This window comes from Streptomyces flavidovirens DSM 40150 (assembly GCF_000429085.1).
Lineage (GTDB): Bacteria > Actinomycetota > Actinomycetes > Streptomycetales > Streptomycetaceae > Streptomyces > Streptomyces flavidovirens.
Genome location: NZ_KE386846.1, coordinates 191393 through 249063, shown reverse-complemented (window position 1 = coordinate 249063; position 57671 = coordinate 191393). Strand labels below are relative to the sequence as shown.

Here is a 57671-nt window from a genome sequence, read left to right as displayed (position 1 = left end):
GGCATTGCGGCCCGGCACGGGCGCGAAGGCATGTCGGCAGAGGCTATCGGATGAACGGAAGCAGGAGTTCATGGCCCGTTAACGCCCGGATAAGACCGGGCCAGGACGCGGGCGCCCCACCGAGATCATCTTGCTCGATCAGCGCCCCGCCCCACAAACCGCGACCGCCTGAGGTCCGGACACGCCCTAGGGTGGCCGTTATGACATGGCTGATCACGGGTGGGGCGGGTTACATCGGCGCGCATGTGGCGCGGACCATGGCGGCGGCGGGTGAGCGGGTGGTCGTCCTGGACGACGTCTCGTCCGGCATCCCGCAGCGGCTGCCCGAGGACATCGCGCTGGTACGCGGCTCCGTACTGGACCGGGAGCTGCTCGACCGTACGCTCGCGGAGCACGGCGTCACAGGTGTGGTGCATCTCGCGGCGAGGAAGCAGGTCGGGGAGTCGGTCGAGAAGCCGCTGCTCTACTACCGGGAAAATGTGTACGGACTCACCGTGCTCCTGGAGGCCGTCGCGGCGGCCGGGGTGCGGCGGTTCCTCTTCTCCTCCTCCGCCGCCGTGTACGGCATTCCCGAGGCGGAGCTCATCTCGGAGGACGCCCCCTGCGTCCCGATCAATCCGTACGGCGAGACGAAGCTGGCCGGCGAGTGGCTCGTGCGGGCCGCGGGCCGGGCGCACGGCTTCTCGACCGCGTGTCTGCGCTACTTCAATGTGGCGGGCGCGGCGAGGCCGGAGCTCGCCGACACCGGAGTGTTCAACATCATTCCGATGTTCTTCGACCGGATCACGCGCGGCGAGGCCCCGCGGATCTTCGGGGACGACTATCCGACGCCCGACGGCACCTGCGTCCGTGACTACATTCACGTCGCCGATCTCGCCGATGCCCACCTGTCGGTCGCACAGGGGCTGACCGCGCGGGACGAGCCGGCGGACATGACCTTCAACATCGGCCGCGGTGAGGGCGTCTCGGTGCGCGAGCTCGCCGATCTGGTGAGTGAGATCACCGGTTCCACGCTCGCCCCGGTGGTCGAGCCGCGCCGCCCCGGCGACGCGGCGAAGGCGGTCGCCTCGTCCGATCTGATCGCCAAGGAGCTGGGCTGGACGGCCGGGCGCGGGGTGCGCGAGATGGTCGCCTCGGCGTGGGAGGGCTGGCTGCTCCGGCACCCCGAGGCCGCCCGGAACTGATCAGGTCGCCGCTCTGACCTGCGGTCATTTCCGCAGGTCAGAGCATATGACAACGGTGTTCAGTCCCGTGTTGCGCATACCCCCCGCCCGTAGTTCACTGGCTCCTCGGCAGACCATTCACACCACTGGGGAGGCATCCTTCATGGGGGCTGGGCACGATCACGGGCATACGCACGGGGGGCCGCCGCCCACCGGCACAGCGGCCGCCGCGTACAAGGGGCGGCTTCGTATCGCGCTCGGCATCACCCTGACCGTCATGACGGTCGAGATCGTCGGCGGTCTGCTCGCCAATTCGCTGGCGCTGATCGCGGACGCGGCCCATATGGCGACGGACGCCCTCGGCCTCGCGATGGCGCTCCTGGCCATCCACTTCGCCAACCGCCCGGCCACCACGAAGGCCACCTTCGGGTACGCCAGGGCCGAGATCCTCGCCGCACTCGCCAACTGTCTGCTGCTGCTCGGTGTCGGCGGTTTCCTGCTCTTCGAGGCCGTCGACCGCTTCATCACCCCGGCCGAGACCAAGAGCGGTACGGCGATCGTCTTCGCCCTGGTCGGTCTCGTCGCCAACATGATCTCGCTGTCCCTGCTGATGAAGGGCCAGAAGGACAGTCTCAATGTGCGCGGCGCCTTCCTGGAGGTGCTCGCGGACACCCTGGGCTCGGTCACCGTGCTGGTCTCGGCCGGCATCATCATGGCGACCGGCTGGCAGGCCGCCGACCCCATCGCGTCGCTGGTGATCGGCCTCATGATCGTGCCGCGCACCTGGAAGCTGCTGCGGGAGACGCTGAGCGTGCTCCTGGAGATCGCGCCCAAGGGCGTGGACATGGCGCAGGTGCGGGAGCACATACTCGATCTGCCGGGCGTCGACGACGTACACGATCTGCATGCCTGGACGATCACCTCGGGCATGCCGGTCCTGTCGGCGCATGTCGTCGTCAGCCAGGACTTCCTCGACTCGATCGGGCACGAGAAGATGCTGCATGCCCTCCAGGGCTGCCTCGGGGAGCACTTCGACGTCGAGCACTGCACGTTCCAGCTGGAGCCCGGCGGTCACGCCGAGCACGAGGCGAAGCTCTGCCACTGATCCGCCGGTACTGTCAGGCACACCAAAGGGTTCTTACGTTGAGCGACAACGCCATGTTCGAAGCTTTCATGACCCTGCACCGCGGGCTGCCCCGCCAGGGCCCCGGCTCCGACGCCACCGCCCGCCATCTGCTCTCCCTCGCCGGACCGCTGCCGCACCGGCCGCGCGTGCTCGACCTGGGCTGCGGTCCGGGCAGGGTCTCGCTGCTGCTGGCCGGGGAGTGCGGCGCCGAGGTGACGGCCGTCGATCTGTACGAGCCGTTCCTCGCCGAGCTGCGGAGCGCCGCCGAAGCGCGCGGGCTCAGCGGCCGGATCCGTACCGTCGAGGGCGACATGGGGGAACTCCCCTACCCAGACGGGTCGTTCGACCTGGTCTGGGCGGAGAGTTCCGCCTACAGCATCGGGTTCGACACCGCGCTGCACACGTGGCGGCGCCTCGTCGCACCCGGCGGCGCCCTCGTCGTCACCGAGTGCGAGTGGACGTCCCCCGAGCCGTCGGCCGGGGTGCGCGCGTTCTGGGACCAGCACTACGCACTGCGCACCCGGTCCGAGAACACCTCGGCGGCCGTCGCGGCCGGCTACGACGTGCTCGGGGTGTACGGACAGCCCGAGAGCGACTGGGACGAGTACTACGCCCCGCTCGGCGCCCGTGCCGACGCGGCCGACCCCGCCGTGCCCGGAATGGAGCAGGCGCTCGCCGCCACCCGTGAGGAGATCGCGGTGCGCGCGGAGTACGGCACGGAGTACGGCTACACGGGTTACGTACTGCGGCCCGCCGCCGTCCTGAGCTGACGCATGGTCCGCCCTCGCCGCTCCGTGCGGCGGGGGCGGACATGCGGTGCGTGCCGCGAAGTACGGACAAGACGCTTTTTTACGGCAGACTTGGACGCCGGGTACCGAAGCGAAGGATGGTCATGCCGAGCACACCAGTCACCGCGGCGAACAGCTCGTCGAACGGCACAGCGCAAGAGATCCTGCTCGAGCTGGTCGACGAGGACGGCAACACCATCGGTACCGCGGAGAAGCTCTCCGCGCATCAGGCTCCCGGCCGCCTGCACCGCGCGTTCTCGGTCTTCCTCTTCGACGAGTCGGGGCGGCTGCTGCTCCAGCGCCGCGCGCCCGGCAAGTACCACTCCCCCGGCGTCTGGTCCAACACCTGCTGCGGGCACCCCTACCCCGGCGAGTCGCCGTTCGCCGCGGCCGCCCGGCGCACGTACGAGGAGCTGGGGATCTCCCCCTCGCTGCTCGCCGAGGCGGGCACCGTCCGCTACAACCACCCGGACCCGGACTCGGGCCTGGTCGAGCAGGAGTACAACCACCTCTTCGTCGGGATGGCCCAGAGCGCGCTGCGGCCCGATCCCGAGGAGGTCGGTGAGACGTCGTTCGTGACGCCGGACGAGCTGGCCGAGCGGCACGCGAAGGCGCCGTTCTCGGCGTGGTTCATGACGGTGCTGGACGCGGCGCGTCCGGCGATCAGAGAGCTGACGGGCCCGGCCGCGGGCTGGTGACGGCCGGCCCCGCCAGCGGCAGGGCGACCCGGATGACCTTCCCGCCGCTCGCGGTGTGCTCGATGTCGCACACCCCTCCGGCCTCGGCGGTGATCTCCCGCACGAGGAGCAGGCCACGGCCGCCGGTCTGCGCGTAGTCCCGCTCCAGGGCCTTGGGCCGGTAGGGGTGGTTGTCCTCGACGGAGACCCTGATCCACTCCGTGCCGATCGCCACCTCGACGGCCAGCTGCGGAGAGAGCAGCGCCGCGTGACGTACGACGTTGGTGACCAGCTCGGAGACGATGAGCAGCAGCCCCTGCAGCAGGTCGTCCTTCGCCGGTACGCCCTGCCGGTTCAGCAGATCGCGGACGGCGTGCCTGGCCTCCGGTACGGAGGCGTCCGTCGCGGGGGCGGTGAAGCGCCAGACTCCTTCGTACCCCGCCGGTGCGTCTTCTCTCGTCACCACGCGTCGAGTGTTGAGAACCTGGCGGTCCGGACCCGCCCACTGAACACAAGTCGGTCGTAATCGACAGTTTTTGACCGCGTTGCCTATGACAGCGTCAGTTGTGCGTCCCTTCCTGATCCCCCGGTGTCGCTGCCGAGACCATGTTGACCATCTGACGGCCGCCCATGCCGATCGCGATCAGGCCGAGCCCGTCGAAGAGCAGCGCGAGAGAGAAGAAGCAGCCGAGTACGTACAGGCTGCTGTGCGGCCAGTCGAAGAGCACGAAAAGGCCGAGCAGTACGCCGAAGGCGCCCTGCACCAGCGTCCAGCCGAACTGCGGGCCGCGCACCACCACACTGCCGGCCAGCCGGAAGACGCCACCGGTCAGGAAGAGCAGCGCGGCGAACATCGTCAGCGCCTCCGCGGTGCTTTCGGGGTGGCGGATGACGACGACTCCGGCCGCCAGGTTCAGCGCGGCGACCACCACACCGAGCCAGAAGAAGTTCGAGCCGCGCGACTGGACCGCCTGGAGCAGCCCGACGAGACCGCCGACGAGCAGCAGCCAGCCGAAGAGGAGCATCGAGGTGAGAGTGGCCACGCCGGTGTAGACGAGGCCGACGATTCCGCCGAGCACGAGAACCGCGCCCAGGACGGTCAGCCAGCCGAAGCCGCGCCTGAGCCTCCTGCCCTCACTCTTGCCCGCACTCGCACCCGCACCTGTACGCCCGCGACCGGCCATGAGCGACTCCTTAACGCAGCGGCGTCCGCTTCTCGCCCCTTCTTGATCATAGGTTCGTACGGCCCGGATAGCATCCGGCGCATGGAGCCGCAGCAGGAGCAGATCTTCGCAGAGGTGGAGGACGGGGTCGCCACCGTCGTCATCAGCAACCCGGCCAAGCGCAACGCCATGACCGCCGGCATGTGGGCCGCGCTGCCGGGACTGCTGGAGCGGCTGGCCCGGGACCGGGGCGTACGGGCGCTCGTGCTGACCGGGGCGGGCGACACCTTCTGCGCGGGGGCGGACATCTCGTCGCTGCGCGAGGGCGACGCGCCGCAGGGGCTCGCCGTGCGGGCCGAGGAGGCGCTGGCCGCGTTCCCGAAGCCGACGCTGGCCGCTGTCCGGGGCTACTGCGTCGGCGGCGGCAGCCAGCTGGCCGCCGCCTGTGACCTGCGGTTCGCGGAGGAGGGCGCGTCCTTCGGGGTGACGCCCGCGAAACTCGGGATCGTCTATCCGGCGTCGTCGACCCGGCGGCTCGTCGCACTGGTGGGGCCTTCGGCCGCCAAGTACCTGTTGTTCTCGGGCGAGTTGATCGGTGCGGAGCGGGCGCTGCGGACCGGTCTGGTGGACGAGGTGCTGCGCCGGGGTGAACTCGCCGAGCGGGTGGCCGGGTTCACGCGGGTACTGGTGTCGCGCTCGCAGCTGACTCAGGCCGCCGCGAAGGAATTCGCCGACGGCCGGACCGACCGGGACGCGCACTGGGCCGGGCAGGCGCGCGGCAGCGGCGACACCGCCGAGGGGGTCGCCGCCTTCCTGGAGCGCCGGGCCCCGGACTTCACGTACGAGGTGTGATCCGGGCTCCGTTCAGTCCTGGACGGTCAGGACCTTGTCCGCCTGACCACGCCAGTACGCGACGATCCCGGCCGGGGCCTTCTCCGGTGAGCCGGCGTCGTACGGCGGCTGGGGGTCGTACTCCGTGAGCAGTTGCACGGTCTGTGCGACCGCGTCCCCGCCGATCCGTCCGAGCAGGTGGAGCGCCATGTCGATGCCGGACGAGACGCCGGCGGCCGTGACGTACTTCCCGTCGAAGACGACGCGCTCGCCGGCCGGTTCGGCGCCCAGGGGCTTCAGGTCGTCCAGTGAGAGCCAGTGCGTCGTGGCGCGGCGGCCCCTGAGGAGTCCGGCGCCCGCGAGGACCAGTGAGCCGGTGCATACGGATGTGGTCCAGGTGCTGGTGGCGTCGGCCGTACGCAGCCAGTCCAGGATCGTCTCGTCGTGCATGGCCTGCCGGGAGCCGGGGCCGCCGGGCACCAGAACGATGTCGGGGCGGGTCACCTCGGCGAGCGACCGGTCGGCGACGAGGGCGAGGCTGCCCTGGTCGTTACGGACCTGACCGGCCTCCTTCGCGACGAACACCGTCTCGGCCCCGGGCAGCCGGGCGAGCAGCTCGTAGGGCCCGACGGCGTCGAGCGTGGTGAAGCGGTCGTAGAGCAGAACGGCGATCTGCATGGGTGGTCCTTTCAGTGGGTGGGTTGCTGCCGCGCGGGCCGCGCGGGGGCGTGGAAGCGGCGGCGGTACTCCGCCGGTGATGTGCCGAGGCTCTTCACGAAGGCGCGGCGCATCGCCTCGGGTGTGCCGTAGCCGCAGGTCCGGGAGATCTCCTCGATGCCGTCCCTGGAGTCCTCCAGGAGCCGTCGCGCGTGTTCGAGGCGTACGCGTTCGACGTACTTGCCGGGAGTCGTACCCGTCTCGGACTGGAAGGCGCGGGCGAAGTGGCGTGGCGAGAGGCGGGCGCGGCCTGCCAGCGACTCGACCGACAGGTCGTCGCCGGGGTGCTCGGTGATCCACTGCTGGACCTCGCGCAGAGGCTCGCGCTGCGCGGTCTGGGCGGTGAGCTGGGCGCTGAACTGGGCCTGGTTTCCGGGGCGGCGGAGGAAGACCACGAGGTGGCGGGCGACCGTGAGGGCGATGTCCCTGCCCAGGTCCTCCTCGACGAGCGCCAGCGCCAGATCGATGCCCGCCGTGACGCCGGCCGAGGTCGCCACGTTCCCGTCGCGGACGAAGATGGGGTCCGGGTCGACCTCGACGGCCGGGTAGGTGCGGGCCAGGTGGTCGCTGACCCCCCAGTGCGTGGTGGCGCGGCGGCCGTCGAGGAGTCCGGCAGCGGCGAGCAGCAGCGCTCCCGTACAGACGCTGACGAGGCGCTCGGCGCGCGGGGCGTTTTCGCGCAGCCAGTCGGTCAGGCGCGGGTCGGGGTCGCGGGTGCCCTGGCCGCCGGGGACGAGGAGGGTGTGGGGAGGGGGTTCGCCGGTCAGGGCCGCGTCGGGGACGAGGGTGAGCCCGCTGGAGGTGCGGACGGGAGAGCCGTCGAGCGAGGCCGTGCGGATGCGGTACGCGTCCTGCGGGCCCCCGCCGGCCCGGCCCTCCGCCGCCTGCATGGCCGCGCCTGCGAAGACCTCCACCGGGCCGGTCACATCCAGGCTCTGCACGTCGTCGAACAGGACGACGAGCACGGATCGTACGGATCGCTGCGTCATGCGCCCATCCTTCAGGGCACCCGCACGCGTCCGCAATGACGAGTACCCCACCTTTACTGCCACGAGGCCCCGGCACTTCCGCGACGTACTGACCAGTCGGTAGCGTACGGACATGACCTCTCTGCCCGCGCGCGCCGGCCGCCGCTGCCACAACGTCCTCAATCCGCTGCACTCGACCGTGTACTTCTCCCCGGACTTCACGAAGGAGCTGGCGGAGGTGGGCATCGAAGACGGCAGGGCCGCCTACTTCGCGGGCCGCGGCGCCGCCATGGGGGCGGTCGGTGCCGGCGTGATCACCGCCGCCTTCTTCAACTTCAACCACGACCTCGTCGCGCGCCACGTCCCCGAGGTGTGGAGCATCGCGTCGCCCGGCGTCGTACTCGAAGCGCGGCTGCGCGCCGTCGACACCACCCTGCGCCGGCTGCTCGGCGAGGAGGCCGTCGCCTCCGACGAGATGGCCGAAGCAGCCGGGCTCGCCCTGCGCGCCGCCGAGGCGTGCACCCGCCACGCGCGCCCGCTGTACGCCGCCCACGCCGATCTGCCCGTGCCCGAGCGGCCCCACCTCGCCTACTGGCATGCCGCGACGCTGTTGCGCGAGCACCGGGGCGACGGTCACCTGGCGGCGCTGCTCGCCGCCGGGCTCGACCCGCTGGAGGCGCTGGTCAGCCACACGGCGACCGGCAAGGGCATGTCACCGCGCTGGACGCTGGCGACGCGCGGCTGGGGCCGTACGGACTGGGACTTGGCCTCGGAACGGCTGCGGGAGCGCGGGCTGCTTGACGGGGAAGGCGAGTTGACCGAGGCGGGCACGGCGCTGCGCGCCGAGCTGGAGGAAGCGACGGACCGGCTCGACGCGGCGCCGTACGAGCACCTGGGCGCCGAGGGCACCGAGCGGCTCACGGAGCTAGGCCGCGGCTTCCTCTCCGTCGCGCTGGGGGCCGGCGCGTTCCCCGGCGATCTCACCGGCAAGTGACCCGGCACGTGACATTGCCCGCTGAGCGGGGCGTTTGCGCGGCGCGATGCCGGACACCCGTGCTGTGTCGGACAACGCAATGGGTGTCCGGCACCGAGACAGCAGGAGGTACAACGTGTTGCGTGCGATTGCAGATGGACTCCGGATGATCGGCTCGGCCATCGCGACGGTAGTGACCTTGCCCTTCCGGCTGGTCGCCAAGCTCTTCGGAGGGGCGTCGAGCACCGCGTCCCGCGGCGGCGGGCGAGCGCGCCGCGCCTGACGGCCCGGCCGGGGCGCGCGCGACACGGGACCCGACGACCCTGCACAATGCAGGCTCAAGCACAGCCCGCAGGAGAAGGCGAGTCGGGAACATCGTGACGACGTCCATCGAAGGCAGGATCGCCGAGGAACTCGGCGTAAAGGAGCGGCAGGTCCGAGCCGCCGTCGAATTGCTCGACGGCGGCTCGACCGTGCCGTTCATCGCTCGCTACCGCAAGGAAGCGACCGAGATGCTCGACGACGCGCAGCTGCGCACGCTCGAGGAGCGGCTGCGGTATCTGCGGGAGCTGGAGGAGCGGCGGACCGCGATCCTGGAGTCCGTACGCGAACAGGGCAAACTGGACGAGGCCCTGGAGGCGCGCATCCGGGCCGCCGACACCAAGGCCCGGCTGGAAGACATCTACCTGCCGTTCAAGCCCAAGCGCCGGACGAAGGCGCAGATCGCGCGCGAGGCGGGACTCGAACCGCTCGCCCAGGGCCTGCTGGCCGACCCCTCGGTGGAGCCGCTGGCGGCCGCCGCCGCGTTCGTGGACGCCGAGAAGGGCGTGGCCGACGCGCAGGCCGCCCTGGACGGTGCGCGGTCGATTTTGACGGAGAGCTTCTCGGAGGACGCCGATCTGATCGGTGAGCTGCGTGAGCGCATGTGGTCGCGCGGGCGGCTGGTCGCGAAGGTACGGGAGGGGAAGGAGGAGGCCGGCGCCAAGTTCGCCGACTACTTCGACTTCGCCGAGGCCTTCACCGCGCTGCCGTCGCACCGGGTGCTCGCCATGCTGCGGGGCGAGAAGGAAGACGTACTGGATCTGGTCCTGGAGCCCGAGGAAGCCTCGGAGGCGGCTGGGCCCTCGACGTACGAGAACATGGTCGCCCGGCGGTTCGGGATCTCCAACCAGGGGCGCCCCGGCGACAAATGGCTCGGCGACACCGTGCGCTGGGCGTGGCGGACCCGGATTCTGGTACACCTCGGCATCGACCTTCGGCTGCGGCTGCGTACCGCCGCGGAGGACGAGGCGGTACGCGTCTTCGCGGCGAACCTGCGCGATCTGCTGCTGGCGGCGCCGGCCGGGACGCGGGCGACGCTCGGGCTCGACCCCGGTTTCCGTACGGGCGTGAAGGTCGCTGTGGTGGATGCGACGGGCAAGGTCGTCGCGACGGATGTGATCTACCCGCACGTGCCCCGCAACAAGTGGGACGAGTCGCTGGCGACGCTGGCGCGGCTCGCCAGGGAGCACGCTGTCGAGCTTGTGGCCATCGGCAACGGCACGGCTTCCCGTGAGACCGACAAGCTCGCCGGTGAGCTGTGCGACAAGCACCCCGAGCTGAAGCTGACGAAGGTGATGGTCTCGGAGGCGGGTGCGTCCGTGTACTCGGCCTCCGCCTTCGCCTCGCAGGAGCTTCCGGACCTGGATGTGTCGCTGCGCGGCGCCGTGTCCATCGCGCGGCGGCTCCAGGATCCGCTGGCCGAGCTGGTGAAGATCGACCCGAAGTCGATCGGGGTCGGGCAGTACCAGCACGATCTGGCGGAAGTGAAGCTGTCGCGCTCGCTGGACGCGGTGGTCGAGGACTGTGTGAACGGGGTGGGCGTCGACGTCAACACCGCCTCCGCGCCGCTGCTTTCGCGGGTCTCGGGCATCAGCTCCGGGCTCGCGGAGAACATCGTGGCGCACCGTGACGCGAATGGTCCCTTCCGGTCGCGGAAGGGACTGAAGGACGTGGCGCGGCTCGGCCCCAAGGCGTACGAGCAGTGTGCGGGCTTCCTGCGCATCCGGGGCGGCGACGACCCGCTGGACGCGTCGAGCGTGCACCCCGAGGCGTATCCGGTGGTGCGGGCGATGGTGAAGACGGCGGGGAGCGGGGTCGGGACGCTCATCGGAAACACGGCTGTGCTGCGGTCCCTGCGGGCCGCTGACTTCGTGAACGACACGTTCGGGCTGCCGACGGTGTCGGACATTCTGAAGGAGCTGGAGAAGCCGGGGCGCGACCCGCGGCCCGCGTTCAAGACCGCGACCTTCAAGGAAGGCGTCGAGAAGATCGGCGACCTGGCGGCCGGGATGATCCTGGAGGGCGTGGTGACGAATGTCGCCGCGTTCGGGGCGTTCGTGGATGTGGGGGTCCATCAGGACGGGCTGGTGCATGTGTCCGCGCTGTCGAAGACCTTTGTCAAGGATCCGCGGGATGTGGTGAAGCCGGGTGACGTGGTCAAGGTCAAGGTCATGGACGTCGATATTCCGCGTAAGCGGATCTCGTTGACGCTGCGGCTGGAGGACGACGTGGTGACGGCGTCTTCCGGCGAGGCGAAGCGGGAGCGGGAGCGGGGCGGCGGCTCGGGTTCCCGCCCTCCGGCGCAGCGGCGCGGGGGCGGTGGCGCTGGTGGTTCCGGGGGGCGGCGGGGCGGCGGCGGTGGCCGTGGTGGCGGTGGTGGCGGTGCGTCACGGCAGGCGCCCGCGCCGGCCAACAGCGCGATGGCGGATGCCTTGCGGCGGGCGGGGCTTACGGATCCGAAGCGGGGCTGACGGGGTCGGTGGGCGCGGGTGCGGGTGCGAGTGCGGGTGCGGGTTCCGCTGCGCGGGGCTCTCCCCTACCCGCCCCTTCCCGAACCGGGGCTCCGCCCCGGACCCCGGTCCTCAAACGCCGGACGGGCTGAAGTCGCCCAGGGGAGCGCCGGAGAGCCGAACGGCCGTTGCTCCGGCCCACAGGGCGGGAGGGAGCTCGGTGGCTCGCGCCCCGGGCGCGGGGCCGGGCTCGGCGCGTCGGCGTGGGAGTCGTGGCTTGCCCCACGTCGGCGTGGGAGTCGTGGCCTGGCGCACGTCGGCGTGGGAGTCGTGGCCTTGCCACGCAGGCGTCGGAGCCGTGGCTTGCCCCGCGACGGCGCGAGAGCCGTGGCCTTGCCCCACGCCTGGGCGCGCCCCGCGGGCTTGCCCCGCGTCGGCGTGAGAGCCCTGGCTTGCCCCACGTCGGCGCGGAAGCCGTGGCCCGCCCCACGTCGGCGAGGGAGCCGTGGCTTGCCTCGCGTCCGCGCGGGGCCGGGCTCGGACCCCGTCGGTCTCGAAGTCGTGGGTCGGCTGCGTGCTGCGGTTGGCGCCGCTCGTGTCAGAGTTCGGTGACCTTGCCGTCCGCTACCTCGACGCGGCGGGTCGTACGGACCGCGTCCAGCATCCGGCGGTCGTGCGTGACCAGCAGCAGCGTGCCCTCGTACGAGTCCAGTGCGGACTCCAACTGCTCGATCGCCGTCAGGTCCAGGTGGTTCGTCGGCTCGTCGAGGACGAGCAGGTTCACGCCCCTGCCCTGGAGCAGCGCGAGCGCGGCCCGGGTCCGCTCCCCCGGGGAGAGCGTGGTGGCGGGGCGCAGTACGTGGTCGGCGCGCAGGCCGAACTTGGCCAGGAGGGTGCGTACTTCCGCCGGTTCCGTGTCGGGAACAGCCGCGCAGAAGGCGTCGAGGAGCGACTCCGAGCCGTAGAACAGGCCGCGCGCCTGGTCGACCTCGCCGACGACCACGCCGGGGCCGAGCGCCGCGTGGCCCTCGTCCAGCGGGAGGCGGCCGAGGAGGGCGGCCAGCAGCGTGGACTTGCCCGCGCCGTTGGCTCCGGTGATCGCGACGCGGTCGGCCCAGTCGATCTGGAGCGTCGCCGGGCCGAAGCCGAAGTCGCCGCGCTGAACCGTCGCGTCGCGCAGGGTGGCCACCACCGCGCCGGAGCGCGGGGCCGCCGCGATCTCCATGCGCAGCTCCCACTCCTTGCGGGGCTCTTCGACGATGTCGAGGCGTTCGATCATGCGCTGCGTCTGCCGTGCCTTGGCGGCCTGCTTCTCGCTCGCCTCACTGCGGAGGTTGCGGCCGAGCTTGTCGCTGTCGGTGGCCTTGCGGCGGGCGTTCCTGACGCCCTTGTCCATCCAGCCGCGCTGCATCTGGGCCCGGCCTTCGAGCGCGGCCTTCTTGTCGGCGTACTCGTCGAAGTCCTCGCGAGCATGGCGGCGCGCGGTCTCGCGCTCCTCCAGGTACGCGGCGTAACCGCCGCCGTAGAGCTTGATCTGCTGCTGTGCGAGGTCCAGCTCCAGGACCTTGGTGACGGTGCGGGTGAGGAACTCCCGGTCGTGGCTGATGACGACCGTGCCGGCCCGCAGGCCCGAGACGAAGCGCTCCAGGCGCTCCAGGCCGTCCAGGTCCAGGTCGTTCGTGGGCTCGTCGAGGAGGAATACGTCGTACCGGGACAGCAGGAGTGAGGCGAGGCCCGCTCGGGCGGCCTGGCCGCCGGAGAGGGCGGTCATCGGCTGGTCGAGGCCGACGGTCAGGCCGAGGGAGGCGGCGACCTCCTCGGCGCGCTCGTCCAGGTCCGCGCCGCCCAGGTCGAGCCAGCGGTCGAGGCTGTCCGAGTACGCGTCGTCCGCGCCGGGGGTCTCGTCGACGAGCGCCTGGGTGGCCTCGTCGAGGGCGCTCTGAGCGGCCGCCACTCCGGTACGCCGGGCCAGGAAGGCCCGTACCGTCTCGCCTTCGCGGCGCTCGGGCTCCTGCGGGAGATGTCCCACGGTGGCGGTGGGCGGCGAGAGCCGCAGCTCGCCCTCCTCGGGGGTTTCGAGCCCGGCGAGGAGGCGCAGCAGTGTGGACTTGCCCGCGCCGTTCACGCCGACGAGGCCGATCACGTCGCCGGGGGCGACTACGAGGTCGAGCCCGCAGAAGAGGGTGCGGTCGCCGTGGCCTGCGGCGAGATCTTTGGCGACGAGAGTGGCAGTCATCAGGCCACGATCCTACCGAGCGCGCGGCACGGGCCGAGCGGCAGCTGTGCGGGTGGGGGGTTGCGGACCCGACCGCGTGGGTGCGCGGCGGACCCGGCCGCCTGGGTGCGTGGCTGTCAGTGGATCATTCGGGTCACCAGTACCGCTCCCGTGGTGCGGGCCACGATGAACGACTGGCCCTTCGTCGCCCGGGGGTCCAGCGGGATCCGGTGATTGCCCGGTTCCAGTACGTCGCAGAAGACCTCGTGGGTGTGCGTCCGGTACAGCCGGTCCAGGCGGTACGCGATCAGCTGTACCCGGCAGGTCGACGTCACCTCGACCCCCGCCTCACCCTCCACCGCCACCAGCCGCGCGAGGCGGCGCCGCTCCGGTGGGCTGCGGTCCAGGGCAGCCTCCAGTTGGGCCACGAGGAGAGGGACGATCGGGGCCAGGCCGTCGACGTAGGCGACATCGGCGCCCGCTCGTTCGAACGCGGCCCGCGTGGTGGCGCGCGTGTGCTCGTCGACCGCGCGGCCGAAGGCCACCGCTCCGTACGCCCGCAGCTCGTCGGGCGGGACGTCGGCCGCGTCGCTGGTGATGTCCGCGCCGATGTTGATCGTGCGCAGGGCGGCGGCCAGTTTCGCCAGTACGTCGACGCGCGCGCCGATCAGCAGGACGCGGCGGCGGGGCGGCGGCTCCTCGTCGCCGGCCGCGAGCAGCTCCTCCAGTGCCGTGCGGTACTCCTGGCCGCGGAAGCGGAAGGGGCCTATCCCGTGGTAGCCGTTCAGGTCCAGGTCCGCCGTCTCGTCCGTCTGCCAGGCGAAGTCCCGCCAGACGAAGTCGTCCCCCGCCCGCTCGATCACGGCGGTCACCGCGCCGCACTCCAGGCCTTCGCACTCGGGGCAGCCGTAGATGACGTACCGGCCTGCCGGGAGGGGCGCGTCCGCTTCCAGCAGCAGGCTGCGTACCTGGGCCGTGAAAATGGCGGGCGGTACGTCGGCGGCCAGCGGGGACACCGCGTCGAGGTCGGAGAGCTGGTGGAGCAGCGGGTGGCCGTCGATGAGGAAGTCCATGAAGTCGCGGTGCACTTGGTAGTCCCCGTTGATGAGAACACCACCGGCCCGCATGGCCGGAGCCAGCCCGAAAGTCGCGTAGTCGGCAGACATGTCCTGAGTATCCCCAGCTATGACGTGATGTGAGCACGGCAGCGCGGATTCCGTTAGCGTCCGGTCATGAGCGGTGAAGTGGTAGTGGTGGGCGGCGGGGTGGCGGGGCTGGCCACCGCTGTCGTCCTCGCGGAGAGTGGCTGGTCGGTGCGGGTGTGGAGCAGGGAGTCGGCGGAACGGACCTGCTCCGCGGTGGCGGGCGCGCTGTGGTGGCCGTACCGCGTCGAACCGGAGGAACTGGTGGGCGACTGGTCACTGGACTCGCTGCGGGTTTACGAGGAGCTGGCCCGTACGCCCGAGGACACGGGTGTGCGGCTCGTGGCCGGGGTCATGGCGGGCACCACGCTGGCCGGGCTCGGGGCGTGGGGTTCGGGAGTGGCGGGGTTGACCGACGGTTCGGACGGGTTGCGCGCTGTCCTGCCGCTGATCGACATGCCGGCGCATCTTCGGTACCTGCGGCGCAGGCTGGAGGCGGCGGGAGGTGTGGTGGAGCTGCGCGGCGTGACGCGGCTGGCGGAGGCGGCGCCGTCGTCCGGGCACACCGTCGTCAACTGCACCGGGATGGGGGCGCGGGAGCTGGTGCCCGATGGTGGAGTGCGGCCGATGCGGGGGCAGTTGGTCGTCGTTGAGAACCCTGGGGTGGAGGAGTGGTTCGTGGGTGCGACGGGTGGCGCGGATTCGGTTTATCTGTTTCCTCAGCCGTACGGGCTGGTCCTCGGCGGGACCGCCCAGGAGGACCAGTGGGGGCAGGAGCCCGATCCGGCGGTCGCACGGGCGATCGTGGAGCGGTGCGCGCGCGTTCGGCCGGAGGTGGCGGTGGCGAAGGTGCTTGAGCACCGGGTCGGGCTGCGGCCCGCGCGCGACGGAGGCGTACGGCTGGAGGCCGAGCGGCTGCCGTCCGGCGGGCTGTGCGTGCACAACTACGGGCACGGCGGGGCGGGGGTCACGGTCGCGTGGGGCTGCGCGCGGGACGCGGCGCGGCTGGTGGGGGGTTGAGGGGCGGGGGGTGGGGGTGAGGGGCCAGGGGCGGCGGGCGTAAACGAGCGCCGGGGGCGGTGTCGGCGGGCCGGGGGCGGCGCGGGTGAGCCCAGCGCGCGGGGGGCGCTGCCGCGCCGGGGCGTCTCCTCGGGTGCCGAACGTTCGGGTAGGTGTGGTTCGTTCGCGGGGGTTGCGTTCGGCACCCTGCGGGGAGCGCCCCGGCACGTCCCCGCCCGGCACCTCGGAGGGTGAGACGGTGCCGGGCTCGTCCTGTCAGGGGTTCTTCTTGTCCTCCGAGGTGCCCGGGCCGATGCGGATCTCGAATTCGCCGGCGTACTTCTCGTGGCCCGCGATCACCGCGCTTTCGACCGCCTCTTCGGCGATCTCTCCGCGGACGATCAGCGGGTCCTGGCGCAGGTCGCGCATGAGGGCCAGGCACATGCCCACCATGACGAGTACGAAAGGTGCCGCTACGAGGATGGTGAGGTTCTGGAGGCCGGCCAGCGCGTCCCCCTTGCCGTCGCCCACGAGCAGCATGACCGCCGCCACCGCGCCGGTCACCACGCCCCAGAAGATGACGACGAACCGGGCCGGTTCGAAGGTGCCCCGCTGGGAGAGCGTGCCCATCACGATCGACGCGGCGTCCGCCCCTGAGATGAAGAAGATGCCGACCAGGATCATGACCAGGAGGCTCATGACGCCCGCGATGGGGAACTGCTGGAGTACGCCGAAGAGCTGGCCCTCGGGTGTCGTCGCGTCTCCGAGCTGGTCGCGCTCCTGGAGTTTCATCGCCGTACCGCCGAAGACGGCGAACCAGACCAGGCTGACGCTGCTGGGGACGAGGATGACGCCGCCCACGAACTGACGGATTGTACGGCCGCGGCTGATGCGGGCGATGAACATGCCGACGAAGGGCGTCCAGGAAATCCACCAGGCCCAGTAGAAGACCGTCCAGCTGCTCAGCCAGTCGGCCACGTCGCCGCCACCGGTCGCCGCCTCGGTACGGCCTGCAAGCTGCGGGAGTTCGTCGATGTAGGCGGCGAGGGAGGTGGGGAGGAGGTCGAGGACGATGATGGTCGGGCCCGCGATGAAGACGAAGACCGCGAGGATCACGGCCAGGACCATGTTGGTGTTGGACAGCCACTGAATGCCCTTCTCGACGCCGGAGACGGCGGAGAAGACGAAGGCGGCCGTGAGGACTCCGATAATGGAGATCAGCAGTCCGGTGCCTGCTTTCTCCATCCAGCCCAGTTCCCGGAATCCGCTGCCGATCTGCAGGGCGCCCAGGCCGAGGGAGGTGGCGGAGCCGAAGAGGGTGGCGAAGATCGCGAGGATGTCGATCACCCGGCCGGGGGTGCCGTCGGCGCGCTTCTGGCCGATCAGCGGCACGAAGACGGCGCTGATGGTCTGCCGCCTGCGGCGCCGGAACGTGCTGTACGCGATGGCCAGGCCCACCACCGCGTAGATCGCCCAGGGGTGGAGGGTCCAGTGGAAGAGCGTGGTGGCCAGGGCCGTCTGCATGGCGTCCGCCGAGTCGGCGGGATCGGTGCCGGGCGGCGGGGTGACGTAGTGCGCGAGCGGCTCGCTCACGCCGTAGAACATCAGGCCGATGCCCATACCGGCGCTGAACATCATCGCGACCCAGGAGACGGTGCGGAATTCGGGTTCTTCGTGTTCCTGGCCGAGCTGGATCCTGCCGTAACGGCTGACGGCGAGCCAGAGAGCGAAGACGACGAATCCGGAGGCGGCCAGGACAAAGGCCCAGCCGCCGTTGTGGATCAGGCCGCTCAGCATCTTGTCGGAGACGGTCTCCAGCGTCTTGGTGAAGACGATGCCCCAGATCACGAACGCGAGAGTGAGAACGGCCGTCACGCCGAACACCACCCGGTCGGTCCGGGGCGTCTCGTCCTCGTGCGGGTGGCGGCCCGGAAGAGCCGCCCTCACCGGCAGCCGAAGCCGTTGAGCCGGTTTCTGTTCGTGCGACACAAGCGGCACCTTTCGGGAATCACGAGCCTGATTTCGCTCTCCCGTACCCCCTACCACATGTGTTGCACGTCACAACTGTCTAACAGGTGGTGTCGGGCCTCCCGGTCGTGAGGTGGTACGCCGCACGGTCGTCGAGCAGGAGGACGGCGAGGTTTCGCTGGGACTGGCGCAGCGGTACGTACGCGCCCTTGGAGTTCCGGTGCGAGACGACGCCGTGCAGTGCCAGTTCGTCTCCCACTTCCGCGTACTGCGCCGGGGAGAGGTGGTAGCCGCAGGGGGGATTCTGGATGGTCTCCGCAGGGGTGGCCGGGTCGTTGTCGGCGCCGCCCAGGTAGACCGGGCCACGGTCCGCGAAGCCCTCCAGGCGTGCGCGGGCGGTGGCGGCCCTGATACGTTCGCGGCGCTCGTCCGCGAAGGCCAACGCCCCGGTCAACGATGCCAGTTGGGTGTCCACGCGGCGCTTCTTGTTGAGGGCGGGGCTTTTCTTTTCCTGCTCGGTGAGAGCGTCTACGCGGGTCTCCACCAGGAGGCCTGCCGAGTGCTTGATTCCGGCCGTGTTGCGCAGGATGCGCTCCTGGCCGTCGCCCGCCACCTGTTTGACCGGGTCGCCCGTCACGGGGTCCGTCCAGATGCCGTAGATGCCGCTGCTGAAGCCGGCGTCCTCGGCGTGGGGGCGTACATAGCTCTCGGACAGGGTGTGGGCCTCCGCGTGCACCTGGTGGTGCGTGTTCGGGTTGCGGGGCCAGAGGGCCAGCAGGTCCTTGTCGTAGTACGGCGGGGTGGCGCCGTACTCGTGCAGGTCGTAGACGATGTCGGGCCTGTGGTCACGGATGACGGCGGCCATCGCCCGGGCCTCGGCTGTTTTGAGGGCGATGTGGTCGCGGTTGATGTCGACGTTGTCGGAGTTGGTGCGGGTGTTCGCCGCGCGGCCGTCGGGGTTGGCGGTGGGGATGACGAGGACCGTGGTGCGGGCGAGGAAGTCGAGCGTCTGCTTGTCCTTGGCGTAGGCGAGGTCCCGGACGGTCGTCAGGCAGGCTTCTCGTCCTGACGGTTCGTCGCCGTGCTGGGAGCAGATCAGCAGCATCGTGTTGGTGGTGTGCCGTTGGGCCGCTATGCGTACGAGTTGGAGCGGGCGGCCCTGGTCGGTGGTGCCGATCGTGGACATCGTGACGCGGCGGGTGGCGCGGTCGACCGTGGTCAGGAAGCTCTGTTCCTCGGGCTGGGTCGTCCAGCGGGCGCCGTCGGTCGCCTCGAAGCCGGTACGGGGCGGGGCCGGGGACGCCTGGGCAGTCGTGGTGGCCAGTGGTGCGATGAGGGCCGCTGCGGCGGCGCCGATGATGAGCGGCCGGATACGGGTGTGCATCATCGGGTGGCTCCCGGAATCGGGCGGACGGCGCGCGGCTCGGCCACCCCGTCGAGGCGGGCGCCCGACGGGGTGGAGACGCGCGAGCCGGCGGTGGCGCGGGCGTATGCCTTCGCGCCGCCGACGACCGGCAGCTCCGCGACCGTACGGGAGAGGTCGATGCCGAGGGTCGGGGTGGTCGAGGGCGGGTCGATGAGGCCCGCGTCGGTGCCGCCGACGATCAGCGCGAGGCGGTGCCCGGCGGGGACGACGTGGTCGGAGGCGTGGAGGTCCAGGGTGATCGTGTACCGCTTGCCCGGTGTGAGCGGGCGGCCCTTGCGGGCGTCGGCGTAGGTGCCGAGGTCGGCCCAGCCACGGCTGAAGACGGTGTAGTCGACGTTCGCGGTACGGGCCTTCGTCTCCTTGAAGCAGGAGCTGTCACCGGTGGTGCTCGGGCCCCAGCAGGTGCGGTGGGTGAGTGTGGTGATGCCTTCGCCGGAGGCGGTGTAGTCGCGGATCGTGTCGGGGCCGAGGTCGACAAGGACCGCGGAGAGGTGCGCGGTGGAGGTGGAGGGTGTGGCGGTGATCGTCACCTTGGAGGAGCCGGACAGGCGCAGGTCGCGGGTGAGCGGCTTGGTGGTGAACCCGGCCTTGGAGGGGGTGGATTCGTCGATCCGGGCGGCCCAGTCGCTCTCGCTGAGCCTGGGGTCGTCGGTGAAGGTCTCCGTGGCGCCGGGCGCGGCGCGCTTCAGGGAGAGAGTGCCGACGCCGGGTGCGGAGCCCTTGCCGGGCCGCAGGCTGGTGGCGTCGGTGGAGCGGGGCGGCCAGACCTGGTCCGTGGACCACTGGTCGGGAGCGCGCTCGATGTCGGCCATCGGCTCCCGGTCGATACCGTTGTCGTAGCCGAGGAGTTCATGGTCGAACCAGCGGTGCAGCGTCTTCACCCAGTGGCCGCGGCGGAAGTCGAACGGGTCGACGTGGCCGGTCTGCGACAGCCAGATCTTGCGGTCGACGCCGGCGTCGGCGAGGGCGTCCCACCACTGGCCGAAGTGCTTGGCGCGGACGTTGAGGTCCTGCATGCCGTGTACGGCGAAGATGCTGGCCTTCACGTTGTCCGCGTCCGGTACGTAGTCGCGCTCGGCCCACAGGCGGGTGAAGTCGCCGTTGCGCGGGGCCTCGTCGACCAGACGCTTCTGCACGTCCTGGCAGCGGGTGCGGGCTTCGGGGCTCTCGACGTAGTCGGACAGCCACTCGGGGCCGCTGTCGTAGAGGGGGGCGCCCTGGGCGAAGTAGTAGTCGTACCAGGAGGAGATCGCGCCGATGGGGACGATCGTCCTCAGGCCCTCCACGCCGGTCGCCGCGACGCCGTTGGCGATGGTGCCGTCGTAACTCTTGCCGATCATCGCGGTGTTGCCGGTGGACCAGCCGGCCTTGGCGCGCTCGCTGCCGGTGCGGCTGGTGTACGCCTTGCCGCGGCCGTTCAGCCAGTCGACGACCGCCTTGGCGGACTGGATGTCGGAGCGGCCGCCCACGTCCACACAGCCGTCGGAGCGGTTGGTCCCGGCGAGGTCGACGGCGACGAAGGCGTAGCCGCGGGGCACGAAGTAGTTGTCGTAATAAAGCGGGAACTGGACGGGGTCGCCGTCCGCGTCGTACGTCTTCTTCTGGCTCTCGTTGCCGCGCCCGCAGCAGGAGTAGTACGGGCTGGCGTCCATGATGACGGGGATCTTGCGGCCCCGTTGGGCGGGCTCCATGGGGCGGACGATATCGACGGCCACCCGGTCGGTTCTGCCGTCCGCGTCACCGTCGATTCTGGTGTCGACCCAGACGGCTTCGCGAATCGCCTTGTCGTACGAGTAGACCGGTCTGCTCTCCTTGGGGCCGGTCGCGGCGCCCTGGGCGCCCGCCGGGGTCAGCGCCACCGCCATCAGGGCAGCCGTGGCCACCGGTACGAGCCTTCGCCACTTCAAGCGGGATCCCCGCGCAGTTATAGGCATGAGCATGGAAAGTACTCCTGTCAACTCCCGCGCAAAAGGGGGCAGGACCGGGACTCGTTTCGGCCGGATGGCAGTGGTGTGACAGGAGCGACCATGGACATGACTGGTGGCACGGGGGCTGAATAGGGTGCGAACAGATCCTTCGGACTGACCACTTGGAGCATTCGTGCACCGCAGACTTCTCGCCCCTGGCGTGCTGGCGGCCTCACTCCTGCTGGCGATCCCGGCATCGGCCGCACAATTTGGACCAGGTGCACCGGGCATCGGCGACCCCTACTACCCGGCCAGCGGCAATGGCGGATACGACGTTTCGCATTACGACCTCCGCCTGAAGTACCAGCCAAGGACCGACCTGCTGGAGGGTACGGCGACGATCCTCGCCACCGCCGGGCAGAACCTCTCGCGTTTCAACCTCGACTTCGGCCTGAGGGTGAGCGAGGTGCGGGTCAACGGGAAGAAGGCGAAGTTCGTCAAGGAGGGGGACCAGGAACTGGTCGTCACCCCGGCGGCCCCGCTGGAGAAGGGCCGTACCCTCTCGGTCGTCGTCCGTTACGCCGGGAAGCCGTCCGAGCTGAAGGTCGGCGGCTACACCGCCTGGCACCGCACCCCGGACGGCGGAGTCGCCGCCCAGGAACCCGACTCGGCCGTCTGGTGGTTCCCCAGCAACGACCACCCGCTGGACAAGGCGACATACGACGTCTCCGTGCTGGTGCCCGACGGCACGCAGGCCATCAGCAACGGCGTACTCCAGTCGCAGAGCTCCAGGCTCGGGTGGACCCGCTACAACTGGCGCTCGAACAAGCCGCAGGCCAGCTATCTCACCACGCTCGCGGTCGGCAAGTTCGACATCACGACGGACAGGACCGCCGACGGACTGCCGGTGTTCAACGCCTACAGCAAGGACCTCGGTGACAACGCGGGGGCCGCGCGCGCCAGCGTCGAGCGGACCGCCGAGGTCGCCGAGTACCTGACCGAGGTCTTCGGCCCGTACCCCTTCAACGCGCTCGGCGGTTACGTCCCGAACGTGACCAGCGGCTACGCCCTGGAGACGCAGACCCGGCCGTTCTACAGCCCGCGGCAGTTCGCGAACGGCGCGAACATCTCGGTCGTCGTCCATGAGATGGCCCACCAGTGGTACGGCGACAGCGTCGCCGTCAAGGGCTGGAAGGACATCTGGATCAACGAGGGCTTCGCCCGCTACAGCCAGTGGCTGTGGTCCGAGAAGGAGGGCGAGGGCACGGCGCAGGAGCTCGCCGACTACGTGTACGCGACACGCGCGGCCGACGATCCGTTCTGGACGGTCGCGCCCGGCGACCCGGGGCCGGACAACCAGTTCCACGTCGCCGTCTACGACCGGGGCGCGCTGGCCGTGCAGGCGCTGCGCAACGAGGTCGGTGACGAGGACTTCTTCAAGATCCTCAAGGGGTGGCCGGCCACGTTCGCCCACGGCAACGCGAGTGTCGGGGACTTCGTGAAGTACGCCGAGAAGGTCTCGGGCAAGCCGCTCGCCGGGCTGTTCGACACCTGGCTGTACGAGCCGTCGAAGCCGGACGCACCGACCGCGGCCGGGTCCCGGATCGCGCGCTCGGACGCGGGTGAGGGCACCGGTGAAGGCGCGAAGCCCGTGCGGCCCAAGTCGTGGAAGAAGATCGCCGCGACGAACACGGTCCACGAGCACGACCACCACTGACGGTGGTACGCCGCTCCCCTCGTGAGGGGGGCGGCGTCTGCGGGTGAGTGGATGAAAGCGCTCTCACGGCGGCGGGCCGGCGGATATGGTCCGTCCCAGCAGCCCTCTCCCCCGAGCCGCCGAGGAGCGCCCCCCTTGCCCGAGCAGTCCCCCGGTTCCCGCCCCACCCTCGAAGCCGTCGCCGCCCGTGCCGGAGTCTCCCGCGCCACGGCCTCCCGTGTCGTCAACGGTGGCGCAGGCGTGCGGCAGCCACTGGCCGACAAAGTGCGGGAAGCGGTCGAGGAGTTGGGGTACGTCCCCAACCAGGCAGCCAGGTCCCTCGTCACCCGGCAGAGCGGTGCGGTCGCCGTGATCATCGCCGAGCCCGAGTTCCGGATCTTCTCGGACCCCTTCTTCGAGCAGCAGGTGCGCGGCATCAGCAGAGAACTGACCGCCAACGACGCACAGTTGGTGCTGCTGTGGGTGGAGGGCCCCGGTGACTACGACCGGATCGCCCGCTACCTCGGGGGCGGTCACGTCGACGGCGCGCTCGCCTTCTCGCTGCACGACGACGACGGACTGCCCGCCCTCATCCGCCGCGCCAAGGTTCCGGCCGTCTTCGGCGGCCGTCCCGGCGCCGGGGCGGCGGCGGTCCCGTACGTCGACTGCGACAACAGGGGCGGAGCCCGTACGGCCGTACGCCATCTCGTCGGCCTGGGCCGTGAACGTATCGCGCACATCGCGGGCCCCCGCGACCAGACGTCCGCCATCGACCGCGCCGACGGCTACCGCGACGTACTGTTCGACGCCGATCCCGCGCTGACCGCACAGGGCGACTTCACCGAGGACAGCGGTGCGCGCGCGATGACGGAGCTGCTGGAGCGCAGGCCGGATCTGGATGCCGTCTTCGCCGCGAACGACCTGATGGCGGCGGGTGCTCTGCGCGTCCTGCGGGCGCGGGGGCGGCGGGTGCCGGATCAGGTCGCGGTCGTCGGCTTCGACGACATGGTGACGGTCGCCGAGTCGGCGCGGCCTTCGCTGACCACGGTCCGCCAGGACATCGAGGGGATGGGGCGGCTGATGGTCAGGCTGCTGACGCGGGTCCTGAGCGAGGGCGGCGACGGCCGGCACGTGGGCGCGCCGGCATCGGTGATCATGCCGACCGAGTTGGTGCGGCGGGCCTCGGCCTGAGCGGCCGGGGCCCGCCGCGTGGGGGGTGCGTTCCGGTCACTGGTAGGGAATCACCAGGACCGAATCGCCCGTTCCGGTGCGGAGTTTCGCCGTGCCGTTGCCGATGGCGCTCCACACTTCGAGGCGTACGGTGCCGCCCTTGAGGTCGCCGGGCGAACCGGTCGCCGACTTGAGGCCGCGCGCCTGCGTGTACTCCTCCCAGCCCGCCACCGGGTCGGTCGCGAAGTACTGGTAGGTCTCCGTCCGGTCGTACGTGCCGTCGCCCGTCAAGTCGTAGCTGACGCGGGCCTGCTGGCCGAGGCCGACCGTCGTGCTCGCGTCGACCTGGAGGCGGAAGGCCGTCGGCGTACCGGACTTGAGCGTGCCGTTGACGCCCTTGGCCGTGTACGTCAGCGGCTGGTGCGGGGTGCCGTCGTGGTTGGCGCCGCCCGCCGAGGCGATGGTGTCGGTGGTGGCGGTGGTCCCTGTGGTGGTCGTGAGGACGCCGCCAGAGCGCAGTTGGAAGGTGTTGCCGGTGGGGGGTTCGGGGTCCGGGTCGGTGCCTCCGGTGCCGGTGCCCGTCGCGGTCGAGCGGGCGGGGACGGTGAGCTTCCCGCCGTCGGAGAAGGTCACGCTGCGGGCGGTGGAGGTGTGGTTGTGGGCGGCGTACGTCCGTACCGTGCCCTTGGAGAAGACGGCGGATGTCGGGATGTCGCCGCTCACCGTCGCGTCGGGGGCGCCGAGCGTGTCGAGGGTGCTGATCCAGTGGTAGGTGTGCGCCTTGGACTCGCCCTGCTCGGGGGTGTAGGCGGCGTGGCCCGCGTCCCATTTCGCCTTGGCGGCGGCGGGGTCGGCCAGTGACTGGAACTCCCAGAGGATGTCGCGCCATTCGACGGCGGGTCCGCCGTTCTCGCGTTCCATCTCGGCCAGGTTGCGCCGGATGGCGGCCTTCTCGCCGCCCAGGTGCAGTGAACCGCCGGTCACCGGAAGGACGTTGATGCCGTGGATCTCCTCGGGGTTGGCCGTCCACCAGGTGGCGTACGCCCCGCCGCTCCCCCACACCATGCCGACCGTGTCGTGGCCGAAGGAGGACGGGAAGACCTGCTCGTCCGCGTCGAACCAGTACTGCGCGATCGCCTCCGACTCGGTGGTCAGCAGGTACGTGCCGAGGTCGCGCAGGGCCGTGTCACCGGTCGCCGCGCCCCACAGGACCAGGCCGGCGCTGAGGTTGGTGGACTCCGAGGAGGACTCCTGGTTGTTGCCCGCGGCGAAACCCTGGTGACCCGACGCCCAGCTGTGGCCCGCGTACACGTCGAAGCCGCGCAGGAAGGGGAAGGCGGTGTCGGTGCGGCTGGGGTTGGCCGCGTCGCGCACGAGCGTCCTGACCATGCCGCCCCAGGCGGAGTCGGCGGCCCAGGCCTGGTCGTACTGGGCGACGATCGCGGCCGCGTAGACGTAGTAGCTGTAGTGGAAGTGGTGGTCGTTGAGCTCGGTGTCGCTGCCGTACGACGCCGGGTAGCCGGTGAGCGTCTTCCACGTCCTGTCGTACGAGAATTCGTTGGCTCCGCCCGCCGTGAACCAGTCCTGGAGGCGGCCCTTCATCAGGCCGAGCAGCTTGTCGCGGACAGCGGTCTCAGCGATCTGGTCCGCGACGGGTACGAGCTGGGCGAGGCGGCCCAGCGCCTTGCCGGTCCAGTACGTGTCGGTGGCGCCCGAGAACGGGTCGGCGGCGTTCGCGGCCTCGTTCAGATAGCCCCTGAGCCTGGCCTTGTCGACGCCGCTCGACTGCGGCAGGGCGGGCAGCACGCCGGAGGCCCGCTGGCTCGTGGTGAAGGAGGCGCCCTCGCGGACCTTCATCGTGCCGCGCGGTGAGACGTATGTGTACGGGGTGAGCGGGTCGGAGGTGTGCAGCCACTGGTGGCGGTAGAGGGCCTGCAGGGTGCCCCTCTCGCTGCCCTCTTTCGCCTCGGTGGTGAGGGTGTACGTCGCCTTCACCGTGCCGCCGGTGGTGTTCCAGCTCGCCCTGGAGCCGGTGACGAAGCTGTACGCGTACTTCCTGTACGTCGCGAGGGCGCCGGGGGAAGGCAGTACGGCGAGCGAGAAGTAGTCCTTGGTGCCCAGGCCCGCGGTGAGGGTGGATCCGGCGATGTTCCAGTCGCTGCCGGCCGGCGCGAAGAGCGCGTAGTGGTGGCCCGCGACGGTGATGCCGAGGACGTTGCCCTGGTCGGCGAAGACGGTGGGTACGGCGGCGGTGGTGATCTGCGCGCCGGCGCCGGAGCCCTTGGCGTACACGAAGGGCAGGCCGTGGCCGATGGTGGTGCGCAGGGTGCGGGCGCCGTCGGACCAGTACGGGGTGACGGTCCAGTCGGACCAGTCGTCGGCCTTGGTGTCGGGCGAGTTGAGGCCGGTCAGGCCGAGCGTGAGGTCGCGCTTGTGGGCGTACTCGTACTGGCGGCCGTCGCCGACGACGGCGGGGGTGGTCGGGTAGCCGACTTCGAGGCCCGCGGCGGTGGCCTGGTAGGTGAGCGGGTGGCCGTACATGGGCGTGGAGTGCGGGTTGTCGCCGTACCGCTGGAAGGCCAGGGAGGACCACCAGTCGTTGGTGGGCAGCGGCTTGTCCTTCGCGGCCGGGGTGAGCTTGGGCGTGACGGGTGTGCCGGTGTTGGTGGTGGGGCCCGATGTCCCGGCGGGGCGGACGTCGGAGTAACTGCCCGACCCGACGGGGACGGTGGCGGCGGCTGCGGGGGCGGCGGCCGAGCCGAGGCCGACGGCGGTCAGGGCGGAGACAAGGATCAGCGCGGACGCGGTTCTGACGGACGCGGTTCTGACGGACGCGGTTCTGACGGGAGGAGCTGGCATGGACGGCACCTCGGAATCGTGGGGGAAGGGCGTCCGAGAGCGCTCTCAGATGACAGGGAACGTAAAACTTCTGAAACACACGTGTCAATACATCTGACGTGTACTGGAGTTGGAGGCGCGGCAGACCGCCGCGCGTTCAACTGTTGACGGGCACGGGCAGTGGGGAGCATGCTCCGGGTGGATTACTGAGAGCGCTCTCGGTTGCCGCCGGCGACCTCGTTCCGGTGCCGCGCCCTGGCCTCGCGCGCCAGGGGCAGATAGCGCAGCCGCTCGGGCAGCAGTGGCACCAGGGTGCGTACGACGCGGCTGAACCGGCGCAGCCTGCGCTCCTGTGCTTCGCTCCACTCCAGCCCCAGCGCCTCGCGCGCGTCCGGCGGCAGGTAGCCGACGGTGAGGAACGCCCTGAAGCGGGCCAGTGGCGGCAGCAGAAGCGGCCACAGGGCACGCAGGACCAGACGTACCGGAAGCGGCCCTCGGTCGGGGGCGGGCACCGGGCTGTCGGTGGCGATCAGTTCCCGCACCACCACGGTCGCTTCCACCTCGTCGGCCAGCATCTTGCGGAAGTACGGCCAGAACTCCTCGACGGTCTGCGGCATGTCCCGGTCGTTGATCCCGAGAATCCGGCCCACCTGGAGCCACTCCGCGTACAGCCGCCGTTCCTGTGCCTCGGTGAGCGGCCGGAAGAGATAGCGCAGCGCGTGCTGGTAGCAGGGGAAACCGGTGGCGTGGACCCAGGAGTAGTGGGCGGGGTCGAGCGCGTGGTAGGGACGGCCGAGCGCGTCGGTGCCCTGGATGGTCCTGTGGAGCTGCCGGAGCCTGCGGCCCTCCTCGGCGCCCGCCTCTCCCCCGTACACCCACAGCTGCACGGAGCGCAGCGACCGTTCACCGCGTCCCCACGGGTCCGTACGGAAGACCGAGTGCTGGTCGACGCCCGCGCCGACGGCCGGGCGCGCGACCTGCAGGGTGAGCGCGGCGGGCAGCATGAGCAGCGCCCGCACATCACCGGCGACCGTCCACAGGACGCCGCCGGGCGGAGGCGGTGCGGGCTCCTGCCCACTGATCTTCATGCCTCCAGTATGCGCAAGGTCCGGTTACGGCCGGTGGTCGGCGGCCGGGGCGGGGACGGGCTCGCCCAGGATCCGGCCGGCCAGTTCCCGCGCCAGATCGTCGGCGTACGGGCGGAGTGCGGCCTCGGCGGTGGCCCGTTCGGCGGCGATGACCGCGGCACCGTCGGTGAGAATCCGCTCCCGTACGCGCATGCCGTCCGCGCGGGCGGCGGTGATCAGGGCGACGCCCTCCTCGTGCGCCTGCTGGCGGGTCCTCGCAGCCGCGTGCCGGGCGTCGGCCAGGGCGGACTCGTACAGCGCGCGGACCCGGGCCGCCTCGGCGCGCAGTTCCTCGGCCTCCGCCTCCCGTCCAGTGGTGCTCGCCTCGCGCTGGGCCAGGACTTTCTCGACGCGGGGCAGGAGGACCCGCGAGCACACCCAGAACACGGCGGCGAAGGTCACGAGACCGAAGCCGAGCTCCGCTACGCCCGGATTGAGGGGGCCTATGTTCATCGGCAACAACTGCATATTCATGACCGGGACCTACCCTTTCGCACAGGTGCACCAACCTGGCCCACAACGGGAGTTGGGGTGATGGTGAGCACCCGGCAAGCCATTCGCCGCCCAATGGCTACCGGAAGGTAACTCCGGCTGGTTGGATGTGCCGCGCCGACCCTTACCCCCCACCCGAAACGGGAGTCCCCGTGCCGCACTCCGCGCTCCGCCGTACCCCTGGCGCAGCCCTGGCCACCGTACTGGCGGTCGCCACACTCGCCGCGACCACCGCGTCCGCCTCCGCGGCTCCGGTGATCCCGGTGTCCCCGGCCGCCGCCTCCGCCTCCGCCTCCGCCGAGGTGCCGTCGCTGAGGGTGCTGTCGTACAACGCCTTCCTCTTCAGCAAAAACCTCTACCCCAACTGGGGCCAGGACCACCGCGCCAAGGCCATACCCGCGGCCTCCTTCTTCCAGGGCAACGACGTCGTCGTGCTCCAGGAGGCCTTCGACAACGGCGCCTCCGACGCGCTGATGAGCAACGCCGCGGCGCAGTACCCGTACCAGACACCGGTCATGGGCCGCGGCAAGACCGGCTGGGACGCGACCGGCGGGTCGTACTCCTCCACGACTCCCGAGGACGGCGGGGTCACGGTGCTCAGCAAGTGGCCGGTCGTCCGCAAGGAGCAGTACGTCTACAAGGACGCGTGCGGCGCCGACTGGTACTCCAACAAGGGCTTCGTGTACGCCGTACTGGACGTCAGCGGCGCCAGGGTCCACGTCGTCGGCACGCACGCGCAGTCCACAGACCCGGGCTGCGGCGCGGGCGAGGCCGCCCAGATGCGCAGCCGGCAGTTCAAGGCGATCGACGCCTTCCTCGACGGCAAGAACATCCCCGCCTCCGAGCAGGTGATCGTGGCGGGCGACTTCAATGTCGACTCGCACAGCCCCGAGTACGCCTCGATGCTCGCCGACGGCGGCCTGACCGGTGCCGACGCGCGCACCGGTCACCCGTACTCCTTCGACACCGCGGACAACTCGATCGCCTCCGAGCGCTACCCGGACGACCCGCGCGAGGACCTCGACTACGTCCTGCACCGCGCCGGGCACGCCAAGCCCGAGGGCTGGACGAACGAGGTGATCAAGGAGCGGAGCGCGCCCTGGACGGTCTCCAGCTGGGGCAAGCAGTACACGTACACGAATCTGTCCGACCACTACCCGGTGGTGGCCGGCGCGCGCTGACCCATGTGAAGGGTGCGGGGCGTACGGCGTAATCGCAAGCGGTTCGCACCTGGTCGTGGGTGGTTTTTCGGCAGTGGCCGCAAGGGAGTTGGTGTGCCACGGTGGTGGTCATGACGGGTCACGGACACGGGCACGGGCATGGAGGCGGGCACGGACACGGGCGTCATCATCACCACTCCCACGACCGGATCGACTCCGCGCTGGAAGGGTCTGCGGCGGGGCTGCGGACCCTCTGGTTCTCCTTCGCCGTCCTGGCGGCGACCACTGTCGCCCAGGCCGTGGTGGCCGCGCTGTCCGGTTCGGTGGCGCTGCTCGGCGACACCGTCCACAACGCCACCGACGCCCTGACCGCACTGCCGACCCCCTGATCGGGCTGCTGATCACGGCCGCGATCGTGGTGGTGCTGCGCGGCGCGGCGCGGGAGGTCTGGCACCGGCTGATGGACGCGGTGGACCCGGCGCTGGTGGACGAGGCCGAGCACGCTCTCTCCCATGTCGAGGGCGTACAGGCGGTGGGCGCCGTCCGCATGCGGTGGGTCGGCCACACCCTGCGCGCGGAGACGTCCGTGGTGGTCGACCCCTGCCTGACGGTGGTCCAGGCGCACGCGGTGGCGGTGGCGGCGGAGCACGCGCTGTTGCACGCGGTGGACCGGCTGGCGGGGGCGACGGTCCGCGTGGACCACGCCCCGCGGCCGGCTGCCCCGGATCCACACGCGCCGTTGGCCCACCACGCCGCCTGAAGCCGCCGCGCCTCATTCACCCGAACGAGATCGTAACTCTGAGCAATGTCGACGGTAACTTGGAGTGACCATCTGGGAGTCAGATCTGAGATCTGCGTTTTGGGGGATGCCGTGGCCGCGAATCCGATCGAAGTGAGCCCGAGCGACGCGCGCTATGACGCTCTGCGCCGGGGGTTCAATCAGCGCTGGATCGCCACACCCGACTACGTCGTGGTGGTTACGACGGCGGACGACGTGGTGGAGGCAGTCGCCAAGTTCGTCGGGAACCCCGCCAATTCCAAACGCCGGATCACCGTGCGCTCGGGCGGTCACTGCTACGAGAACTTCGTCTCGTCCGGGGATGTCGGGGTCATCATCGACGTGAGCCAGATGAACCAGGTCTATTACGACCCGGAGATGAAGGCGTTCTGCGTCGAGGCGGGCGCGACGAACTGGCACAGCACCACCCAGCTCTACCGGTCGACCGGCCTGGCCCTGCCCGGCGGCTCCTGCTATTCGGTCGGGCTCGGCGGCCACGTCTCGGGCGGCGGATACGGCATGCTGTCGCGGCAGTTCGGCCTGACGGTGGACTACCTGTACGCCGTCGAGGTGGTCACCGTCGCAGACGGCAAGCAGCCCAAGAAGACGGTGGCGCGCAAGGACTCTGCCGATGCGGCGCTGCACGACCTGTGGTGGGCGCACACCGGTGGGGGCGGCGGCAACTTCGGTGTCATCACGCGCTACTGGTTCCGCGACCTGCCGAACCCGCCCGCCCAGGTGCTTGCCAGGTCCGTCGCCTGGGAGTGGAAGGACTTTCGCGAACACCCCGAGCTGTTCAAGTCGCTCGTCCGCCGCTACGGGCAGTTCTTCGAGTACGAGAACAGCGGGAAGCTGCCGACCTCCTTCGGCACGTACACGTACCAGGACATGTTCACTCTGCTGAAGCTCACCCACATGAGCAGCGGCAAGGTCGGTCTGACCATCCAGCTCGACGGCACGAGGGACGACTCGGCCGCCCGCCTGGCGGCCTTCCTGGACTGGATCACCAAGGATTTCAAGACGGGAGACACGTATCACGTCGCGGAGACGCCACTGGACCAGGCGATCGGTGAACATCCCGCCCAGGGCGCGCTGTTCATCCCGACCCGGCTCCCGTGGCTCACGGCAACGCAGAGCCTCAACGAATCGGGCCCCAACCGCTGCGGCAAGTACAAGTCGGCGTACATGACCAAGGGGTTCACCGACCACCAGATCGACGCGATCCACCGCCACCTCACCGACACCCACTACAGCAACCCCGACGCCCTGGTGCAGGTCGACTCCTACGGCGGGGCGATCAACAAGGTGGGAGAGAAGGACACGGCCGTGCCGCAGCGGTCCTCGGTCCTGAAACTCCAGTACCAGGTGTACTGGACCTGGGGCACGGACGCCGACAAGAACGGCGTCTACGACTACCGGGACGCCGAGAAGGATCCAGGGATCGCCGCGCCGCATCTGCGCTGGATCAGGAACTTCTACCAGGACGTGTACCGGCCCACCGGCGGTGTGCCGGCGGTGGTCGACCCGGCTCTCCCCGCGACCAGGACGGCGAACACGGACGGCTGCTACATCAACTACCCGGACGTCGACCTCCTCGACGTCCAGCACCACAACACGTCGGGCCAGCCCTGGCACAAGCTGTACTACAAGAACAGCTACGAGCGTCTCCAACGGGCCAAGAAGCTGTGGGACCCGCACAACATCTTCCGCCACGACCAGTCCGTCACCGTGCCCGCCGGCCCATAGGCCTCACGGGACCGACGCACGATCGGCTGATCGGCTGATCGTGCGTCGGTCCGCCTTACGACGTCTTCGGCGCGGCTCGCATGCCGACGTACACGCAGCCGTTGCCGTCGGGGAGGGTGGAGAACACGACGGGCATCCAGTCCTCGCTGAAGGACGGGCCCGCGCCCGACGCGGCGAACACCGTTTCCGACACCGGGGCCAGGTCCATCTCCAGCGGCGGGGAGAAGTCCTTCATCCCGTCGACGAATTCGTACACCAGGTGCGGTGTTCCGTCGCGCTCGCTCACGGTGATGACGACGCCTTCGCGCGTGTACGTGCCGGTGAGTGGTGCGATGTCGACCGCGGGCGGCTGAGCGGCCGGTGCGAAGGCGTCCGGCATCCTCACTCCGGCCAGCTCGTCGAGCAGTTCCCTGAGCAGCGCGGCGTAGAGCTGACGCGCGCCGCCGCCGTTGGTGAGCAGGGCGACGGCCACCCCTGCTTCCGGCACCACACGCAGGTAGCCGTACTGTCCGATCGACGCGCCGTCGTGGCCGAACCCCGGCGTACCGAACCAGTCGTACAGCGTCCAGCCGAGGCCCCAGCCGTCAGCGCTGACGGTCCACTTGTCGGGGACGTCGACCTCACGCCGCTGCATCGCCCCGACGGTCTCGGCCGCAAGGACGCGGGTCCCGTCCGGCGCCGTACCGCCGTCAAGGTGCATCCGGGCCAGCCGGACCACGTCGGTGGCGGTGGCGCAGACCCTGCCGTACGGACCTGCCGAGCGCGGCATGAGGTCCCACGCCGGCGCCAAGTCCGGGTCCTGCCCCGGCTCCCCGAGGTGTCCCATCGCCGCCCGGAACCGCAAGACCTCTTCGGGCAGCGTCATCGTTTCCGTGAGCCCGAGCGGGGTGATGAGGCGGTCCTTCAGTGCCTCGTCCCAGGTCTGGCCGGTCAGTACCTCGATGATGCGGCCGAGGACGTTGTACCCGACGCTGCTGTAGGAGACCGCTGTTCCGGGCGGGCAGTCCAGCGCCACCCCCTTGGCGGCTTCGACATAACGGGCCAGGCAGTCGTCACCGCGACCGGTGTCGAGAGTGAAGTCGCAGGTCAGACCGCTGGTGTGGCTGAGCAGTTGCCGGGTCGTGATGGTCCGGGTGGCTTCGGCGTCGGCGGTGGCGAACTCCGGCAGTACGTCGACCACCGGCGCGTCCAGGTCGAGGTCGCCGGACTCGGCCAGCTGCATCACGAGCGTGGCGGTGTAGATCTTGGCGATCGAGCCGAGCTGGAACACCGAGTCGGTCGTCGCCTCGACACCGGTCCCCCGGTGCAGCACACCACTGGCCAGTGCGTGGATGTTCCCGTCGGCGAGCACGGCCAGGGACGCGGCCGGAACGTGATGGGCGGCGCACAGCTCGTCGAGCCGCGCCTGCCAGCGGTCAAGGGCCAGTCGACGGCCACCCGAGTCCCTGACCCCCCAGCCGCCCTTGGCCTTCCAGTCGCCCTTCACGTCCCAGCTCACGTTGTTCTCCATGGTCTTCCCCCTCGATGCGTACGACGTGCTCTTCTTGCGAACACTGTACGCACCGCGTTCGTTGTACGCAAGCTGCGCACGGTGTGCGCTAGCGTGTTGGGTGAGAAGCACTTGGAGCAATGAGGAGGCCGCATGTCGCCGACCGACGAGAACCCGATCCCCTCGGTGTGGACCCGTCCACGCCGGCAGCGGGAGCAGCTGAGCCGCGAGCAGATCGTGTCCGAGGCCGTGAAACTGCTCGACGCCGAGGGAATCGAAGCCCTGAGCATGCGGCGCCTGGGCACCCGCCTCGGCGCCGGGGCCACCTCGCTCTACCGGCATGTCGCCAACAAGGACGAACTCATCGAGCTGGTGGTGGACGAGGTCTACGGCGAGTTGGAGGTGCCGGACGCCGAGGGTCCGCAGGGCTGGCGGGCCGCCGTCAGCGGGAGTGCGTACAGCCTGCGGTCGATGGCGCTGCGGCACCCCTGGGTCGCCTCAGTGCTCGGACAGGTCGGCCTCGTGCATCTCGGGCCGAATGTGATGCAGATGTCCGACCGCATGCTCGCCGTCTTCGAAGCGGCGGGCTTCCCGCCCGAAGAGACCGATCAGGCCATGAGCACGCTCATCGCGTACGTCATCGGGATGGCGACCAGCGAGGCCGCGTACCTGTCGCTGATCGCCCGCAGCGGCAAGGACGAACGGGAGTTGATGGAGAGCCTGCGGCCGTCAGCCGAGCAGGCCGCGCGGGACCACCCGCGACTGCGGGAGGGGCACGTCGCCCAGCGCGGCAAGGACCCGCGGCAGATCCGCGAGGCCAACTTCGACTACGGACTCCAGCGAGTCCTCGACGGCCTGGAGGCCCGGCTCGGCCGGAAGGACGGCTAGCCAGCGGTTAGCCAGCGGTTAGCCGCCTGTCGCCGTGGAGCGGCCGGACGCTTTCACAACACTGGTGAGACAGCAATACTGTTGCACCATATGGCAGTACGGCGGTTGGTTCACAGCAGTGGCACGGGAAGCGAGGCGCAGTCATGACGACGGACACCGAGGAGCCGACGCTCACGGTAGACGAGCTGGCCGCACGGGCCGGGGTCACGGTGCGTACGGTCCGCTTCTACAGCACGCGCGGTCTGCTGCCGCCGCCCGTGATCGGCCCGCGCCGGGTGGGCCGGTACGGTCCCGCCCACCTGTCCCGGCTCGCGCTCATCGAGGAGCTCCAGCACCACGGCATGACGCTCGCCGCGATCGAGCGCTACCTGGAGCAGTTGCCGCCCGACCTGAGCGCACACGATCTGGCGATCCACCGCGCGCTGGTGGCGAGTTGGGCGCCCGACTCGGCGGAGGACGCGACCCGGGCGGAGCTCGAACGCCGCGCGGGCCGTCCCCTGTCGGAGGGGGACCTCGACCGGCTGGCCGCGATGAACGTCCTGGAGCGCGCGGACTCCCCCGACGCCTTCCGCGTCGATCCGGGGCTGCTGGCCCTCGGCGTACAGCTCCTCGGTGTCCCCATAGCCCACGAGACGATCCTCGCGGCCCGCACGATCCTGCTGGAGCACACCCGGTCGGCCGCGCACGCGCTGACGAACCTCTTCAAGGACGAGGTGTGGGGGCCGTACCGGGAGCGCGAGTCGGACCCTGAGCATGTGAAGGCGATGAAGTCGCTGTCGGCGCATATGCAGCCGATGGTGGTGCAGGCACTGGTGACGGCTTTTCAGCGGTCGCTGAAGGAGGAGTTGCGGGCGGCGTTCGTGGCGGAGTGAGTGGGGGGCGGCGTGGCGGGTGCGGGGGGCGGGTACCGCTGCGCGGGGCTTTCCCCGACCCGCCCCTTCCCGAACTGGGGCTCCGCCCCAGACCCCGCTCCTCAAACGCCGGAGGGGCTGGATTTGGTTGCGGCAACCATCCAGCCCGTCCGGCGTTTCAGGACACGCCCGTAGGGCGTCCGGGGGTCTGGGGGCTTGCCCCGCTCCGCGCAGCGGCATCCACCCACCCACCCCCGCCCGCCCGGCGGCAGGGTTACGCGTCGCTGAACCTCTCGCCCCGCTCCGCCTTCTCCACCAGCAGCGCCGGTGGGGTGAAGCGTTCGCCGTACGTCGCTGCCAGCTCTCGCGCGCGGGTTACGAAGCCGGGCAGGCCGCCCTCGTAACCGTTGATGTACTGGATCGCGCCGCCCGTCCAGGCCGGGAAGCCGATGCCCATGATGGAGCCGATGTTGGCGTCGGCGACCGACGTGAGGACGCCCTCCTCGAAGCAGCGGGCCGTGTCCAGCGCCTCCGAGAAGAGCATCCGCTCCTTCATGTCGGCGAAGGGGATCTCGGCGCCCGGCTTCGTGAAGTGTTCACGCAGGCCCGGCCACAGACGCGTGCGCCTGCCGTCCTCGCCGTACTCGTAGAAGCCCGCCCCGCCGCTGCGACCCGTACGCCCGAACTCGTCGACCATGCGGTCGATGACCGCGTCCGACGGGTGCCCCGGCCAGGTGCCGCCGGCCGCCTCGACCGCCCGCTTCGTCTCGTGGCGAATTTTGCGCGGGAGGGTGAGGGTCAGTTCGTCCATCAGGGACAGGACCTTCGCCGGGTAGCCGGCCTGGGCCGCCGCCTGCTCGATCGACGCGGGCTCGATGCCCTCGCCGACCATGGCCACGCCCTCGTTGATGAACTGGCCGATGACCCGCGAGGTGAAGAAGCCGCGCGAGTCGTTCACGACGATCGGCGTCTTCTTGATCCGGCGTACGAGGTCGAACGCGCGCGCCAGCGCCTCGTCGCCCGTCCGCTCCCCCTTGATGATCTCGACGAGCGGCATCTTGTCGACCGGCGAGAAGAAGTGCAGCCCGATGAAGTCTGCGGGGCGGGAAACCCCTTGTGCCAGGCCGGTGATGGGAAGGGTGGAGGTGTTGGAGCAGAGCAGCGCGTCCGGCTCGACGATGTCCTGGATCTCCTGGAACACCTTGTGCTTGAGCGCGGTGTCCTCGAACACCGCCTCGATCACGGCGTCGCAGCCCGCCAGGTCGGCGGGGTTCGCGGTCGGGGTGATGCGGGCGAGGAGTTCGTCCCGCTCGGCCTCGGTCGTACGGCCGCGCGAGAGCGCCTTCGCCAGGAGCTTCTCGGAGTACGCCTTGCCCTTGGCGGCGGCTTCGGCCGTCACGTCCTTGAGGACGACGTCGAGGCCGGCGCGGGCGCAGGAGTACGCGATGCCCGCGCCCATCATCCCGGCGCCGAGGACGGCGACCTTGCGGACGGGGCGGGACTCGATGCCCTTGGGGCGGTTGGCGCCGGAGTTGACGGCCTGGAGGTCGAAGAAGAACGCCTGGATCATGTTCTTGGCGATCTGACCCGTGACGAGCTCCGTGAAGTAGCGGGCCTCGATGGTCAGCGCCGTTTCGAAGTCGACCTGTGCGCCCTCGACGGCCGCCGCGAGGATGTTGCGGGGGGCGGGGTAGGGGGCGCCGGCCGTCTGCTTCTTGAGGTTGGCCGGGAAGGCGGGGAGGTTCGCGGCGAAGCGCGGGTCGGACGGGGTGCCGCCGGGGATCTTGTAGCCCTTGATGTCCCACGGCTGGTGGGACTCCGGGTTCGCGTCGATGAAGGCGCGGGCCCTGGCCAGCATGTCGTCGGGCGTGGTGGCGACTTCGTGGATCAGGCCGTTCTCCAGGGCCCGCCGCGGGTTGTACTGGGTGCCCTGGAGCAGGACCTTGAGGAGCGCGTCCGCGATGCCCATGAGGCGTACGGTGCGGGTGACTCCGCCGCCCGCCGGGAGGAGACCGAGCGTGACCTCGGGCAGGCCGATCTTGGAGCCGGGCGCGTCGAGGGCGACGCGGTGGTGACAGGCGAGGGCGATCTCGTAACCGCCGCCGAGGGCCGCGCCGTTGATCGCCGCGACGACCGGCTTGCCGAGGGTCTCGATGCGGCGCAGGGATGCCTTGATCGCCGTACCGGTGTCGAAGGCCTGCTGGGCGTTCTCCGGACCGACCTTGATCATGTCCTTGAGGTCGCCGCCCGCGAAGAAGGTCTTCTTGGCGGAGGTGAAGATGATGCCGCGGATGGAGTCCTTCTCGGCCTCCGCGCGGTCGGCGATCGCCGCGATGGAGGATTTGAAAGCCGCGTTCATGGTGTTCGCGGACTGGTTGGGGTCGTCGAGGACGAGGGTGACGACACCGGTCTCGTCCTGTTCCCAGCGGATGGTGGTGCTCTCGCTCATGGGTTTCTTTCTCTCCGTAAGGGGGTGGGACGGGACGGTCAGAGACGCTCGATGACGGTGGCGATGCCCATACCGCCGCCGACACACAGCGTGGCCAGGCCGTACCGCTGGTCGCGGCGCTCCAGCTCGTCGATGAGCGTGCCGAGGATCATCGCGCCGGTGGCGCCCAGCGGGTGGCCCATGGCGATGGCACCGCCGTTGACGTTGACCTTGTCGAGCGAGAGCCCCATGTCCTTGACGAAGCGCAGTACGACGCCGGCGAACGCCTCGTTGATCTCGACCAGGTCGATGTCGTCGATGGTCAGTCCCGCCTTGGCGAGTGCCTTACGGGTAGCGGGCGCGGGACCCGTCAGCATGATCGTCGGCTCCGAGCCGGAGACGGCGGCCGAGACGATACGGGCACGCGGGGTGAGCCCGTAACGCTCTCCGACGGCCTGCGAGCCGATGGCGACGAGGGCCGCGCCGTCGACGATGCCGGAGGAGTTGCCCGCGTGGTGGACGTGGTCGATCTTCTCGACCCAGTGGTATTTCTGGAGCGCCACGGCGTCGAAGCCGCCGTGCTCCCCGATCATCTCGAACGACGGCTTGAGCGCGGCGAGGGAGTCCGCGGTCGTTCCCGGACGCATGTGCTCGTCGCGGTCGAGGACGGTCAGGCCGTTGCGGTCCAGGACGGGTACGACGGAGCGCGCGAAGCGGCCGTCCTTCCACGCCTCGGCTGCCCGCTCCTGCGACAGGGCGGCGTACGAGTCGACGTCGTGGCGCGTGAAGCCCTCGATGGTGGCGATGAGGTCGGCGCCGATGCCCTGGGGCGCGAAGCCGGTGTCCCAGTTGGTCATCGGGTCCATGGCCCAGGCACCGCCGTCGGAGCCCATGGGGACGCGCGACATCGACTCGACGCCGCCCGCGAGCACCAGGTCCTCCCAGCCGGAACGGACCTTCGCCGCCCCCATGTTGACGGCTTCGAGACCCGATGCGCAGAAGCGGTTCTCCTGTACGCCCGCCACGGTGTCCGGCAGCCCGGCGGCTACGGCGGCGGTGCGCGCAATGTCCGAGCCCTGGTCGCCGAGCGGGCTGACGACGCCGAGGACGATGTCGTCGACGGCCGCCGGGTCGAGGTCGGGGAAGCGGCGGCGGATCTCGTGGATGAGACCGACGACGAGGTCGATCGGCTTGGTGCCGTGCAGGGCGCCATTGGCCTTGCCGCGCCCGCGCGGGGTGCGGATCGCGTCGTACACAAACGCTTCGGTGCTCAAGACAGCAGCCTTTCGGGGGTTACGGGACTCGGGGGTTACGGGAAAGAAGTCGGGCGAGGGGTCGGGCGGGAAGTGCTCAGGCGAGGAGCGAGCGGCCGATGATCTCCTTCATGATCTCGGTCGTGCCGCCGTAGATCGTCTGGATACGGCCGTCGGTGAAGGCCTTGGCGACGCGGTACTCGGTCATGTAGCCGTAGCCGCCGTGCAGTTGCAGGCAGCGGTCGGCTACGCGCTTCTGGAGTTCGGTGGCCCACCACTTGGCCATCGACGCGTGGACCGCGTCGAGCTCCCCGTTCGAGTGATCGACGATGCAGCGGTCGAGGAACGTACGCGTGACGGCGCATTCGGTGGCCATCTCCGCGATCTCGAAGCGGATGTGCTGGAGCTTGGACAGCGGCCGTCCGAACGCCTCGCGTTCCTTGACGTACTGCGTGGTGATCTCCAGCAGGTACTCGGCGGCGGCGATCCCGGCGACCGCGATGCCCATGCGCTCCTGAGCGAGGTTGGTCATCAGGTGGATGAAGGCGCCGTCCCGCTCGCCGAGCAGGTTCTCCTTGGGGACGCGTACGTCGTTGAAGAACAGCTCGGCGGTGTCCTGGGACTTCTGGCCGATCTTGTCGAGATTGCGTCCGCGCTCGAAGCCTTCCGCGCCGCGCTCCACGACGATCAGGGACAGCCCCTTGGCGCCGCCCTCGGGCGATGTCCTGGCGACGACGATCACCAGGTCGGCGAGGATGCCGTTGGAGATGAACGTCTTCGAGCCGTTGAGCAGCCAGTGGTCGCCCCGGTCCTCGGCCGTCGTACGGATGCCCTGGAGGTCGGAGCCGGCGCCCGGCTCCGTCATCGCGATGGCGGTGATCGTCTCCCCCGTGCAGAAGCCGGGCAGCCAGCGCCGCTTCTGCTCGTCGGTGGCGAGCCCGGTGAGGTAGGGGCCGATGATGTCGTTGTGCAGTCCGAGCGCGAGCCCGGCGGCGCCCGCCCTGGTGAACTCCTCGGCCAGTACGGCGCTGTAGCGGAAGTCGTCGTTCCCGCCGCCCCCGTACTCCTGCGGTACGGCGAGGCCGAGCAGCCCCTGCCTGCCTGCCGCCAGCCACGCCTCCCGGCTGACGATGCCGTCCTTCTCCCACTGCTCGTAGTACGGCGTCACTTCCTTCGCCAGGAAGGTGCGCACGGTCTCCCGGAACGCTTCGTGCTCCGCGGTGAAAATCTGACGCTTCAACTCTGCCTCCTGCGGCCGGCCTTCTCGATGCTTGGTACGTCCCAGTCGCGGGCCACTTCGGCGGTGTCCGCGCCCGGCCGGGCGGGTGGGCTGTGCACGGCCCCCGGCGTGGCCGAGAAGCGCGGCGCGGGCGCGGGCTGGGTCAGTCCGTCGTGGGTGATGAAGGTGGAGCGGGCGGCGAGGTGCGGGTGGGAGGGGGCCTCGCGCAGGGAGAGGACGGGGGCGACACAGGCGTCCGAGCCCTCGAAGACGGCGGTCCATTCGGCGCGGGTCCTCGCCTTGAAGCGGGCGGCGATCAGCTCGCGCAGCTCGCCCCAGCGGGCCATGTCGGCGCGGGCTCGCGCTTCGGCTTCCCCGATTCCGAGGAGGCCGGTGAACTCGGCGTAGAACTGCGGCTCCAGCGCGCCCACCGCCATGTACTGACCGTCGGACGTCTCATAGGTGCCGTAGAAGGGGCAGCCGCCGTCGAGCAGGTTCGACCCGCGCCTGTCCTGCCAGCCGCCGGCCGCCAGCATGCCGTGGATCATCGTGGCGAGGTGGGCCGCGCCGTCCACGATCGCGGCGTCGACGACCTGGCCCGTGCCGCCTTCGGTGCGGGCGTGCTGGAGCGCGGCGAGGATGCCGATGACGAGATAGAGCGAGCCGCCCGCGTAGTCGCCGACGAGGTTCGCGGGGACGGTGGGCGGCTCGTCCGGCTTGCCGAACATGCCAAGGGTGCCGGTGAGGGCGATGTACGCGATGTCGTGCCCGGCGCGCTGCGCGAGCGGCCCGTCCTGGCCCCAGCCGGTCATCCGCCCGTACACGAGCCGCGGGTTGCGGGCCAGGCACGCGTCGGGGCCGACGCCGAGGCGCTCGGCGACACCGGGCCGGTACCCCTCGATGAACACGTCCGCGTGCTCGACGAGGTCCAGGACCCGGGCCGGGCCGTCCGCCGACTTGAGGTCGACGATCACCGAGCGTTTGTTGCGGTTGGTGAGGTCGTACGCCGGATCGATGCCCAGGCCCCCGCCACCGGGGCGGTCGACGCGGACCACGTCGGCGCCGAGGTCGGCGAGGAGCATGGCGGCGAAGGGGCCGGGGCCGATTCCCGCCAGTTCCACCACGCGCACTCCGGAGAGCGGGCCGTTCCCTGCCGCTGCCATCAAGCCCCCAGCACTGTGACACAACTGATGTAACATCAATGATGCTAAGAACGTGTTCCACTCCGCACAAGCCCTTGGGGCGAGCAAGCGCTTAGTTCTTTTTACCGGGGATCACCGCTACCCTCTGCCCCCATGACTGAGACGGTTCCACGCAGAGGCGGCACGGAGCGCCCGTACGACATCGTGCTCTTCGGGGCGACGGGCTTCGCCGGGGAGCTCACCGCGCGGTACCTCGCCGCGCACGCACCGGCCGACTGCCGCTGGGCGATTGCCGGACGTACCCCCGCGAAGCTGGAGAAACTGCGCGAGCGGCTCGTCGCGGTCAACCCGGCCTGCGCGACCCTTCCCGCCCTGCACGCCGACGCTGCCGACCCGGCCTCGCTGCGCGAACTCGCCGCCCGTACACGCGTGGTGGCGACCACCGTCGGCCCCTACATCCAGTACGGCGAGGGGCTCGTCGCCGCCTGCGCCGACGCGGGCACGGACTACGCGGACCTGTCGGGCGAGCCGGAGTTCGCCGACCGGATGTACCTGGCGTACGACGCGCGGGCGCGGGAGACCGGGGCACGGATCGTGCACGCGTGCGGCTTCGACTCCGTACCGCACGACCTCGGCGTCTACTTCACGGTCAAGCAGCTGCCCGAGGGCATACCTCTGCGCGTCGACGGATTCGTCCGCTCCAACGCCATGTTCTCGGGCGGCACCTTCGCCTCCGCGCTTACCGCTTTCGGGCGCGGGCGGCAGACGCTGCGGGCCGCCCGCGAGCGGCGGCTGTCCGAGCCCAGGCTGGTGGGACGGCGGGCGCGGGCCCCGATCGGCGCGCCGCGGCGCAGCCGCGAGACGGGGGCGTGGGCGCTGCCGCTTCCGACCATCGATCCGCAGGTGGTGGCCCGTTCGGCGGCCGCGCTGGAGCGCTACGGCCCGGACTTCCGCTACCGGCATTACGCGGCGGTGAAGTGGCTGCCGGTGGCGGCGGGCGGGGTGGCGGCGGTGGGAGCCGTGTTCGCGCTGGCCCAGATCCCGGCGGCGCGGGCGTGGCTCATGGGCCGGTACGCGGCCGGTTCGGGGCCGGACGAGGAGCGCAGGGGCCGGAGCTGGTTCACGGTGCGCTTCGTCGGTGAGGGCGGCAGGCGCCGGGTGTTCACCGAGGTGTCGGGCGGCGACCCCGGCTACGACGAGACGGCGAAGATGCTGGCCGAGTCGGTGCTGTGCCTGGCCTTCGACGAGCTGCCCGCGACGTCGGGGCAGGTGACGACGGCGGTGGCGATGGGCGACGCGCTGCTGGAGCGGCTGATGGCGGCCGGGCTGAGGTTCCGGGTCGCGGCCGTGCGGGACTGACGCGTACGCGGCGGTGCGCGCGGCCGGCGGGTCAGCCGCCGGTGAACCAGCCCGCGATGGTGTAGATCATCCCGCCGGTCCAGCCCAGCGCGGCCAGGCCGCCGACCAGAATGACCGTGTTCGTACGGCGGCCCGCCCGGTGGAGCGTCACGGACTCGACCGACCTCGGCGGGCTGGGGTGCGTGGGGTGCTCGGGGTGCGAATACATCGTCATGCGATCACTCTGTCCGATTACGGCGATTCAAACATCCGTACAAGTACTCAGTTACGTGGTTGTTCCGAAACCGGCACCCACCGCATCGCGCAGCGCCCGGCGGCACAGGGTGTCCGCCGCGCGCGTGGACTGGGGGAGCCGGAAGTCGGGTGCCAGGCGCAGGGTGTGCGCGCAGGCGTTGTCCAGGCTCACGCGGTGGCCGACGGAGACGAACACCGGCTTCACGCCGTCCTGGGTGCGCAGCGCCCGGCCCACTTCCTCGCCGGCCTCGGCGACCAGAGGGGACTGGGCGCCGCGGCGCGGGCCCGGCTGCTCGTACGTGAAGGTGAAGGGGTTCTTGGCCACGCCGATGGTCGCGAGACCCGTCACCACGCCGAGGTGACTGGCCAGGCCGAAGCGGCGCGGGTGGGCCCGCCCGTATCCGTCGCAGACGACGAGGCCCGGGTCCACCGACAGGGATTCGAGGGCCGCGAGCACAGTCGGGAGCTCCCGGAACGCGAGCAGTCCGGGGATGTACGGGAAGGCGACGCGGCCGACCGCCGTGGCTTCCTCCACGACGGTGAGCGTCGCGGCGTCGAGGACGACGGCCGCCGCGGCGACGACGTCACGCTCGTCGTCGTACGCCACATCCACGCCCGTGACCAGCCCGGTGCCGGGGGGCGGGCCCGGCTCGTCGAGCACTACGCGGGTGCGCAGTTCGTCCTGGATCGCTCGGGCTTCGGCTTCGTCGGCGGGGGAACGCAGGCTGTTCATAGTGGTCAGAAGGGTACGGGGTAGCCTGGCGGTCATGTTCGTAATGGAGTTGACCTACACCGCGCCTGTCGAGCGCATCGACGAGCTGATGGAAGCCCATGTGGCGTGGCTGGACGCGCAGTACGAGGCGGGGGTTTTCATCGCCTCGGGGCGCAAGCAGCCGCGTGACGGCGGGGTGATTCTGGCCGTCGCGGACGACCGGGCACGGATCGAGGAGATCGCGGCGGCGGATCCGTTCACGGTGGCGGGGGTCTGCGCGTACCGGATCACGGAGTTCGTGGCGACGAAGACCGCGCCGGAACTCGCCCCGTACCAGCAGCAGTTGCCGACGGCGTAGCGGCGCGGGGGTGGGCGGCGGGGGGCCCTGCGGGGCTGTTCCCCTGCCCGCCCCTTCCCGAACCGGGGCTCCGCCCCGGACCCCGGTCCCCCAAACGTCGTGGACGGGTTTGATTCCGGGCGGCCCTCGCTCAGGGTTCCAGGCGGGCCACCCGGCCCTTTTCGCCCGACGCCCAGCAGCCGAAGTCCCGTGCGCAGTCGACCGTGTCGTACGAGCCGGTGTCGATCGTCCGCCAGTGGCGGCCGCCGTCGAGCGTGAGGTCCGTCCCCGTGGGGCCGACCGCCAGCGCGCCGGACTTGGTGTGCGGCAGCCACGTCACGCCCGAGCGGTACGCCGGCGGCGGTGTCTTCGCCTGCTGCCAGGTGCTCCCGCCGTCGCCGGTCAGCGCCGCCGCCTTCGGTGATGCCTGGCCCGTGCGGTAGTCGCCGCCGACCGCGATGCCGTGGTCGCGGTCGCGGAACGCGAGGCCGAAGACGCCGCGTGCCGGATCGCCCGCCGGGATGGTGGTGTCAGTGGCGGTCCAGGTCAGGCCCCGGTCGGCGGAGTGCAGCACCCGGCCCGTGGCGCCGCCGCCCGTGGCGAGCCAGACGTCCCACGGGCCGGCGCTGACCAGGCACTGGCCGCTCGCCGCGAACCCCGCCTCGCCGGTGTGGGCGGCGGGCATGCCTGCGTCCGGCAGAACCTTCCAGGACCTGCCGCCGTCGCCGGTGGACAGGATGCGGTACTTGCCGTCGACCGGGTCGCTCATTGCCAGACCGTTGCGGCTGTCGAAGAAGGTGACGCAGTCGTAGAAGGCCTTCGGGTCGGCGTTGCGGAAGCTCTCGGTCCAGGTCGCGCCGCCGTCCTCCGTACGGAAGATCCGCGACGCCTCGCCCTCACCGATCGCCAGCACCACCGCGCGCCGCCCGTCGAAGGCCTCGATGTCGCGGAACTCCAACTCGCCCGCGCCGGGCGGCGACACATCGAGCCAGCCACGCCCTCCGTCGGCCGTACGCAGCACCGTGCCCTTGGAGCCTGCCACCCACGCGGTCGTCCTGCTGACCGCCGCCAGGCCCCGCAGCCGTACGTCCTTGCCGGTGTCCTTCAGCTGCCAGCCCGGCCCGTTCCGTACGTGCGCCTGCGCCGGTGCGGCCAAGGCGGCGGCCAGCGCCGCCCCGCACAGCCCCAGCGACACCATTCGACTCGTCTTCCCCATGCCCCTCATGGCGCTGGAAGCTAGCCCACGGCCACGACGCCGTCCAGGCCGCCCGGCGCGGTGACACAGGTCACATCGCCCTCGCATGCACGGATTCCCGTGTTCTTACGTCTGTCCCTGTGACAGGACGCATCAACCGAACCGTGAGAGGGAGCAGGAATTGTCTCCCGTGATTGAGCAAGCCGTGCAGGCCCGTCTGGTCTCGTCCGCACCCCGGACCGAAACGGTCTCCGCGACCCTGCGGTACAACCGCGCCGACCCGTTCGCCGTACGCATGGCCTTCCCGCCCGCCGCCACCCTGGAAGGCGTCGAGGTGTCCTGGGCGTTCGCCCGCGAACTGCTGGAGACGGGCATGGAATCGCGGGCCGGCCTGGGCGACGTACAGGTGCGGCCGTACGGGTACGGGCGGACCGTACTGGAATTCCATGCCGCGGAGGGCACCGCGATGGTCCACCTCCGCACCGCCGACCTGCGCCGCTTCCTCAAGCGCACGCACGCGCTCGTCCCGGCCGGCGGCGAGCATCTGCACCTCGACGTCGACCACGACCTGGCCGAACTGCTGCGCGACGCGCTGTGAGGGTCCGGGCGTCGCCCGGAAAATAATCGGTTGGCATCCCATGGGGCCGCGACGTACTTTTGTCGTGGCCCTGTTGTCGTCGATCGGAGTGGACGTTGCTCGTCTGAGGTCATGAGACACCGTGTCGCACAGCTTCTGTCTGTGCGCTCCGCGTGCGACCTCGGCACTTGAGCCGTCCTTTCCCGGACCGGGGCCTTTTCGCCGTCCCGTTGCTGTCCCGGCGAAGGACTGTCACACCTCTTTCGGCCGTACGTCGCCCACTCCCCCGGTGTCTCCACCCGTTGCCCTTGCTCGTTCCCAGCAACCGGGAGGCCACCTTGCCACCTTCCCCACCCATCTCACCTGCTCCGCGCTCTCCTTCGGCTGGCCCGACGGAACGCCCGTCTTCGACGGGTTCGCGCTGGCCGTCGGTCCCGGCAGAACCGGACTCATCGGCCTCAACGGATCCGGGAAGTCCACCCTGTTGCGGCTGGCCGCCGGGGAACTCACCCCCACCGGCGGAAAGATCCAGGCAACCGGCGAGGTCGGCTACCTCCCGCAGGACCTGGTCCTCGACACCGCGCTGCGCGTGGACGAGGCCCTGGGCATCGCCGGGACGCGCGCCGCCCTGCACGCCATCGAGGCGGGCGAGGCGACGGAGGAGAACTTCACCGCCGTCGGCGACGACTGGGACGTCGAGGAGCGCGCCCGCGCCACCCTCGACCAGCTCGGGCTCCACCGGATCGGCCTCGACCGGACGATCGGCGAGGTCTCCGGCGGCGAGTCGGTGCTGCTGCGGCTCGCCGCGCTGCTGTTGCGCCGCCCCGGCGTGCTCCTCCTCGACGAGCCGACGAACAACCTGGACCGCCACGCGCGCGAGCGTCTCTACGCCGCGGTCGAGGCCTGGTCCGGCGTGATGATCGTGGTCAGCCACGACCGGGAACTCCTGGAGCGCGTCGACCAGATCGCCGAGCTGCGGGAGGGTGAAGTCCGCTGGTACGGCGGGACGTTCTCGGCGTACGAAGAAGCGCTGGCCGTCGAGCAGGAGGCGGCCGAACGCATGGTGCGGGTCGCGGAGGCCGACGTACACCGGCAGAAGAGGGAACTGGCCGAGGCGCAGGTGAAGCTGGCCCGCCGGAAGCGGTACGGGCAGAAGATGTTCGACAGCAAGCGCGAGCCGAAGATCGTCATGAACGCCCGCAAGCGCGCCGCGCAGGAGTCGGCGGGCAAGCACCGCATCATGCACGCCGAGAAGCTGGCGGAGGCGAAGGAGCGGCTGAGCGGGGCCGTGGACGCGGTGCGCGACGACGACGAGATCAACGTCGTACTGCCGCACACGACCGTGCATCCGGGGCGCAGAGTACTGACGCTGCGTGACCTCGGACTGCGGTACGGGGCCGGGATCACCGGGGAGTTCGAGGTGCGCGGGCCCGAGCGGATCGCGCTGACCGGGCGCAACGGAGCGGGCAAGACGACGCTGCTGCGCACGATCACCGGGGAGCTCGATCCGGTCTCGGGCGAGGCGGTGGCGCACGTGCCGCTGCGCTTCCTGCCCCAGCGGCTGGACGTACTGGACGACGGGCTGACGGTGGCCGAGAACGTGGCGAGGTTCGCGCCTTCGGCGACCAACAACGCCATCAGGGCGCGGCTGGCGCGCTTTCTGTTCAAGGGGGCGCGGGCGGATCAGCCGGCCGGGACGCTGTCGGGCGGCGAGCGGTTCCGGGCGACGCTGGCGGCGCTGCTGCTGGCCGAGCCGGCGCCGCAGTTGCTGCTGCTTGACGAGCCGACGAACAACCTGGACATGGCGAGTGTGCGGCGGCTGGTGCAGGCACTGGAGTCGTACGAGGGCGCGCTGATCGTGGCGAGCCACGACGAGCCGTTCCTGGAGTCGATCGGGACCACCCGGCGGCTGGAACTGGGACGAGAGGAGGGAGAAGCGGCCGGCTTGAGCTGATACGGGGGATATCGGGGGTGTCGGGGCTATCGAGGGGTATCCGGGGGTGCGGAATATCGAAATCCGCGTGACATGGCTCTCGGTATACCCGCGTGACCTGTGGGCATAACGGAACGTAACGGGACATTACAGAGGGGGACTTGGCTCAGCTCTTACGACCCCCTTAACCTACGGTCACGTAACCTACGAAGCCGTAGGTATTCATGCCCTCGCCCCCGTCCCCCAGGAGCACCAGTGACGATCACCTCTCCCCAACTCGGCAGTTCGGACGCGTGGACCGACGCCCGGCTGCTGTACGCGCTGGAAGAGGTGGTGGAGAAGGAACTCAACCGCCATCTCAAGGTCGCCAAGGACTGGATGCCGCACGAGTACGTGCCGTTCTCCGACGGCCGGAACTTCCCGGGCATCTTCGACGACGGTCAGGCCTGGGAGCCCGAGCAGTCGAAGGTCACCGACATCGGCAAGATCGCCCTCGTCGTGAACCTGCTGACCGAGGACAACCTCCCGAGCTACCACCACGAGATCGCCTCCCTCTTCGGCCGCGACGGCGCCTGGGGCACCTGGGTGCACCGCTGGACGGCCGAGGAGGGCCGGCACGGCATCGTGATGCGTGACTACCTGCTCACGTCGCGTGCCGTCGACCCGGACAAGCTCGAAGCGTTCCGTATGCAGCACATGTCGGAGGGGTTCGAGTCCGACAACCGCCACTCGATGCTGCACTCGGTCGCGTACGTCGCCTTCCAGGAGCTCGCGACGCGCGTCTCGCACCGCAACACCGGTCACCAGTCGGGCGACCCCGTCTGCGACCGCATGCTGGCGCGCATCGCGACCGACGAGAACCTGCACATGGTCTTCTACCGCAACCTGCTGGGCGCGGCCTTTGAGATCGCTCCCGACCTGACCATGCAGTCGGTGCGCGACGTCGTCGTCAACTTCCGGATGCCCGGACACGGCATGCCGGGCTTCGAGCGGGCCGCCGCCCAGATGGCGATCGGCGAGATCTACAACATGCGCATCCACCACGACGACGTGCTCCAGCCCGTCCTGCGCTACCTGAAGGTCCTGGAGATCGACGGGCTCGGCCCGGAGGGTCTCAAGGCGCAGGAGGAGCTCGGCCTGTACATGAACGGGCTGGACGCCGAGGCGAGCAAGTTCGACGAGAAGCTTGCCGCGCGCAAGGCCCGGATGGCCGCCCGCGCCGCCTCCTGACCCAGCCCGCAGCTACTCATACGCCGTCACCACGGCACAGGCCGCGTCGGATACGTCCTGTACCGGGTGGCGGCGCAGCTGTTTCAGCCGCTCGCGCCAGGGGCCTGACCAGTCCGTACGCCTGCCGCCGACCTCGGTGAGGGTCACGGCCAGCAGCCCCCCGGCGTGCGAGCCGTCCTCGCACAGCAGGCCGGCCTGGGCGAGCAGAGCGTCCGTGTTCCCGGGGCGGGCGGCCGAGTCCAGCCGGTCCTCGAGGCTTTCGGCGGTACGGACAGCGAGGGCGGGACGGCCGTCGTGCAGCCCGGCCAGCCGGACCAGGGCGGCGCGCAGCTCCGCCGGTCCGGCGTCGAGATCCAGTGCGTGCACCAGGAGGCCGGCGGCCTGCGGCACGAAGCCGCGGTGACCGGCGAGGAGCTCGGCGGCGGCGTGCGCCACGGGGCGTACGGCGTCGGGGCGCTGCCACGTCTCGGTGATCAGCCCGGTGACGAGGAACTCGGCGCGCCGACGAGCCGGGCGGTCCCGTACGGTCCCCGCGTCGTCGGCCGTCCCTTCCGCCTCCGCGTCCGCGGTAACCAGGGCTTCCAGCGCGCGGCGCACGGCCAGGCCCGCTTCCGGGCCGGTCCCGGCGGCGGACGTGAGACCACTCGCAGCGCCCCGCCAGAGCGAACCGCGGCCCGGATCGCTGATGGCGGCCACCAGGACCGCCGTGGCGCCCGGAGCCCAGGGGACCCACCCGGCCAGCGCACGGAGGGCGAGGCCGGCGAGCTCGTCGTCCTCGGTGGCGCACACCTCCTGGACGAGCCGGGCGTACCGGGGCCGGTGCGGCTCGGGCAGGTCCATGGGCTGGACGCGCAGTACGGCGGTACGCACGGCCGTCTCCCCAGCCGCCGCGTCCTGGAGCATGCGCAGGACCCGGTCGTCGCCGAGCAGTGGCGCCGCGAACGCCACACAGGTGGCCCGTACGTCGCGGTGCTGGCCCGGCATCGCGTACGCATCGGCCAGCAGCCCGGCCGCCCCCGCCTGCGGCAGCCGGGTCGCGGCAAGCCGCACGGCCTCCTTGCGGCTGGTGATCTTCGCGGCGCCCTCGCCGGGTGTGACCAGCCCGCGCAGCAGCGCGCCGAGCCGCGAGGGGCGGACGTAGCGGGAGGCGCGCGTGGCGGCGTACACCGCGACCCGCGCACGGTCACCCCCGGCGTGGCTCAGCAGCTCCGCGAGCGCCCCGGCAGGCCGGTCGGTCCACGCCAGGGCCGCCAGCGCGGCCTCGGCGAGCACCACGTCCCCGGCCCGGGTCCAGCGGCGCACCGCGTCCAGGCCGGCGCCGGGCAGGTGCGCGGACCGCGCGACGGCGGCGGCACGCGCGTACAGCGGCAGCTCCTCGTCCCAGGCGACACGCTCCAGCTGAGCGGCGACGGCGCGCTGCTGGCGCGGCACCCAGCGGCGTACGTCCGGACCCACCGGTACGGTCCACGGGCTGTCCTTGGCGAGGAAGCGGCCGTACGGCGGGGTGTCGCCCAGAACCTGGTCGAGCAGGTCCGTGCGCCGCGCCGTGAGCACGCGCAGGACGGGGTCCAGCACGGCGGCCGAGGGCTCGTGCCGAAGCAGGCGCTCAACGCGTTCGTCACGGCCGGCGGGCGGGTCCAGCCAGAGGGCGATCGCGGTCCGCGCGGTGCGGTTGTCGTCGGAACGGACGGCCCGGCCCAGGAGTTCCTGGAGTTCCGGCATGGCGGCGGCCCGCTTGCCGAGGGCGCGCGTGAGGGCGAAGGCGAGCCGGTAGTCGGCCTTCTTCGCGCCCGCGTCCAGCCAGGGGCGCAAGGCCTCGAAGACCTGGTGCTCCTGGCCGCGCGGCAGGACGTGGTCCAGCCGGCCCAGGTCGGCGCCGCCCGTGCTCCCCACCAGGCGTGCCAGGGTGTCCAGCGCCCACTGCGTCAGGGCGCCACGACCGCTCGCCGCGTGCTCACGCAGCACGGCCAGGGCGAGGCGGCTCAGGTCCTGCCGGACGCCCGGCGACGAGTCGCGCGCCTCGACGGCGTCGGTGGCCACCCGCTCCAGGTGCGGCGCGGCGTCGTCGGTGAAGAGCGCGGCAGGCGTCGCGGCGAGCGCGGACACGGCGGGCGCGCGCACCGGTTCCTGTTCGTTGCGCAGCCGCGCCATCTCCACCAGTACGGCGGTGACGGCGGCCGGGTCGCCGGAGCGGCCGGCGTTGCGGATCAGCAGCGGCCAGGCCTGCGCGCGTTCCCCGGCGGTCGGCCGGCGCGTGGCCTCGACGAGCCGGTGGCGCGCCTCGGCGACCGGCAGATACGACTCGGCGAGCAGCACCGTGTCCCACCGCTCGCCGCGTTCCCTGGCCCGGTCCACCATGCGCCGGGCCTGGCGGGCGGCGTAACCGCGCGGCAGAGAATCGAGCAGCACGGCGTCGACGGTGCCGAACCGGCCCTCCCCCTGCCCTTGCGCGACGGACGCCCAGAAGGGCCCTCGCTCCGCCGGGGGCAGAGCCATGGCGAGACGGGCGACGTCGCCGGTGTACTGCCCCATGGCCCGCCCGAGCTCGACCACGGCCTCCCGTGGGGCGTTCCGTGCGAGGCGGCACAGAACACTGCGGCGCAGGGCCCCGCTGCGGCGGATCGCGTATTCCCCGGGTCCGAGGAGTAGCCGCACCGCACCCGCCGGGTCGGCGGCGGCCAGCGCGCCGAAGCGGCCGCGCAGGGCGAGGGGAAGCGCGGTAGGTGCGTACCGGCCGAGGAGTCGGAGCACGCGCAGCGGTTCGGCGTCCAGCGCGGACGCCACCGCGTGGGCGTTCCGCTGCCACCAGCCGTCACGCAGGGACGCGGGCAGCGCGGAGAGCTCGCCCTCGACGGCGTCGAGCACCGGGCCGGGGTGGCGGGCGCCGAGCGCCTTCCAGCTGTGTACGGCGTGGAACAACGCGGGCAGCAGCCGGGCCACCGTCGCGTGGCCGCAGATGGGCAGCAGCCGCACGGCCTCGGCGTCGCCCCAGGTGTCACGGACAACGCCGACCATACGGTCCGCGAGGGCGGTCCGGCCGTCCCTGACGATCGCTCGCATCAGTTGATGGCGTACAGCGGCGGGTGCGTCGTCCAGCGCCGCCTCGTACGCCGAGTCGGGCACGCCGAGCTTGCCCGCCGCCCGGAGGGCCTGCCCGCGCACGAAGGAGTCCGGGTCGGCCAGCCGGGCGGCGACCCAGTCGGCGTCCCGTCCGACGGCTGCCGCGACGGCCGCGACGCCGCGCTCGTAAGGGCCACGGCCGTCGAGCTCTTCCAGCACCGCGCGGAGCGAGCCGTCGTCGGCCAGCCGCCGGGCCCACAGGGCGAGTTGACGCATGCGCTGCGGGTACGGCAGCGGGTCGAGCGCTTTCAGCACTATGCCGGCCTGGCGCTGCGGAGGGTGATCCATGGGGAGATTGTGCCTGCCGTGCCCATTGGCACCACCATCTTTTTTCCTACGCTCGCCCGTGCTCCCGGATGAGCTCCGCCGCCTCCTCGGCGATGGCCACCGTGGGAGCCTGCGTATGCCCCCGCGTGATCCGGGGCATCACGGAGGCGTCCACGACCCGCAGGCCGTCCACTCCCCTGACCCGCAGCCTCGGATCGGTCACCGAGGCGTCGTCGGCGCCCATGCGGCAGGTGCCCACGGGGTGGTACAGCGTTTCGGAGGAATCCCGGATCGCCCGGGCCAGGGCCTCGTCGTCGACGATCCCCGGGTACGGAGCCATCGGCCCCGCGGTGTACGGCGCGAACGCGCTGTCCGCGAACAGGGCTTCATGGACGGCTACCGGCCGCCGTGCCAGGGGGCCTGTGGGCAGTGCGTCAGCGTGTTCCGCGCCTGAGGCGCAGTCTCTCCTTCTCGGAGAGCCCGCCCCAGACGCCGAACCGCTCGTCGTTCGCGAGCGCGTACTCCAGGCAGGCCACCCGCCCTTCGCAGGCGCCGCACAGTTGCTTGGCCTCGCGGGTGGAGCTGCCGGGGGCCGGGAAGAAGAACTCGGGCCCGGCCTGGGCGCACAGTGCGGTCTCCTGCCAGGAGAGTTCCGGTTCGGTGGTCATGTTGATCGGCATGCGGCACACCCTTCCCCGGAGGGATCAACGTCCGATCAACGTCCGATCAACGTCCGATCAATGCGACGCGTGCTCGTGCGGATGGTGCGGCTCGTAGCCGGGAATCGTGCCGTCCGGCTTGGCGACCAGGAAGAGCCCGGCCATTCCCATGTCGGAGTGGCTCTGGACATGGCAGTGGTACATCCATGCCCCCGCCCCGACGTGTTCACCCGCGATGATCTGGAAACCGAACGAGTCGGCCGGCCCGGTGATCTTGTTGTCGATGACGCGACTGGGGTCGTCGGGGCCCGTCAGCAGACCGGTCCGGTTGTCCGCCCACCGGTGACCGTGGATGTGGAACGTGTGGTAGAACTCGCCGTGCGTGATCATGACGATCTCGACCCGGTCGCCCACGGTCGCCTCGAAGTCGGGGCTCTGATGACCCGGCTTGTTGTTGATGGTCATGTCGTTGAAGACGACGGTGAACGTCTTGTCCGGCAGGATGTCGCCCTTGCGCCGTACGATCACCCCGCCGTAGAGCCCCTTGCGGATGCCGCCCGTGCCGTGGTCCGTGCCCACGACGTGGTCGTGGTAGTGCCAGTAACCGGCGCTTCCGGCCCGCCAGGTGCCGTCCTTGCGCCGCCCCGGAACATGCGTGCGCCAGGTGTACGTCCGGGTCCCGCCGGGCTCGACATGACTCTTGTTGAGCTTCGTGCCGTCGCTGGCTACGTCGTAGTCGACGCCGTGCACATGGAGGCTGGCGGGTACGTCCAGCGTGTTCTCGAACTCGATGTGCACGGTGTCGCCCTCGACCAGTTCGATGAGCGGCCCCGGCACCGACGCCTTGCCCTTCTCGAAGCCGTAACCCAGTTGCCCGTCGGGCAGCTTCTCGGCGTACATCTTCAGGCGGTGCACCTGGCCTCCGGCCGGCGCGGTCTTAGGCGGGCCCTCGGCAGCCGCCACGGAGGTCGGGGACTGCGCGAGCGACAACGATGTCACGCCGGTCGCCGCGACCGCCCCGCCCGCCAGCAACCGCCGGTTGAAGCTTCGTCTGTCCATGGCCCAACTCCCCACCGCAGTCACGGAGATTAACGGGCACACCGTAGCGGGACGAGCCCAGTTCATCCACACCAAGGACAAAGTTCGCGGTATTCCGGTCATATCTCTTGGCGCGTCGCGAAAAGAGGTCTAGCTTCATCGGCTGTTCCTGTGACCACTGAGGGATGGGTGAACACATGCAGCGCACACCACATCGCCGGTCAAGACGCCGACGCGGCCTGGCGGCCGCTCTGACGGCCGGAGTTGTCGCATCCGGCCTGATCGGCGGTACGTCGGCCTCCGCCAGGCCCTACCCGGAACCTCCGCCCACGACAACGTTGTCTCTCCCCACGCTGCCGTCGCCCCCCGGCGGCGCGAACGTCCGCGTGCTGGTCTTCCACGGATCGGCCGGCGGCGACGAATCACCCACGGTCAACGCCGGCATCGAGGCCATCGAGAAGATCGGCCAGTCCGGCCCCGCGGCTCAGCGCTTCCGGGTGGAGGCGACGGACGACGCGGCCGTCTTCACCACCGCCAAGCTCGGCAAGTTCAACGCCGTGGTGTTCCTGACCGGCGGCGGCGATGTTCTGGACCCGGAGCAGGAGGCAGGCCTGGAGGCGTACATGGAGGCCGGCGGCGGCTTCCTCGGCATCCACGACGCGGCGCGGAACGAGCCGTACTCCGACTGGTTCGGCGGTCTGATCGGCGCGCGGCCCGCAGCGGGCGGCCCGGCGAACGTACAGCGCGCGACTGTGGAGGTCGGTGACCGGCAGCATCCGGCCACCAAGAACCTGCCGCTCCAGTGGAAGCGCCCCGACAAGTGGCTGAACTGGACGAAGAACCCGTCCGGCGACGTCCACACGGTGGCGCGGGTACGGGAAGCGACGTACAAGCCGGGAGCGAGCGCCAACGGCTGGGACCACCCGGTCTCCTGGTGCCGCGACTACGACGGCGGCCGGTCGTTCTACACCGCCATGGGCGGTACGGCCGAGTCCTTCCAGGAGGCGGACTTCCACGACCACCTGCGGGGCGCACTCCAGTGGACGACGCGCATCGCACGCGCCGACTGCAAGGCGGGCATCAACGCCCACTACAAGGCCGAGCGCCTCACCGCACCCAATCAGCCCGGTCAGTCGGACCAGATCGGCGAGCCGCACGGCCTGGTGACCGCGAAGGACGGGCGGGTCATCTACATCGGCCGGGGCGGCGGCGACAACAACGCGCCGGTCGTGACCGACTGGAACAACCCGGACATCGGCAAGGGCCAGGGCCAGATCCACGTCTACGACCCGAAGACCGGGAAGGTGACGCTCGCGGGCGCGCTCACGGTCTTCGGCAACAAGGGCGGCGGCGACGAGCTGGTCAAGAACGAGGAGGGTCTGCTCGGCGTCGAGACCGACCCGGACTTCCTCACCAACGGCTGGGTGTACCTGCACTACACACCCCACTCGCGGATCAATCGCGACACGCACATGGCCGAGCGCCGGGTCTCCCGCTTCACCCTCGACCTCGCCACCAACAAGCTGGACCTCGCCTCCGAGAAGGTCCTTCTCAAGTGGCCGGTCCAGATCCACAGTTGCTGCCATTCGGGCGGCGGCATGGCCTGGGACTCGAAGCAGAACCTCTACATCGCGACGGGTGACAACAACTCGTCCCGCTTCAGCGACGGTTACTCGGGCAACAACCCGGAGCCGAACTTCAAGGGCGTGTCCTACGCGGACGCCCGACGTACCGCCGGCAACACCAACAACCTCAACGGCAAGATCCTGCGGATCCACCCCGAGGACGACGGTACGTACACACTGCCCGCCGGCAACCTCTTCACCGGCAGGGAGCCGGACGAGGGCGGCGGCAAGACGCGCGGTGAGATCTACGTGATGGGCGTGCGCAATCCGGCCCGGATCGCGGTCGACCCGAAGACCGACATCCTGTACGCCGGATGGGTCGGCCCGGACGCGGGGGCGCCCAGCACCACCTGGGGCCCGGCGAAGTACGACACCTTCGCCGCCATCACGAAGCCGGGCAACCACGGCTGGCCGTACTGCATGGGCAACAACCAGCCGTACCGCGACCGCAATCTGCCGGACCCGAGCAAGCCGCTGGGCTGGTACGACTGCGCCAAGCCGAAGAACGAGTCACCGAACAACGACGGCCTGGTGAACCTGCCGCCCGTCACGCCCAACACCATCTGGTACTCGCCCCAGGGCGGCGGCGTCGACTACCCGCGTGACGCCAACGGCGTGCCCAGCTACCAGCAGGAGGAGCAGAAGCTGTTGCTGCCGTGGCTCAAGGGCGGCGGCCAGGCGACGATGAACGGCCCGGTCTACCGCTACGACGAATCGAGCGGCAGCAAGGACAAGTGGCCCTCGTACTGGGACGGCAAGTGGTTCGTCGGCGACTTCTACGACGGTGACCAGCCGCGCCACGCGGTGCTCACCGATCCGAAGACCGTCGGCAACGGCGGGCTGCCCACGCACGCGGAGTCGCTGAAGAAGATCATCCCGGTGGGCGCGGACGGCATCCGCAACCTCATGGACTGGAAGTTCGCACCGGACGGCTCCCTCTACGTCCTCGACTACGGGCGCGGTTTCTTCACCTCGGACGCCAAGTCGGCGCTGTGGCGCGTGACGTACAAGGGCGGCGAGCCGACACCGGCGGCCAGTGATCTGGCCAGGAAGGCGGAGTAGGCAGTGCAGCCGAAACTGAAACGAAGAGCTCCTCACCTGTGGACGGCGCTGGCAGCCGCCCTGCTGATGGTCCTCGGACTGACGTCGACGGCGGCGTACGGGCGTGAGGACGACGCGGCGGCCCCGGAAGCGGCCGCCGCCCAGACCCTCACCTGGACGGCGGGCGACCCGATCGACCGCTACCTGACCTTCCCGAAGACAGCGGTGGCCGGCGAGACGACGATCGTCTTCGAGAACAGCGCGGCGACCGGCAACACCACCGGGATGCCGCACACGCTGACGTTCGACGTGTCCGACCCCGAGTACAACAACGACGTACAGCTCAACATCCTCGCCAATCCGGGTGACGACCAGGGCGGCCGGCACACCACCACGGTCACCCTGACGCCCGGCCGGTACTTCTACCACTGCACCATCCAGGGCCACGGCTCGATGCAGGGCATCCTCACCGTCACCGAGGGAGGCGGCGAGGACACCACCGCGCCGGAGACCTCGGCGAAGGTGGAGGGCGAGAAGAACGCCGACGGCGCGTACATCGGGCACGCCTCGGTGACCGTCGCGGCCACCGACGCGGGCTCCGGCGTGGACAGGATCGAGTACGCGGTCGGGGCCGACGGCGCCTGGCAGCCGTACACCGCGCCCGTCATGGTCCACCAGGTCGGTACGCACAAGGTCCGCTACCGGGCCAGCGACAAGGCGGGCAACACGGCCGCCGAGAAGGCCGTCGACTTCACGGTCGTCGCCCCTCCGACGGACGACAAGGCTCCGCCGGAGACCTCGGCGACGGTGAGCGGCGAGAAGAACCCGGAGGGCCAGTACCTGGGCATGGCGACGGTCACGGTGACCGCGTCGGACACCGGCTCGGGCGTCAACACCATCGAGTACGCACGCGGAGCGGACGGCGCCTGGACGGCGTACACGGGCCCGGTCATGGTCCACGAGACGGGCACGCACAAGGTCCGCTACCGGGCCACCGACCGCGCGGGCAACGTCGCCGCCGAGAAGGCCGTCGACTTCACGGTCGTCGCCCCTCCGACGGACGACAAGACGCCGCCGGAGACCACGGCGACGGTGACCGGTGACAAGAACGCCGACGGCGCGTACATCACCAGCGCCAAGGTGACGCTCGCCGCGACGGACGCGGGCGGCTCGGGCGTCGACAAGGTCGAGTACTCGCTCGACGGCGGTCCGTACCTGGCGTACACCGTGCCG

General features: G+C 70.7%; 46 protein-coding genes and 2 pseudogenes (2 of these 48 running past the window's edge). 24 read left to right on the top strand and 24 right to left on the bottom strand.

The window, feature by feature from the left end; translation table 11 throughout:
- The 5 genes and pseudogenes from G412_RS41310 to idi all read left to right on the top strand — a co-directional run.
- A protein-coding gene (locus G412_RS41310) for a hypothetical protein (protein ID WP_244283346.1) crosses the window boundary here: on the top strand, positions 1-82 show its 3' end. 239 nt of this gene lie to the left of the window's left edge; only the last 82 of its 321 coding nucleotides appear in the window; its start codon lies beyond the left edge, outside the window; it ends in the stop codon at positions 80-82.
- Positions 83-200: 118 nt separating this feature from the next.
- Complete coding sequence (gene galE, locus G412_RS0131840; RefSeq protein WP_028815572.1) at positions 201-1184, top strand: UDP-glucose 4-epimerase GalE; 984 nt, start codon at positions 201-203, stop codon at positions 1182-1184.
- Positions 1185-1326: 142 nt separating this feature from the next.
- The gene (locus tag G412_RS0131835; protein ID WP_028815571.1) at positions 1327-2268 is read left to right on the top strand and encodes a cation diffusion facilitator family transporter; all 942 of its coding nucleotides are present in this window, start codon (positions 1327-1329) and stop codon (positions 2266-2268) included.
- 53 nt (positions 2269-2321) lie between these two features.
- Positions 2322-3044, top strand: a pseudogene (locus tag G412_RS36965) (class I SAM-dependent methyltransferase); the annotation flags it as partial.
- A 137-nt stretch (positions 3045-3181) separates the two neighbouring features.
- Complete coding sequence (gene idi / locus G412_RS0131825) at positions 3182-3775, top strand: isopentenyl-diphosphate Delta-isomerase (RefSeq protein ID WP_028815570.1); 594 nt, start codon at positions 3182-3184, stop codon at positions 3773-3775.
- On the opposite strand, the gene G412_RS0131820 is transcribed toward idi, so the two are convergent.
- Positions 3741-4220, bottom strand: coding sequence for an ATP-binding protein (locus G412_RS0131820; protein WP_028815569.1), 480 nt, complete (start codon positions 4218-4220; stop codon positions 3741-3743). The genes idi and G412_RS0131820 overlap by 35 nt on opposite strands.
- Positions 4221-4314: 94 nt before the next feature.
- Positions 4315-4938 carry an HdeD family acid-resistance protein gene (locus G412_RS36960; protein ID WP_051338737.1) on the bottom strand — a complete coding sequence of 208 codons (624 nt, stop codon included), beginning with the start codon at positions 4936-4938 and terminating at the stop codon, positions 4315-4317.
- 81 nt (positions 4939-5019) lie between these two features.
- Between G412_RS36960 and G412_RS0131810 the strand changes: the two genes are divergently transcribed.
- Positions 5020-5769 carry an enoyl-CoA hydratase/isomerase family protein gene (locus G412_RS0131810; RefSeq protein WP_028815568.1) on the top strand — a complete coding sequence of 250 codons (750 nt, stop codon included), beginning with the start codon at positions 5020-5022 and terminating at the stop codon, positions 5767-5769.
- 12 nt (positions 5770-5781) lie between these two features.
- Here the strand turns inward: G412_RS0131810 and G412_RS0131805 are convergent, their stop codons facing one another.
- Both G412_RS0131805 and G412_RS0131800 read right to left on the bottom strand, forming a co-directional pair.
- Positions 5782-6426 carry a DJ-1/PfpI family protein gene (locus G412_RS0131805; RefSeq protein WP_028815567.1) on the bottom strand — a complete coding sequence of 215 codons (645 nt, stop codon included), beginning with the start codon at positions 6424-6426 and terminating at the stop codon, positions 5782-5784.
- Between the two features lie 11 nt (positions 6427-6437).
- Positions 6438-7454: a GlxA family transcriptional regulator gene (locus G412_RS0131800; RefSeq protein WP_028815566.1), complete on the bottom strand. Its 1017-nt coding sequence runs from the start codon at positions 7452-7454 to the stop codon at positions 6438-6440.
- A 112-nt stretch (positions 7455-7566) separates the two neighbouring features.
- On the opposite strand from G412_RS0131800, the gene G412_RS0131795 reads away from it, so the two are divergent.
- From G412_RS0131795 to G412_RS0131785, 3 genes are all read left to right on the top strand, one after another.
- A complete protein-coding gene (locus G412_RS0131795) occupies positions 7567-8427 on the top strand; it encodes an SCO6745 family protein (RefSeq protein WP_028815565.1) in 861 nt (286 codons plus the stop codon).
- Between the two features lie 115 nt (positions 8428-8542).
- Positions 8543-8689, top strand: coding sequence for an LPFR motif small protein (locus G412_RS41520; protein WP_167367988.1), 147 nt, complete (start codon positions 8543-8545; stop codon positions 8687-8689).
- A gap of 94 nt (positions 8690-8783) precedes the next feature.
- Positions 8784-11198 (top strand): Tex family protein, encoded by a 2415-nt coding sequence (locus G412_RS0131785; protein ID WP_028815564.1) that lies wholly within the window; start codon positions 8784-8786, stop codon positions 11196-11198.
- A 577-nt stretch (positions 11199-11775) separates the two neighbouring features.
- On the opposite strand, the gene G412_RS0131780 is transcribed toward G412_RS0131785, so the two are convergent.
- Together G412_RS0131780 and G412_RS0131775 are read right to left on the bottom strand one after the other, a co-directional pair.
- A complete protein-coding gene (locus G412_RS0131780) occupies positions 11776-13413 on the bottom strand; it encodes an ABC-F family ATP-binding cassette domain-containing protein (RefSeq protein WP_028815563.1) in 1638 nt (545 codons plus the stop codon).
- Between the two features lie 116 nt (positions 13414-13529).
- A complete protein-coding gene (locus G412_RS0131775) occupies positions 13530-14558 on the bottom strand; it encodes a hypothetical protein (protein WP_028815562.1) in 1029 nt (342 codons plus the stop codon).
- 66 nt (positions 14559-14624) lie between these two features.
- Between G412_RS0131775 and G412_RS0131770 the strand changes: the two genes are divergently transcribed.
- Positions 14625-15554 (top strand): FAD-dependent oxidoreductase, encoded by a 930-nt coding sequence (locus G412_RS0131770; protein WP_028815561.1) that lies wholly within the window; start codon positions 14625-14627, stop codon positions 15552-15554.
- Positions 15555-15809: 255 nt separating this feature from the next.
- On the opposite strand, the gene G412_RS0131765 is transcribed toward G412_RS0131770, so the two are convergent.
- The 3 genes from G412_RS0131765 to G412_RS0131755 form a co-directional block, all read right to left on the bottom strand.
- Positions 15810-17531, bottom strand: a complete 1722-nt coding sequence (locus tag G412_RS0131765; RefSeq protein ID WP_425274529.1) for a BCCT family transporter — start codon at positions 17529-17531, stop codon at positions 15810-15812.
- A 70-nt stretch (positions 17532-17601) separates the two neighbouring features.
- The gene (locus G412_RS0131760; RefSeq protein WP_028815559.1) at positions 17602-18885 is read right to left on the bottom strand and encodes a M14 family metallopeptidase; all 1284 of its coding nucleotides are present in this window, start codon (positions 18883-18885) and stop codon (positions 17602-17604) included.
- Positions 18885-20861, bottom strand: coding sequence for a Xaa-Pro dipeptidyl-peptidase (locus tag G412_RS0131755; protein ID WP_028815558.1), 1977 nt, complete (start codon positions 20859-20861; stop codon positions 18885-18887). The genes G412_RS0131760 and G412_RS0131755 overlap by 1 nt, the downstream gene beginning before the upstream one ends.
- 166 nt (positions 20862-21027) lie before the next feature.
- On the opposite strand from G412_RS0131755, the gene G412_RS0131750 reads away from it, so the two are divergent.
- Positions 21028-22551: a M1 family metallopeptidase gene (locus G412_RS0131750; RefSeq protein ID WP_028815557.1), complete on the top strand. Its 1524-nt coding sequence runs from the start codon at positions 21028-21030 to the stop codon at positions 22549-22551.
- Between the two features lie 135 nt (positions 22552-22686).
- Positions 22687-23721, top strand: coding sequence for a LacI family DNA-binding transcriptional regulator (locus G412_RS0131745; protein WP_028815556.1), 1035 nt, complete (start codon positions 22687-22689; stop codon positions 23719-23721).
- 36 nt (positions 23722-23757) lie between these two features.
- Here G412_RS0131745 and G412_RS0131740 read toward each other — a convergent pair whose 3' ends face one another.
- From G412_RS0131740 to G412_RS0131730, 3 genes are all read right to left on the bottom strand, one after another.
- The gene (locus tag G412_RS0131740; RefSeq protein WP_028815555.1) at positions 23758-26559 is read right to left on the bottom strand and encodes a glycosyl hydrolase; all 2802 of its coding nucleotides are present in this window, start codon (positions 26557-26559) and stop codon (positions 23758-23760) included.
- Positions 26560-26741: 182 nt separating this feature from the next.
- Positions 26742-27626 (bottom strand): oxygenase MpaB family protein, encoded by an 885-nt coding sequence (locus tag G412_RS0131735; RefSeq protein WP_028815554.1) that lies wholly within the window; start codon positions 27624-27626, stop codon positions 26742-26744.
- 24 nt (positions 27627-27650) lie between these two features.
- Positions 27651-28118, bottom strand: a complete 468-nt coding sequence (locus G412_RS0131730) for a F0F1 ATP synthase subunit B family protein (protein WP_244283345.1) — start codon at positions 28116-28118, stop codon at positions 27651-27653.
- A gap of 191 nt (positions 28119-28309) precedes the next feature.
- Between G412_RS0131730 and sph the strand changes: the two genes are divergently transcribed.
- From sph to G412_RS0131710, 3 genes and pseudogenes are all read left to right on the top strand, one after another.
- Positions 28310-29338, top strand: coding sequence for a sphingomyelin phosphodiesterase (sph, locus tag G412_RS0131725; protein WP_028815552.1), 1029 nt, complete (start codon positions 28310-28312; stop codon positions 29336-29338).
- A 110-nt stretch (positions 29339-29448) separates the two neighbouring features.
- Positions 29449-30077, top strand: a pseudogene (locus tag G412_RS38830) (cation transporter dimerization domain-containing protein).
- Between the two features lie 111 nt (positions 30078-30188).
- The gene (locus tag G412_RS0131710; protein ID WP_028815549.1) at positions 30189-31841 is read left to right on the top strand and encodes an FAD-binding oxidoreductase; all 1653 of its coding nucleotides are present in this window, start codon (positions 30189-30191) and stop codon (positions 31839-31841) included.
- A gap of 55 nt (positions 31842-31896) precedes the next feature.
- Here G412_RS0131710 and G412_RS0131705 read toward each other — a convergent pair whose 3' ends face one another.
- Complete coding sequence (locus G412_RS0131705) at positions 31897-33351, bottom strand: serine hydrolase domain-containing protein (RefSeq protein ID WP_028815548.1); 1455 nt, start codon at positions 33349-33351, stop codon at positions 31897-31899.
- Between the two features lie 132 nt (positions 33352-33483).
- Here G412_RS0131705 and G412_RS0131700 point away from each other — a divergent pair, with 132 nt between their 5' ends.
- Both G412_RS0131700 and G412_RS0131695 read left to right on the top strand, forming a co-directional pair.
- The gene (locus G412_RS0131700) at positions 33484-34218 is read left to right on the top strand and encodes a TetR/AcrR family transcriptional regulator (RefSeq protein WP_028815547.1); all 735 of its coding nucleotides are present in this window, start codon (positions 33484-33486) and stop codon (positions 34216-34218) included.
- A gap of 143 nt (positions 34219-34361) precedes the next feature.
- Positions 34362-35090, top strand: coding sequence for a MerR family transcriptional regulator (locus G412_RS0131695; protein ID WP_028815546.1), 729 nt, complete (start codon positions 34362-34364; stop codon positions 35088-35090).
- A 253-nt stretch (positions 35091-35343) separates the two neighbouring features.
- Here G412_RS0131695 and G412_RS0131690 read toward each other — a convergent pair whose 3' ends face one another.
- The 4 genes from G412_RS0131690 to G412_RS0131675 form a co-directional block, all read right to left on the bottom strand.
- Complete coding sequence (locus G412_RS0131690; RefSeq protein ID WP_028815545.1) at positions 35344-37518, bottom strand: 3-hydroxyacyl-CoA dehydrogenase NAD-binding domain-containing protein; 2175 nt, start codon at positions 37516-37518, stop codon at positions 35344-35346.
- Between the two features lie 38 nt (positions 37519-37556).
- Positions 37557-38771 (bottom strand): acetyl-CoA C-acetyltransferase, encoded by a 1215-nt coding sequence (locus G412_RS0131685; protein WP_028815544.1) that lies wholly within the window; start codon positions 38769-38771, stop codon positions 37557-37559.
- A 76-nt stretch (positions 38772-38847) separates the two neighbouring features.
- Entirely contained in the window at positions 38848-39990 is a 1143-nt protein-coding gene (locus G412_RS0131680; RefSeq protein ID WP_028815543.1) for an acyl-CoA dehydrogenase family protein, read from the bottom strand.
- Complete coding sequence (locus G412_RS0131675) at positions 39987-41132, bottom strand: CaiB/BaiF CoA transferase family protein (protein WP_078607565.1); 1146 nt, start codon at positions 41130-41132, stop codon at positions 39987-39989. Before G412_RS0131675 ends, G412_RS0131680 begins: the two co-directional genes overlap by 4 nt.
- 132 nt (positions 41133-41264) lie before the next feature.
- On the opposite strand from G412_RS0131675, the gene G412_RS0131670 reads away from it, so the two are divergent.
- Positions 41265-42470, top strand: a complete 1206-nt coding sequence (locus tag G412_RS0131670) for a saccharopine dehydrogenase family protein (protein WP_028815541.1) — start codon at positions 41265-41267, stop codon at positions 42468-42470.
- Positions 42471-42501: 31 nt separating this feature from the next.
- Here the strand turns inward: G412_RS0131670 and mmpA are convergent, their stop codons facing one another.
- Complete coding sequence (mmpA, locus tag G412_RS36950) at positions 42502-42684, bottom strand: morphogenic membrane protein MmpA (protein WP_037650555.1); 183 nt, start codon at positions 42682-42684, stop codon at positions 42502-42504.
- A gap of 51 nt (positions 42685-42735) precedes the next feature.
- Positions 42736-43437, bottom strand: a complete 702-nt coding sequence (locus G412_RS0131660) for an endonuclease V (protein ID WP_028815540.1) — start codon at positions 43435-43437, stop codon at positions 42736-42738.
- 34 nt (positions 43438-43471) lie between these two features.
- Between G412_RS0131660 and G412_RS0131655 the strand changes: the two genes are divergently transcribed.
- Positions 43472-43774: a YciI family protein gene (locus G412_RS0131655; protein WP_028815539.1), complete on the top strand. Its 303-nt coding sequence runs from the start codon at positions 43472-43474 to the stop codon at positions 43772-43774.
- A 130-nt stretch (positions 43775-43904) separates the two neighbouring features.
- Here G412_RS0131655 and G412_RS0131650 read toward each other — a convergent pair whose 3' ends face one another.
- On the bottom strand, positions 43905-44978 hold the full coding sequence (locus G412_RS0131650; RefSeq protein ID WP_425274528.1) for a WD40/YVTN/BNR-like repeat-containing protein: 1074 nt from the start codon (positions 44976-44978) through the stop codon (positions 43905-43907).
- A gap of 151 nt (positions 44979-45129) precedes the next feature.
- Between G412_RS0131650 and ssgD the strand changes: the two genes are divergently transcribed.
- The 3 genes from ssgD to G412_RS0131635 all read left to right on the top strand — a co-directional run bounded on the left by ssgD (position 45130) and on the right by G412_RS0131635 (position 48688).
- A complete protein-coding gene (gene ssgD, locus G412_RS0131645; protein ID WP_028815537.1) occupies positions 45130-45546 on the top strand; it encodes a spore wall synthesis regulator SsgD in 417 nt (138 codons plus the stop codon).
- 268 nt (positions 45547-45814) lie between these two features.
- A complete protein-coding gene (locus G412_RS36945) occupies positions 45815-47479 on the top strand; it encodes an ABC-F family ATP-binding cassette domain-containing protein (protein WP_051338736.1) in 1665 nt (554 codons plus the stop codon).
- Positions 47480-47713: 234 nt separating this feature from the next.
- On the top strand, positions 47714-48688 hold the full coding sequence (locus G412_RS0131635; protein WP_028815536.1) for an acyl-ACP desaturase: 975 nt from the start codon (positions 47714-47716) through the stop codon (positions 48686-48688).
- A gap of 12 nt (positions 48689-48700) precedes the next feature.
- Here G412_RS0131635 and G412_RS0131630 read toward each other — a convergent pair whose 3' ends face one another.
- The 4 genes from G412_RS0131630 to G412_RS0131615 all read right to left on the bottom strand — a co-directional run bounded on the left by G412_RS0131630 (position 48701) and on the right by G412_RS0131615 (position 53793).
- Positions 48701-52096, bottom strand: coding sequence for a hypothetical protein (locus G412_RS0131630; RefSeq protein ID WP_028815535.1), 3396 nt, complete (start codon positions 52094-52096; stop codon positions 48701-48703).
- A gap of 46 nt (positions 52097-52142) precedes the next feature.
- On the bottom strand, positions 52143-52415 hold the full coding sequence (locus tag G412_RS0131625) for a GMC oxidoreductase (RefSeq protein ID WP_028815534.1): 273 nt from the start codon (positions 52413-52415) through the stop codon (positions 52143-52145).
- 94 nt (positions 52416-52509) lie between these two features.
- Positions 52510-52755, bottom strand: coding sequence for a WhiB family transcriptional regulator (locus G412_RS0131620; RefSeq protein WP_028815533.1), 246 nt, complete (start codon positions 52753-52755; stop codon positions 52510-52512).
- A gap of 57 nt (positions 52756-52812) precedes the next feature.
- A complete protein-coding gene (locus G412_RS0131615) occupies positions 52813-53793 on the bottom strand; it encodes a multicopper oxidase domain-containing protein (protein ID WP_028815532.1) in 981 nt (326 codons plus the stop codon).
- A 176-nt stretch (positions 53794-53969) separates the two neighbouring features.
- Between G412_RS0131615 and G412_RS0131610 the strand changes: the two genes are divergently transcribed.
- Positions 53970-56459 carry a ThuA domain-containing protein gene (locus G412_RS0131610; RefSeq protein WP_051338742.1) on the top strand — a complete coding sequence of 830 codons (2490 nt, stop codon included), beginning with the start codon at positions 53970-53972 and terminating at the stop codon, positions 56457-56459.
- A gap of 66 nt (positions 56460-56525) precedes the next feature.
- Positions 56526-57671, top strand: the 5' portion of a protein-coding gene (locus tag G412_RS0131605) for an OmpL47-type beta-barrel domain-containing protein (RefSeq protein WP_078607581.1). The gene runs 1017 nt beyond the window's last position; only the first 1146 of its 2163 coding nucleotides appear in the window; the start codon lies at positions 56526-56528; the stop codon falls past the right edge of the window.

Excerpts from the sequence above, each read along its gene's own strand:
- galE (WP_028815572.1), top strand. The coding sequence starts at position 201 with ATGACATGGCTGATCACGGGTGGGGCGGGTTACATCGGCGCGCATGTG.
- G412_RS0131835 (WP_028815571.1), top strand. The coding sequence starts at position 1,327 with ATGGGGGCTGGGCACGATCACGGGCATACGCACGGGGGGCCGCCGCCC.
- idi (WP_028815570.1), top strand. The coding sequence starts at position 3,182 with ATGCCGAGCACACCAGTCACCGCGGCGAACAGCTCGTCGAACGGCACA.
- G412_RS36960 (WP_051338737.1), bottom strand. The coding sequence starts at position 4,938 with ATGGCCGGTCGCGGGCGTACAGGTGCGGGTGCGAGTGCGGGCAAGAGT.
- G412_RS0131810 (WP_028815568.1), top strand. The coding sequence starts at position 5,020 with ATGGAGCCGCAGCAGGAGCAGATCTTCGCAGAGGTGGAGGACGGGGTC.
- G412_RS0131805 (WP_028815567.1), bottom strand. The coding sequence starts at position 6,426 with ATGCAGATCGCCGTTCTGCTCTACGACCGCTTCACCACGCTCGACGCC.
- G412_RS0131800 (WP_028815566.1), bottom strand. The coding sequence starts at position 7,454 with ATGACGCAGCGATCCGTACGATCCGTGCTCGTCGTCCTGTTCGACGAC.
- G412_RS0131795 (WP_028815565.1), top strand. The coding sequence starts at position 7,567 with ATGACCTCTCTGCCCGCGCGCGCCGGCCGCCGCTGCCACAACGTCCTC.
- G412_RS0131780 (WP_028815563.1), bottom strand. The coding sequence starts at position 13,413 with ATGACTGCCACTCTCGTCGCCAAAGATCTCGCCGCAGGCCACGGCGAC.
- G412_RS0131775 (WP_028815562.1), bottom strand. The coding sequence starts at position 14,558 with ATGTCTGCCGACTACGCGACTTTCGGGCTGGCTCCGGCCATGCGGGCC.
- G412_RS0131770 (WP_028815561.1), top strand. The coding sequence starts at position 14,625 with ATGAGCGGTGAAGTGGTAGTGGTGGGCGGCGGGGTGGCGGGGCTGGCC.
- G412_RS0131760 (WP_028815559.1), bottom strand. The coding sequence starts at position 18,885 with ATGCACACCCGTATCCGGCCGCTCATCATCGGCGCCGCCGCAGCGGCC.
- G412_RS0131755 (WP_028815558.1), bottom strand. The coding sequence starts at position 20,861 with ATGCCTATAACTGCGCGGGGATCCCGCTTGAAGTGGCGAAGGCTCGTA.
- G412_RS0131740 (WP_028815555.1), bottom strand. The coding sequence starts at position 26,559 with ATGCCAGCTCCTCCCGTCAGAACCGCGTCCGTCAGAACCGCGTCCGTC.
- G412_RS0131735 (WP_028815554.1), bottom strand. The coding sequence starts at position 27,626 with ATGAAGATCAGTGGGCAGGAGCCCGCACCGCCTCCGCCCGGCGGCGTC.
- G412_RS0131730 (WP_244283345.1), bottom strand. The coding sequence starts at position 28,118 with ATGAACATAGGCCCCCTCAATCCGGGCGTAGCGGAGCTCGGCTTCGGT.
- G412_RS0131705 (WP_028815548.1), bottom strand. The coding sequence starts at position 33,351 with ATGGAGAACAACGTGAGCTGGGACGTGAAGGGCGACTGGAAGGCCAAG.
- G412_RS0131700 (WP_028815547.1), top strand. The coding sequence starts at position 33,484 with ATGTCGCCGACCGACGAGAACCCGATCCCCTCGGTGTGGACCCGTCCA.
- G412_RS0131695 (WP_028815546.1), top strand. The coding sequence starts at position 34,362 with ATGACGACGGACACCGAGGAGCCGACGCTCACGGTAGACGAGCTGGCC.
- G412_RS0131690 (WP_028815545.1), bottom strand. The coding sequence starts at position 37,518 with ATGAGCGAGAGCACCACCATCCGCTGGGAACAGGACGAGACCGGTGTC.
- G412_RS0131675 (WP_078607565.1), bottom strand. The coding sequence starts at position 41,132 with ATGGCAGCGGCAGGGAACGGCCCGCTCTCCGGAGTGCGCGTGGTGGAA.
- G412_RS0131670 (WP_028815541.1), top strand. The coding sequence starts at position 41,265 with ATGACTGAGACGGTTCCACGCAGAGGCGGCACGGAGCGCCCGTACGAC.
- mmpA (WP_037650555.1), bottom strand. The coding sequence starts at position 42,684 with ATGACGATGTATTCGCACCCCGAGCACCCCACGCACCCCAGCCCGCCG.
- G412_RS0131660 (WP_028815540.1), bottom strand. The coding sequence starts at position 43,437 with ATGAACAGCCTGCGTTCCCCCGCCGACGAAGCCGAAGCCCGAGCGATC.
- G412_RS0131655 (WP_028815539.1), top strand. The coding sequence starts at position 43,472 with ATGTTCGTAATGGAGTTGACCTACACCGCGCCTGTCGAGCGCATCGAC.
- G412_RS0131650 (WP_425274528.1), bottom strand. The coding sequence starts at position 44,978 with ATGAGGGGCATGGGGAAGACGAGTCGAATGGTGTCGCTGGGGCTGTGC.
- G412_RS0131630 (WP_028815535.1), bottom strand. The coding sequence starts at position 52,096 with ATGGATCACCCTCCGCAGCGCCAGGCCGGCATAGTGCTGAAAGCGCTC.
- G412_RS0131625 (WP_028815534.1), bottom strand. The coding sequence starts at position 52,415 with ATGGCTCCGTACCCGGGGATCGTCGACGACGAGGCCCTGGCCCGGGCG.
- G412_RS0131620 (WP_028815533.1), bottom strand. The coding sequence starts at position 52,755 with ATGCCGATCAACATGACCACCGAACCGGAACTCTCCTGGCAGGAGACC.
- G412_RS0131615 (WP_028815532.1), bottom strand. The coding sequence starts at position 53,793 with ATGGACAGACGAAGCTTCAACCGGCGGTTGCTGGCGGGCGGGGCGGTC.
- G412_RS0131610 (WP_051338742.1), top strand. The coding sequence starts at position 53,970 with ATGCAGCGCACACCACATCGCCGGTCAAGACGCCGACGCGGCCTGGCG.